The sequence below is a fragment of the Streptomyces sp. AC550_RSS872 genome, assembly GCF_019049285.1.
In the GTDB taxonomy this organism is placed as follows: domain Bacteria; phylum Actinomycetota; class Actinomycetes; order Streptomycetales; family Streptomycetaceae; genus Streptomyces.
This window is the reverse complement of the sequence record NZ_JAGMUL010000152.1, coordinates 1-55,078: the sequence shown is the minus strand read 5'-3', so window position 1 is coordinate 55,078 and position 55,078 is coordinate 1. Positions and strand designations below refer to the sequence as shown.

Sequence of the window (55,078 nt, the reverse complement as noted above, 5' to 3'; positions counted from 1 at the left end):
CGGCGTCCCCGCCCGCCACATGTTCCCGCACGGCCGGGTACAGGTACATCTCCTCGGCCACCGAGTGCCGCACCAGCTCCATCGTGACCTGGTCGGCGACCAGCTTGCGATCCTTGTCGCCGTACGGAAGCGCCTCGATCCGGCCGAACATCTCCTCCACCTCGCGGTGATCGGTCACCAGTTCGTCGATGACGTTCCCACCATGACCCATGGTCTCCACCTCCATAACGGGGCGGCGGCCCGGACGGACCCGCCGCGGCCCCCGAGTGCCCGCCCGCGAAGGGCTCACACGGGGGCGGTGGAAAGGACGGGCGGCGCGCGAGCGCCCATACTGGTCCGAGGTGAGGTTTCCGCCGAAAGGCCCGGGCAACCCGGGGCGTGCCGTCCCGACGCCACGACGGCGTACTGCCGTCCCAAGAGTCCCCCTGCGGGCCCGCCCGTCTCCTGCGAACGGGAGTTCCGGATGACGATCAACCCGCCCCCGTCGCCCGTCCCGTCGGAGCTGCGGATCGGCCTGCTCGGCTCCTACGGCGGCTGCAACATCGGCGACGAGGCGATTCTGAAGTGTGTGCTGAGCTGTCTGCGCGCCCACCGCCCGCGCGCCCGGCTCGTCGTCTTCGGCCGCAACGCCGGCCACACCCGCGCCCACCAGCCGGAGGCCGACGAGGCGGTCGACTGGGAGGGCGTCCCGCAAAAACCCCTCCTCGACGCCCTCGCCGGACTGGACCTGCTGGTGCTGGGCGGCGGCGGAATCCTCTACGACGGTGAGGCGCGCCGCTATCTGCGGCTGGTGAAGGCGGCACACGAGCGCGGCGTGCCCACCTTCGCCTACGCCGTCGGCGCGGGGCCGCTGCGCGATCCGGACGACCGCGAGGCCGTACGCACCGTGCTGCCGGAGATGACCGAGGTCGTCGTACGCGACGAGGAGTCCCGGCTCGTCCTGGAGGAGGTCGGCGTCGAGGGCGAGCTGACCGTCACAGCCGACCCGGCGCTGCTGCTCACCCCCGAGCCCTTCACCGAGCAGATGATGCGCCACGAAGGCCTCCCGCTGGACGCCCGGCTCATCGGGATGTCCGTACGCGAGCCCGGCCGGGCGGCGGAGAAACTCGACGAGGACGGCTACCACGCCCTGCTCGCCGAGGTCGCCGACTTCCTCGCGCGGCGCCTGGACGCACAGGTGGTCTTCGTGCCGATGGAACGCCAGGACGTCCGGCACGCGCACGGCGTGCTGTCCCGGATGAGCGCCCCGGACCTGGGCCGCATCCTGCACAACTCCTACTCTCCCGGCGAGATCCTCGGCTTCATGAGCCATCTGGACATGGTCGTCGGCATGCGCCTGCACGTCGTGATCTTCGCCGCGCTCGCCGGTCTGCCCGTGCTGCCGCTGCCGTACTCAGGCAAGGTCTTCGACTTCGCCCGCCGCACCGGCGCGCCCGAGCTGGTCGGCGTGGACCGGGAGCAGGCCGGACTCCTGCTCGCGGAGGTGGACCGGCTCTGGGACGAGTTCCCGCGGCGGCAGGAGAACCTGAACAGCCGGGTCCAGGCGCTGCGGGCCCTGGCGCGGGAGACCTGCGGCCGCTGCGGAGCCCTCCTCGACACCGTCGACGGCGGGGCACGGCGCGACGCGCCGAGCGCGGCGGACCCGAACCTGATCCTCACCCGGGCTCCCGGACGGCCGACCTGAGGCATCCGGACCCAGTCGACGGGAGAAGCGATGCCGATCCTGGAACCACCTCGCCCCGCCACGACCGTGACCCTGCCTCCGCGCGCCGCCCGCCACGGGGGCCGGACGGACGTCCTGGTCGTCGGCGGCGGGCCGGCCGGCACCGCGGCGGCGTACGCGGCGGCCGACGCCGGCGCCGACGTCGTGCTGGTGGAGCGCTACGGCTTCCTCGGCGGCAATGCCACCGTGGCGCTGGTGATGCCGCTGATGTCGTTCCACAACGAGCAGAAACAGGCCGTGTTCGATTCGAGTGGGACAGACGGCCGGCTGCTGCCCACCGACCACGGCGAGGGCGAACCGGTCGTGGCCGGATTCCTGTGGCTCCTGCTGGACCGGCTCACCGCACGCGGCGGCTGCGTCCCGCCGTCCCCCGCCACCGGCTACACGGTCCCGTTCGACCCGGAACTCTACAAGCTGGTCCTCCTCGACCTGCTCGACGAGGCGGGCGTGCGCATGCTGTTCCACTCCTGCGCCTCGGCCGCGCTGCCCCTCGACGACGGCTGGCGGGTGGTCTTCGAGACCAAGTCGGGGCCCGTGGTGATCGACGCCGCAGTCGTCGTCGACGGCACCGGGGACGGCGACATCGCCGCGGCCACGGGGGCGCCGTACGAGATCGGACGGCCGGAGGACGGGCTGGTGCAGCCGATGACGCTGATGTTCCGGGTCGTCGACTTCCTCCAGCCGCGCTTCACCGAGTACGTCAGCGAGCACCCCGACCAGTGGCGGGGCGTCCACGGACTGTGGGACCTGGTGCGGGAGGCCACCGAGGCGGGTGAACTGCGTCTGCCCCGCGAGGACATCCTGCTCTTCAGCACCCCGCACCCCCGCGAGGTCAGCGTCAACAGCACCCGGGTCACGCGCGCGCTCGGCACCGACGTGTGGGACCTGAGCCGCGCCGAGTACGTCGCGCGCCGCCAGATGGACCAGATCGACCGGTTCCTGCGCCGCCGCGTGCCGGGATTCAAGTCGTCGTACGTGGCACAGAGCGGCGTCCAGATCGGCGTCCGGGAGACCCGCCGCATCCTCGGCGACTACCACCTCACCGGCCATGACATCCTCGCGGCGCGTTCCTTCCCCGACGCCGTCGCGCACGGCGCCTACCCGGTCGACATCCACAACCCCCGGGGCAGCGGCACCATCCTCAAACGCGTCCCGCGCGGGCACTTCTACGACATCCCCCTGCGCTGTCTGCTGCCCCAGGACACCGACCGGCTGCTCGTCGCCGGACGCTGCATCTCCGGCTCGCACGTCGCGCACTCGTCCTACCGCGTCATGCCCATCTCGATGGCGACGGGCCAGGCGGCGGGAGTCTGTGCCGCGCTGTCCGTACGCCTCGGCCGCAGCCCCCGCGAGGTCCCCTACCACCTCGTCCAACGCGCACTGGTCCGGCAGGGCGCCCACCTGCGCCTGGAGCCCAGGGACCCTGTGCCGCAGCGGCCCTGACGGCCACTTAGGGTGCGGACATGACGTCGCAGGCATATCTCTCCGAACTGTTCTCGCTGGAAGGCCGGGTCGCCATGGTGACCGGTGGAAGTTCCGGCATCGGCCGCGCCATCACGGGGGCCCTCGCCCGCGCGGGCGCGAGCGTCGTGGTCGTGGCCCGCAGGGAGGCGGAACTGGCCGCGACGGTGGGGGAGTTGGAGGCCCAGGGCGCCCGGGCGGCGTGGGTCGGCGCGGACCTCGGCACGCGCGACGGGGTGCGGGCGGCGGCCGAGGGTGCGGTCAAGGCGTTCGGTGAGCCCGACATCCTCGTCAACTGCGCCGGGATCAACCTGCGACCGCCGATCGGCGAGCTGGGCGAGGACGTCTGGGACACCACGATGGCCGTCAACCTGGAGGCACCGCATCTGCTGGGGCAGCGCTTCGGGCCCGGCATGGCCGAACGGGGCTTCGGGCGGATCATCCACATCACCTCCCAGCAGGCCCACCGGGCGTTCGTCCAGAGCGGCGCCTACGGCGTCTCCAAGGGCGCGCTGGAGTCGCTGGCCCGCTCCCAGGCCGAGGCCTGGTCGCCGTACGGCGTCACCTGCAACACCCTCGTGCCGGGCTTCGTCATGACGCCCCTCAACACCCGTCTGTCGTCCGACCCCGAGAAGGTGGCGGCGCTCGCCGCCCGCACGATGATCGGGCGCAACGGACTGGCCGAGGACTTCGCCGGCGCGGCGGTGTTCCTCGCGAGCCGGGCCTCCGCCTACGTCACCGGGCAGTCGATCTTCGTGGACGGCGGCTTCTCGGTGCACTGAGCCCGGCAGACAGCCCTCCGTCCGATCCGTCAGCGCAGATCGAGCCGCATCAGGATCCGGGGGTGACCGGCCAGCACGGAGGTCGTGTCGGCGGCGTGGACGAAGCCGGCCCGTTCGAAGTTCTTGCGGATCCCGGCGTAGGCCATCGTCAGGTCGACCCGGGCGTCACCGTTGTCCAGGGGGTACGCCTCGATCGCCGGAGCGCCCCGGTCGCGGGCGAAGTCGACCGCCCCGGCGATGAGGGCGTGCGTGATGCCCTGCTTGCGATGGCCCGGGCGGACGCGGATGCACCACAGCGACCACACCGGCAGGTCGTCGACGTGGGGGATCTTGCGGTTGCGCGCGAAGGACGTGGCCGAACGCGGTGCCACGGCGGCCCAGCCGACCGGTTCCTCACCGTCGTAGGCGATCACTCCCGGAGGGGGATCGGCACGGCAGAGTTCGGCCACGTACGCACCGCGGGCCGGCCCCCGGAGCTCCCTGTTCACCTTCGACGGGATCCGATAGCTCAGACACCAACACACGCTCGCCGTGGGTGACTTCGGGCCGACCACCGCACGAACGTCCTCGAAGACCGAAGCCGGGCGAACGTCTATGTCCATGGCACCACGATGTCACGGGCGCGGCGTACGGGGCATGCTCCGGCCGTCGCGGATCAGGCCGTGGCGTGGAATGCCCGGAGCGTCTCGGCGGCCCGGGTCTCGGGGACACGGCTGAAGTCCTCGTACCACTCGCCGACCGTGTGGAGGGACTGGGGCTGTTCGAGGCAGATGAGGTCGTCGCACTCGGGGCGCAGGGCTGTCGTCGTCCGGGGGCTGCCGACGGGGACGGCGAGGATCAGGCGGGTCGGGCCGTGGCGGTGCAGGAAGCGGAGCGCCGCCGCGGCGGTGAGGCCGGTGGTCAGGCCGTCGTCGACGAGGACGACCGTGCGGGCTTGAATGGACGGGAGCGGGCGGTGGCCGCGGTAGACGCGCTCGCGGCGGTGCAGCTCGCCCCGTTCGCGGGCGACGACGTCGCCGAGCCGGTCCTCGGACAGATGCATCATGGCCAGGCTCTGCCGGTCGTACAGCGGCGGATCGTCGGCGACGATCGCCCCGATCGTCGTCTCCGGGCGGATCGGTGTGGTGATCTCGCTCGCCACCAGCACGTCCAGCGGGGCGCGCAGCGCGCGGGCCACCTCAGCGGCGACGGGCACCCCGCCGGGTGGCAGAGCCAGCACGAGCAGATCGAGCAGGTCACCGGAGTCGGCCCACTCGGCCAGCCGCAGGGCGAGCTCCTGCCCGGCGTGCGTACGGTCGCGGAATGCCACGGCGCGCTCCTCCCTCGAAGATCGGCGCAGGCGCCGAGTTCCCGGCGGGCGGACGGTGAAACGGGTCACGGCAGCGACTGCGAAGTGGGTTCCCACAGGCCGGCCCGGCGTCGCGTGTGGCCCGCCTCCGGGTGGGTACTGCGGCGCGCATGACCGACATCGAACTCAAGAGCTCCGCGTTCCACGACCACGAGATGATCCCGCGTCGGCACGCCTGGGAGGGCGAGAACCTCTCACCGCCCCTGGACTGGTCCGGAGTGCCTGACGAGGCGGTGGAGCTGGCCCTGCTGTGCGAGGACCCGGACGCCCCGTCGGGGACGTTCGTCCACTGGCTGGTCACCGGCATCGACCCGCATGCGGAGGGGCTGCCCGCAGGCCGGACCACCCCGGGCAGCCACCCGCACACCAACGGCTTCGGGGAGCCGGGGTGGGGCGGCCCGCTGCCCCCGGTCGGCGACGACGCACACCGGTACTTCTTCCGCCTGTACGCCCTCCCCGGCCCGGTCTCCATCCCGGAGGCGCCCACGGCCGTCGAAGCCCACAGGGTGCTCGACGAGCAGCAGCTGGCCAGCGGAACCCTCGTCGGCCTCTACCAGCGCTGAGCGACGGTCCGGGCCCGTCCGCCCGGTGCGCCGGGCTGCGTTCCGGCCGCGCAGAGCGCATGGTGGTGTCATGAGCACGCGTCCCCCCGTGGTGGTGCTGCCGCCGGCGTCGGACGGCGGGCGTCAGGTGACGATCCGCGGCGAGCCGACCGGCACCGCGTACAACCTGTTCGACGTGATGGACCTGGTGCACCGCGCGGGCCTGCCCGGCAAGGACCGGGCCGTCGACGACCCCGAACTGATCGAGTGGCGCGGCGGCGGACCGTACGACTGGAGCGCCCCGGAGCCGCCCGATACGCCGGACGAGTGAACGCGCGCGGGAGCACCCGGAGGCGCTTTCGTCCGGAACCCTGAGACAGTCCCGTCCGAGCGGTCCAGACCCGTATGGCATCGGCCGCCGCACCAGCACCGTGGTGTGTCCGGTGCCGGTGGGTGGGGTACGCGGCGACGGACGGAAGGGGAGACCCATGCAGTTCCGTGACCGCAAGGAGGCCGGGCGGGAGCTGGCGGAGCAGCTGCGCGTCCGGCAGGAGAAGGGCATCCTTGCGCATCCCGTGGTCCTCGCGCTGCCCCGGGGCGGCGTCGCGGTGGCCCAGGAGATCGCGCGGGCGTTGGAGGCCCCGCTGGACGTGCTCGTCGTACGCAAGATCGGGGCGCCGTTCCACGAGGAGTTCGGGGTGGGGGCGCTCGCGGGTGACGATCCTCCGCTGTTCGACGAACAGACGCTGTACCGGCTGGGGCTGAGCGAGGCCGACCTGGCGCCGGTGGTGGAACGGGAGCGCAAGGAGCTGCGGCGGCGTGAGGAGCGCTATCGGCAGGGCCGGCCGGCTCCGCGGCTGCGCGACCGTACGGCCATCGTCGTCGACGACGGCGTCGCCACCGGCTCGACCGCACGCGTCGCCCTGCGCGCCGTACGCAACCAGGATCCCGAGCGTCTGGTCCTGGCCGTACCCGTCTGCGCACCGGACGTGGCCGAGGAACTGCGGCGGATGGTCGACGAGTTCGTCTGTCTGCACCGGCCGAGGCTGTTCAGCGCGGTGGGGGAGTGGTACGAGGACTTCGGCCAGCTGACGGACGCCGATGTGCTGGAGGCGCTGCGGGGTGAGGAAGGGGCGCCCTGAGGGCTGTTTCAAGGGGCGGCGCGGGAGGCGGGCCTGCGCAGGGCGAGCGTGCCGTCCGTGTCCAGGGTGAGACGGGCGCCGTGGCTGATACGGTCGAGGGTCGTGTGCAGCCAGGTGCGGTCCTCGGGCGGGGCGGGCTCCAGGCGCATACGGCGGGCGAGCAGGGGGACCATGCGTAGGCCGCTGAGTTCGCCCGTGTCCGCCGCCAGCGTCACGAAGTAGGCGATGCGGAGGTCGTCGCGGTACTGCTCGTAGCCGGGGATGCCCTCGTAGTCGTCGATGAAGTCGCCGCAGCCGTGCAGGATCAGCCGGTCCCGGTAGACCTCGACGGGGCGCGGGTGGTGCGAGGAGTGGCCGTGGACGACGTCGGCGCCGCCGTCCACCAGCGCGTGCGCGAAGCGGCGCTGGTCGCGGGGGACGAGGTAGCCCCAGTTGGAACCCCAGTGCACGGACACGACCACGAGGTCGCCGGCCCGCTTCACCTGCCGTATGTGCCGGACCGCGGCGGCGGCCGTGGCGGGCGTCAGCTCGGGCACGTAGGCGACGCCGGGCAGGTCCGCCGTCGCCGCCCAGCTCGCGGGGACGCCGCTGGTGCCTGCGCCGAGGGCGAGGACGAGCACGCGGCCGCCGTGGGGGAGCGGGAGTGCCACGGGGGCGTACGCCTCCTCGGCGCCGCGCCCCGCGCCCGCCGTCCGCAGGCCCGCTCCGTGCAGCACGTCCAGCGTCTCCTCCAGGCCCGCGACACCGAAGTCCAGCACATGGTTGTTGGCCAGAACGCAGACATCGGGCCGGGCCACCCTGAGGGCGGGCAGATTGGCCGGATGCATGCGGTAGTGGACCGCCTTGCCGGGCTCGAACGTGTCGCTGCGCGTGATGGACGTCTCCAGATTGACGATCCGCACGTCCGGGCCGACCGACTCCAGCAACGGCAACGCCTCGCCCCAGGGCCAGGACGGGTCGACGGGCGCCGGGATCGGGCCGCTCACCGCCTCCGCCATGCCGACGTAGGACCGGGCGTCCGTGACATACCCCTCCCGCAGCACCGGGTCCCCGGGCCGGGCCAGGATCTGGTCGACGCCGCGTCCGAGCATCACGTCGCCGCAGACGAACAGCGTGACCGTGCCGCCGTTCATGACTCCACCGTACGGGGTACCCCGCACCTGCGACGCCGGGCGTCCGAGCGTGCTCGCCGAGGTGTGGGAGGCCGTCATGGAACTGGTCCAGGAAGCATCCCACCGCTTCCGGATCGACCCGCATGGCCCGATGCGGGTGCCCGGCGTGGTGTTCGCGTCACGGAAGCTGCTGAGTGACGCCGAGAAGTCGCTGGAGCAGGTGGTCAACGTGGCCACGCTGCCGGGCATCGTCGGCGCCTCGTACGCCATGCCCGACATCCACTGGGGCTACGGCTTTCCCATCGGCGGCGTCGCCGCTACCGACGTGGCCGACGGCGGGGTCGTCTCGCCGGGCGGCGTCGGCTTCGACATCTCCTGCGGTGTACGTCTGCTCGCCGCCGACATCGACGGCAACGGGCTCGCTTCGGCGCTGCCCGCCGTGATGGACGGCCTCGACCGGGCGATCCCGCGCGGCGCCGGCCCCGGCGGGGTGTGGCATCTGACCGGCCCCGGACAGCTGGAGCGGATCCTGCGGGGCGGCTCCCGGTACGCGGTGGGGGAGGGCCACGGCGAGGAGCGCGACCTGACGCGCTGCGAGGACGGCGGGGCGGTCGCCGACGCCGACGTGGACCAGGTGAGCGCGCGGGCGCGGGAACGCGGGCTCGGTCAGGTCGGGAGCCTCGGGTCGGCCAACCACTTCCTGGAGGTGCAGCGCGTCGACGAGGTGTACGACGCGCCGGCCGCCGCCGCGTTCGGGATCGCCGTCGGCCAGGTGTGCGTGATGATCCACTGCGGGTCGCGCGGCCTCGGCCACCAGATCTGCACCGATCACGTACGGCTGATGGACCGCGCGATGGCCCGCTACGGCATCAAGGTCCCCGACCGCCAACTGGCCTGCACGCCCGTCGGCTCACCCGAGGGGCAGCGGTACCTCGGCGCGATGGCGGCCGCGGCCAACTACGGCCGCGCCAACCGTCAGTTGCTGTCCGACGCGACCCGCATCGTCTTCCGGCGTGCCGCGGGAGCCCGGCTGTCCCTGGTGTACGACGTCTCCCACAACCTCGCCAAGATCGAGCCCCACCCGGTCGCCGGAGCACGCCGCACGCTCTGCGTCCACCGCAAGGGCGCGACCCGTGCCTTCCCGCCCGGCCATCCGGACCTGCCCGACGATCTGCGCCACGTCGGCCAGCCGGTGCTGATCCCCGGGACGATGGGCACCGCCTCGTACGTCCTGGTCGGAGTGGCGGGCGGCGACGCCTTCTTCTCCACCTGCCATGGCGCGGGCCGCGTCCTCAGCCGTCACCGGGCCGCCCGTGCGGTGGGCGGCCGGGAAGTGCGGGCCCGGCTGGAGTCGGCGGGCATCGCGGTCCGTCCGCGTTCGCTGCGCGGCCTGTCGGAGGAGACGCCGGAGGCGTACAAGGACGTGAGCGAGGTCGTGGCCGCGAGCGAGGGCGCGGGACTGTGCCGGACGGTGGCACGGCTGGTGCCGTTGGGGGTGGTGAAGGGCTGAGCGGCGGGCCGTGGGCCCACCGTCACCTCACACGTCCACGGTCACCGCACACGACCACCCGTACGAGTCCGGCCCGATGTGCAGCCCGTGCCATGAGACGCCCTTCGGCGTGGCTCCGGTGACCTCCACGTCCCCCAGCTCCGCGAGCGCGAGCCGTACGTCGAGGTCGCCGTCGGTGGTGTCGGCCTCCAGGTCGACGGGCACGCGGCCGTCCACGTCGAGACGGAAGACGACCTCGTCGAGGAGGGCGGTCAGCAGTTCCTCGTCGCTGTTCTCGGCGAGCCGTACCCGCTCCATCGAGGTGGGCCGGACCGCCGTGACGTCGGCGAAGCACTCCACCATGCCGAGCGCGGCCTCCACCAGGCAGCGCTCCCGGCTCGCGCCCCACGCCTCGATCCGCACATCGGCCGTGTGCGGCACCGCCCGGTGGCCGCTTCCGCCGCTGCGCCGGGTCTGGATGTCGTCGTCCGGGTCACCGACCATCGGCATCACCTGATCCGCTCGTGCCGTACGGGCTGTTGGTCCGGGTCAGGCCCGCGCGTCCGGATCCGCGGTCCCGCGGAAGGGGGCGACGCGCCGGGTCCCGTGCCGCCGCGGCCTGCCGTGGCGGTGGTGTGCGGCACCGCTCCTCGCCAGGACCAGACCCAGGCAGAAGACGAGCGCCAGGGCGAGGCCCGAGCAGAAGACGGCCAGCGTGTTCATGGTGGCGAGGTCCTGGCCGAGCACCGAGACGGAGTACTCGGGGCCGCCGGAGAGGTTGTCGGCGATGACCAGACCGGTGAAGACGCCGCTGGCCGCGAGGAGGAGTAGTCCGAGGAACAGCATCCGAGTCATCTCCCCAGGAGGGTGCTACACGCATACGGGTACCCGCGAGCGGGCAGGGCGTACCGCCGGGTCCGAAGGTGGACGAAGGAGGTCGGAGGAGGCCGAGGGAGTCGCCTTCAGCCGATCTGCTCGGCCGGCGCGACGATGATGCCGGCGGGGCCGCGGACGTAGCAGAGCCGGTCGGTGTCCCTGTACTGTTCCAGCGCGCCGACGAGTTCGGCGCCGTGGGCGCGCAGGCGGCCCACGGTGTCCTCGATGTGGTCGACGGCGAGCATGACGCTCCGCAGGCCGAGCGTGTGGCCGGCGCGTTCTCCGGCACGGCGTTGATCACCTTCGGTGCGTGGAACTTCGTCAGCGCGAGCCCGCCGTGCCCGTCCGGGGTCCGCATCATCGCGATGTCGACACGGACGTCGTCGAGCCCGCAGACACGGTCCACCCCGTGTCCCTCGACGGGCGCCCGGCCCTCCACCTCCATACCGAGCTCGACGAAGAACGCGACAGCCGCCTCGATGTCGTCGACGACGACGCTGACGTGGTTCATGCGCTGAATCGCCATATCCCGAGCCCAGGAGCGCGGCGGGGAAGGCGCACCGGTGCATCCGGCGACGCTGACCCATTGACCTCGACCACCCATGAGCATAATCTCCGTCCTCATATGTAGACGGTGTCTCCATGTGAGGACAGGGTTCAATAAGGTGAACATAGGCGGCCGGCGTTCAAGGGAGAACTGACATATGCCGCTCGCGCTGCCCATGTCGATCGCCCTGTCCACCACGCACAGCTTCCTGCCGCCGTACCCCGGCCCCACCGCGGTGGCCGCCACCTTCCACGCGTCCGTCGGACTCGGCCTGTTCTACGGCCTGTTCTGCGGCCTGTTCATCGCCGGTGGCGTACTGGTCCTGGAACAGATCCTCGACGCCCTCAGCATCCGACCCCCTCACGAGAACGGCCCCCGCCTGCCATGAGCCAACCTGTCGTCACCCGCTTCTCCGTGTACCCGGTCGCCGGCCGCGACTCGATGCTCCTCAACCTCTCCGGGGCCCACGCCCCCTACTTCACCCGCAACGTCGTCGTCCTGGAGGACTCCGAGGGCCGTACGGGCCTCGGCGAGGCCCCCGGCGGGGAGAAGATCACGCAGACCCTGCGCGACGCCGAGTCACTGGTCGTCGGCGCGCGGCTCGGCGACCACAAGCGTGTCCTGCGTGCGATCGAGGCGAGCTTCGCCGACCGTGACCCGGGCGGTCGCGGCGCCCAGACCTTCGACCTGCGGACGACGGTGCACGCCGTCACCGCCGTCGAGTCGGCGCTTCTCGACCTGCTCGGCCAGCACCTCGACGTCCCGGTCGCCGCGCTCCTCGGAGACGGCAAGCAGCGCGACTCCGTACGGGTCCTCGGCTACCTCTTCTACGTCGGCGACCCGGAGCGCACTGACCTGGACTACGTCCGCGACCCCGACGCCGCCGTCGACTGGTACCGCGTCCGGCACGAGGAGGCCCTGACCCCCGAGGCGATCGTCCGCCAGGCCGAGGCCGCCTACGACCACTACGGGTTCCGTGACTTCAAGCTCAAGGGCGGAGTCCTGCCGGGCGCGGAGGAGGTCAAGGCCGTACAGGCGCTCAAGAACCGTTTCCCGGAGGCGCGGATCACCCTCGACCCCAACGGCGCCTGGTCCCTGCGCGAGGCCGTCGAACTCTGCCGCCCCCTCGTCGGCACCCTCGCCTATGCCGAGGACCCCTGCGGGGCGGAGGGCGGCTACTCGGGCCGGGAGATCCTCGCGGAGTTCCGCCGGGCCACCGGACTGCCCACGGCCACCAACATGATCGCCACCGACTGGCGCCAGCTGACCCACGCCCTCGCCCTGCGGTCCGTGTCCATCCCGCTGGCCGACCCGCACTTCTGGACCATGCAGGGCTCGGTGCGCGTCGCCCAGCTGTGCAACACCATGGGCCTGACCTGGGGCTGCCACTCCAACAACCACTTCGACATCTCCCTGGCGATGATGGCCCACTGCGGCGCGGCCGCCCCCGGTGAGTACAACGCCCTGGACACGCACTGGATCTGGCAGGAGGGACGCGAACGGCTCACCGCACAGCCCCCGAGGATCAGCGGCGGCGAGGTCGCCGTACCGGACGCACCCGGCCTGGGAGTCCGCCTGGACCGCGACCGGCTCCTCGCCGCGCACGAGCTGTACCGGGAGAAGGCACTGTCGGGCCGCGACGACGCCGTCGGCATGCGGTACCTGATCGACGGCTGGACCTTCGACGCGAAGCGGCCGTGTCTCGTGCGCTGAGCCGACTGCCGCGGCAGTGACGCGGGTATGGCCGGCCTTCGCGGGATGCCGTCCGTGACACGGTGGCGGCCGGCGTCCCCTCGTCCGGCCGCCGTTCCCACCCCGCCTCTATCGTGAGGCCATGTACTCGACACGGGTCTCCTGGCATGTGAACGCCTCGCGCGCGGCCGTCTACCGGGCGCTGCTGGACGCGGACGCCGTGGAGAAGTGGCGGGTGCCGGACGGTATGACCGGGCAGGTGCACGTGTTCGAGAGCCGGGAGGGCGGGGCCTTCCGGGTCTCGCTCACCTATGACGAGCCGACCGGCACGGGGAAGTCGGCCGCGCACACCGACACCTACCACGGTCGCTTCGTGAAGCTCGTGCCCGACGAACTGGTCGTCGAGGAGGTCGAGTTCGAGAGCGACGACCCCGCCCTGCGGGGGACGATGACGATGACCACCACCCTCACCGAAGCCGACGGCGGCACGGACGTGCTGGTCGTGCACGAGGGGATCCCCGACGTCGTGCCCGCCGCGGACAACGAGACGGGCACCCGGATGGCGCTGGCCAACCTCGCCCGGCTGGTCGAGGCCGCGCCACGGCGACCTCGGGACAACTGATCGGCAACCTCCGGGCGTCCGGCGACCCGGTCGCCGCCGCACGGCACGCGTCGTGGCACGGGACCGGCAGCGGTCCCGACGGCACCTACTGCCGCTACCGCGTGTCCGACATCACCTACCGCTGACGCCGTGCATTACGTGATCTTTGCCTGGGGTTCGCCGGGCGTATGAAAGCGCTCGCTTCCATGCGGATGTATGGACACCGAACTGCTGTCAGGGCTGCGCGTCGACTACACAGACCAGGACGACCCCGTACTGATCCGGCCGGACGGCAGCCCCGTGGACACCTGGCGGGAGAACTACCCGTACGAGCAGCGCATGGAGCGCCCGGAGTACGAGTGGCACAAGCGGCTCCAGCAGATCGAACTGCTGAAGCTCCAGAGCTGGATCAAGGAGACCGGCCGCCGTCTCGTCGTCGTCTTCGAGGGGCGGGACGCGGCCGGCAAGGGCGGCACGATCAAGCGCTTCACCGAGCACCTCAACCCGCGCGGCGCCCGCGTCGTGGCGCTGGAGAAGCCGACCGAGCGTGAGCGCGGGCAGTGGTACTTCCAGCGGTACGTCGAGCATCTGCCGACCGCGGGCGAGATCGTGCTGTTCGACCGGTCCTGGTACAACCGGGCCGGCGTGGAGCGCGTGATGGGCTTCTGCACCGACGACGAGTACCGGCGCTTCATGCGGCAGGCCCCGGCCTTCGAACGGATGCTGGTGGACGACGGGGTCGACCTGATCAAGTTCTGGTTCTCGGTGTCCCAGGGCGAGCAGCGCACCCGCTTCACCATCCGCCAGGTCGACCCCGTACGGCAGTGGAAGCTCAGCCCCATGGACCTGGCCTCGCTGGACCGCTGGGAGGACTACACCGCCGCCAAGGTCGCCATGTTCCGCGAGACGGACACCGAGCACGCGCCCTGGACGGTGGTGAAGAGCAACGACAAGAAGCGGGCCCGCGTCGAGGCCATGCGCAGCGTGCTGGCCCGCTTCGACTACTCCGACAAGGATGAGGGGGTCGTCGGCGTCCCCGACCCCCGGATCGTCGGCGCGGCCGCGGGCCTGCTGGAGGCGGGGGAGGACGACTCCGAACCGGAGCGCTGACCGCCGCCGGGACTCGTGCCAGGGCCTAGGTGTGTTGTCCCGGCACGTTGGTGACAGGCGACACGCCTTGAGCGGTCCTTGAAAGGGGTGAGGGCCTCTGGGTTCGGTGTGGATTGCGACATCTACAACCGGCGCCCAGGAGGCCCTCGTTGTCCCACCGTAATGCCCCGCTGACTCCGACCGGCAGGCTGCGACTGGCCCGGTGTGTCGTCGACGACGGCTGGACTGTGCGGCGGGCCGCGGAACGCTTCCAGGTCAGTCACACCACCGCCGCCCGATGGGCCGGCCGCTACCGCCACCACGGCGCCGAGGGCATGCACGACCGCTCCAGCCGCCCCCACCACTCACCCCGGCAGACACCCGCCACGGTTGAAGCAGAAGTGGTGCGGATACGGCGCAAGCACCGCATCGGACCACTCCGGCTGGCCGCCCGCACCCGGATCGCCGCGTCCACCGCCCACCGCATCCTCAAGCGCCACGGCATGCCCGCCCTGGCCGCGCTGGACCGGGCCACCGGCGAGCCAGTCCGCCGCTACGAACGCTCCCGGCCAGGCGAACTGATCCACATCGACGTCAAGAAACTCGGCCGCATCCCCGACGGCGGCGGCCACCGCACCCAAGGACGCGCCGAAGGCCGACGCAACCGGACCGGCACCGGCTACGCCTACCTGCACACCGCCCTGGACGACCATTCCCGCCTGGCCTACACCGAAGACCTGCCCGACGAGACCGCTGCGACCTGCGCAGGCTTCCTCACCCGCGCCACCGCCTGGTTCGCCGCACACCACGTCACCGTCGAACGCGTCCTGACCGACAACGCCTGGGCCTACACCAAGAACACCTGGCGCGACACCTGCCACCAGCTGGGCATCAGCCCCCGCTGGACCCGCCCCTGGCGGCCACAGACCAACGGCAAGGTCGAACGCTTCCACCGCACCCTGCTCGACGAATGGGCCTACCACCAGCCCTACACCTCAGACGCCGAACGCCAAGCCGCGTTTCCCGACTGGCTGGACTGGTACAACCACCACCGACCCCACACCGGAATCAGCGGCCACACTCCCGCCAGCCGCGTCACCAACCTGTCCGGTCAGCACACCTAGGGCGTGTTGCGAAAGTCTCGCCTGCCGGGCGGCGTCTGGCACGCCCTTCGGGCGGACGACGGGACTTTCGCAACACGCCCTAGCCGCGCGGCAACACCGTGACGCGGCGGAAGTTGCACTCGTCCCCTGCCGTGCGCCCGGCAGGGGAGGGGCGGTTCTGATGGGCCTTGAGAGCGGCGCTGACCAGGCTCATCAGCAGATCGACGTCCGTGTCGCAGTCGAGATGCACGGTCACCCAGTCCGAACCGGGGACCAGCCGTATCGCCGTCGACTCCTGGAGATCGTCGTGGAACCGTCGTATGGCCCCCGCCGTCAGGTGCAGGTCCACATCCCGGTCCGAGTGGAAGTGCACGATCTCGCTGTGGGCGGAGCGCAGTGCCCGCCCTGCGCCGCAACTGGTCGGGCCCGCACTGAGGTCGGGCCAGACTTGCAGTTGTTCCATGGCGCGCTGGGCCAGTGTCATGTCCCCATAGTCACCCGATCATCGCTTCGCAACCAGAGGTTGAGCGATTCGTAACCGGGGCGTGAGGTACCTCTCAGCCACCACAGCCACCCACGTTCCCTAGTCCGGAGGCGTGGGGGTGTCGTGCGTGCGGTACATCGCCTGTACGTCCAGCTCCAGCTGGACCGTGGGTCCGACCACCGCGATGCCGCGCGCCAGCATGCTGCGCCAGTTCAGGGTGAAGTCCTCCCGGTGCAGCTCCGCCTTGGCCAGCGCCGCGCACCGCAGCTCCTCGCCGTAGCCGCCGTTGACCGAGCCCAGGTAGGTGGTGTCCAGCTCGACGGAGCGGCTGATCCCGTGCATGGTCAGGGAGCCGTGGAGCGTCCACTTGGTTCCGCCCCGGTAGGCGAAACGCGTGCTGGTGAAGTCGATGTACGGGTAGCGCTCGACGTCCAGGAAGTCGCCCGAACGCAGGTGGTTGTCCCGGGTGTTGTTGCCGGTGGTGATGCTCGCGGCCTCGATGCGCACCGACACCCGGGAGGCGGCCATGTCCTGTTCGACGCGTATGCCTCCCGTGAAGCGCTCGAAGCGGCCGTGCACATGGGCCATGCCGACATGTTTCGCGATGAACCGGATCGCCGTGTGCGGCGGGTCGAACAGCCAGGTCCCCGGCGTCGGCAGATCCAGCTGGCGTCCCGACACCAGCTGGACCCGCGCCGTGGGGGGCGTCGTGCCGCCGACGACGTCCACGGTCTCCTGATGGGGGGTCAGGCCCTCGGCCGTGACCCGCAGGCCATAGCGGCCGGGCGGAAGTGCGGCGCAGAACAGCCCGTACGGATCCGTGGTGCCCCGCACCACGACCTCGTGCGAGTCCATCGCCGTCACCGTCACCTCGGCGCCCCGCATCGGCAGTCCCACCGGGTCCACGACCTCGCGGGCCAGGCCGCCGGCACCGGACGGCACGGGGAATCCAGCGACGGGCACCCCCCGGGAGCGTCGACTCCTGAGCAGTCCGAGGGGCATGACCATCACCTTTCTTCGGGGTGGGGAATGTGAGTGGGGGGAGGGGAAGGGGTCTACGGCAGGGCGGTGGCCGGCGGTACGCCCTCGTACGCCGCCCGCAGCAGGGCGAGCACGCCGTCGGCCGTGACCGGGCGCGGGTTGGCGTACGCCTGGCCCGCGGTCTGCGCGGCGGCCGTCGCCAAGTCGGCTTCCGCGAGGCCGAGTTCGGCGAGCGAGCGGGGCGCGCCGAGGCGTCCGGCCAGGTCCCACAGGGCCGTCGGAGCGTCGCCGGTGTCCAGGGCGCGGGCCACGGCGGCGACCGCGTCCGCAGCGGCGGGCGCGTTGTGGGCCAGGGCGTACGGCAGCACCACGGTGTGCGTCTCGGCGTGCGGCAGCCCGAAGGTGCCGCCCAGGACATGGCAGAGCTTGTGGTGCAGGCCCATCGTGGTGGCGCCCAGACAGGACCCGCACAGCCAGGCCCCGTACAGCGCGCGACCGCGGGCATCGAGCGACGTCGGCTCCTCGGCGACCGCCGGGAGCGCCCGCGCCATCGCCCGTACGCCCTCCTCGGCCATCAGCGCCACCAGGGGCGAGCTGTCGGGGGCGTACAGGGCCTCGACGGCGTGCGCGAGCGCGTTGACGCCGCTGGTCACGGAGAGCGGTACGGGCAGGGAGAGGGTGAGCTCGGGGTCGTAGACGACGCTGCGGGGGAGCACCTTGGGGTCGCGGCCGGTGCGCTTGGCGCCGTGCTCCGTCAGGCCCCAGACGGGTGTCATCTCCGAGCCGGAGTAGGTGGAGGGCACCGCGATCAGCGGCAGTCCGGTGCGCAGGGCGACGGCCTTGCCGAGCCCGATCGACGAGCCGCCGCCGACCGCCACGCACCCGTCGGCGCCCGCCGCGCGGGCCGCCTGGACGGCCACGTCGGCGACCTCGACGGGGACGTGCATCCGGGCCCGGTCGTGCACGCCGGCGCAGACCGGGCCGAGCGCGTCCGCGACCGCCCGCGCGGTCTCCGCGCCCCGCTCCCCGCACACCACCAGCACCCGCCGCAGCCCCAGCCGCTCCACCTCGCCCGGCGTCGCGGACACCGCGGCGCCGGCCCGGAAGACCACCCGCACGGGCCGGGTCTCGTAGGAGAAGTCGAGGGCGTCCGTCATGACGGCTCCAGCACGAGGTCGAAGCGGGCGTGCCGGAACGGGTTCGCCACGCCGAACTCCCGTGCCGCCGACGGGTCGTCGACCGGGGCGAAGTCGTTGACGAGGCCCGGCTTCACCGCGAACACCGCGTCCGAGTCCAGGTAGTCACTGCCCGCGACGAAGATGTGCGTGGTCACCGGGGTGTGCTCGGGGGCCGAGGCGATGAAGTGGATGTGCGCGGGCCGGTAGGGGTGCCGTCCGGTGGCCCGCAGCAGCCCGCCGACCGGCCCGTCCGTCGGGATGGGGTACGGGCTCGGCACACAGGTACGGAACCAGAACCACCCCTCGCCGTCCGCGGTGAACAGGCCGCGTCCGTTGCCCGCGGGCTGTACGTCCGGCCGCTGCACGTCGTAGAAGCCGTTGCCGTCGGCCTGCCACACGTCGACGACCGCGCCCGGCAGCGGGGTGCCGTCCCGGGACCGCACCCGCCCGCTCACCACGCACGGCTCGCCGCCGCCCACCAGGTCGATGTCCGCGCCGAGCTCGCGCACCGGCGACTCGGTCATGTGGAAGGGGCCCAGGACCGTGGACTCGGTGGTGCCGGGGCCGTGCCGGTCGTTGATCGTCTCGACGAGCATCGACAGACCGAGGACGTCCGACAGCAGGATGAACTCCTGCCGGGTGTCCGTGCACATCTGCCCGGTCGCCGTCAGGAACCCGATCGCCCGCTCCCACTCCTCCTGCGTCAGCCGGGACTCCCGCGCGAAGGCGTGCAGATGCCGGACGAGCCCGGTCAGCAGCTCCCGCAGCCGCGGATCCGCCGTGCCCAGCAGACTGGCGACGACCTCGTCGGTGACCGTCTCTGGCGTGTCGCCGGTCATGTCGGCTCCTTCCCCGGCTCCTGGTGTGGGGCGCCCATCTCAACCGTGCCCGAGAATCCGCCGCAGCGCGTCCGTGAGCGACCGTTCGGCGTCCTCGGCCGCGTCGGCGTGCCGGAACGCCACATAGCCGTCGGGGCGTACGAGGAGGGCGCCGGCATCGGAGATCTCACTGAGCCGCGCCCAGTCGCCGTAGGGGTCCTCGTACTCCTGGCCGGGCCCGACGACGACCATGGCGATGTCCAGGGGCTGGGCCTTGGCGGCCCGCACCCACGCCTCGCCGCCGATGCCGGTGAGCAGTGTGAAGCGGCCCTTGCCGACGGTGTCGAGGGTGGACAAAGTCCGGGTCCCGGAGGTGATCCAGGCGTGCGGGAGCTTGGCGCCGGGGCGGGAGGTGGGCTGGTGGTGCAGCTCGGGGTCGCGGGCGAAGCCGGGGTCGGGGGTGCCGTCGGGGACGACCGCGGCGGAGGCGTAGCGCTGGTTGAGGTCGACGCCGTGCGCGTTGAACTCGTACACCTTGAAGGCGATCGCCTCGCGCAGTGCGGCCCGCTGCTTGGCGGCCGCCTCCGTGGCGTCCTTGCGGGCGGCGATGTTGGCCCACAGTTGCTCGGGCGTCTGCGGTGAGAGTCCGTCGAGGGCCTCGAAGATCGGGGCGGTCTCGGCGATGGACTTGTTGGCGCGGGTCACTATCTGCCTGCCGACCGGCGCGCGCTCCACGGTGTACGTGTCGAGGAGGCCGGGCGAGGCGACGCCGTCCAGGACGAGCTTCAGCTTCCACGCCAGGTTGTAGGAGTCCTGGATGGAGGTGTTGGAGCCGAGCCCGTTGGACGGCGGATGGCGGTGCACGGCGTCACCGGCGCAGAAGACACGGCCGTTGGCGTAGGTCTCGGCGTACATCTCGTTGACCGTCCAGGCCGAGGACGACTTGATGGTCACCGGGATCTCGTCGTCGCCGACCAGCTGCCGTACGACGGACAGCGCGTACTCCTCGGTGAGGTCGGGGGCTCCCGCGCTCACGTCGTAGCCCCACACGATCAGCCACTCGTTCCAGGGCCGCACACAGCGCACCAGGCCCGCGCCGATGCCGCCGACCGTGGCGCCGGGCGCGAGGACCCAGTAGAGGGTGGAGGGCCGGTGCGCGGTGTACTTCGACAGATCCGCGTCGAAGACGATGTTGATGCTGCCCGCGACGCCCATCTGGCCGCCCATCGGCAGCCCGGCGTCCTCGGCGACCTTGGAGCGGCCGCCGTCGGCGCCGATCAGGTACCTGGCGCGGATGGTGTACTCGTCGCCGCGCAGCCGGTCCTCGACGGTGACCGTGACACCGCCCTCGTCCTGGACGAAGGACTTGTAGACCGTGCTGAACCGGAAGTCGGTGCCGCGGGCGATCGCCGCGTTCACCAGCACCGGCTCCATCAGGTGCTGCGGCATGTCGCACATGCGGGTCGGGCTGGCCAGATCGTGCGCGGCCTGCACGAGCGGATCGTTGCCCCAGGAGCGCACCCGGCCCAGCTCCTCGCCGGCCAGGCTGGTGCAGAAGGTCGTGTTGCCCATCAGGTGCTGGGGCGTCGCCGTGGCGATGACCTGGTCCTCGACGCCGAGATCGCGCAGCACCTCCATGGTCCGCTGGTTGGTGATGTGCGCGCGGGGCGTGTCGGCGAGGCTCGCGTACCGGGTGACGACCATGTTGCGCACGCCGTAGGTGCTCAGGGCGAGCGCGGCCGACGCGCCCGCCGGGCCGCTGCCCACGATCAGGACGTCGGTCTCGACAACGGTGTGCACGACAGAACGCTCCAGGAGATGAGACACGGGGACGAGGCGGGATACGCGTACGGACCCCGGCCTTTCAAGATCATGGAGCGATGCGGTCGGTCGTGGGTGTCTCAATACGAGACAGCCCGCTTCGCCCCGCGCGCGACGCCCCCGATACGGTGAGGAGCGCCATGAGCACCGCCGAACATCCTCCTGCCCTCGCCCCGCTCCGCCATGCCCGTGAACGGTTTCTGACGGGACGCCCGCTCCCGGACGGCGTACCGGACGACGTCGTCGCCGCCTGGCGGCGCGCCCGGTTCTTCGGCGTACGGCCCGATCTCGACGGCCCTGTACGGGAGTTGCCGCACCCGGTCGACTCGCCCCTGCTGGAGGCGGCGCGGCCCGTGCTCACGCGGATCGCCCCGGCCCTCGACGCCGGACGGTCGGCCCTCCTGCTCACCGACGAACGGCTGAGGGTGCTGTGGTCGGCCGGCAGCGCGCCCGGCGACGACGCCTGCCGCGACCTGTCCGAGCGGGAGGTCGGCCACAACAGCGCCGCGCTCGCCCTGCGCACCCGGCGCCGGGCCGAGGTGCACGGACCCGAGCACTTCCTCGACGTGTGGCAGGACGTCTCCGCGGTCAGCGTGCCCCTGCTCTCCCTGGAAACGGGCCAGGCGCTCGGCACGGTCACGATCGCCTGCGGCCTGTGCCCCGGCTGCCGCCCGCACCCCGGCGCCGCCCTCGCCGAAGCGGCCGCCGCGGCCGTGGAGGCGGAACTGCGGGCACGCGCGCGTACCGCGGAACGGGCCCTGCTCGACGCCTACGAACGGGCCGCGCGGGGCCGCGACCGAGCCGTCGTCGCGCTGGACGGCCGCAACCGCCTGATCAGCGAGGCCGCGGCCGCCCTCGCCTCCCCGCAGGTGCTGGAGGCGCTGGAGCGGAGCGCGCGGGCCTGGAGGAGGGGGAGCGGCACCGGCAACGGGAGCGGTGAGCCGTACGACATCTCGCTTCCCGAGGAGACCGGGTGCACCGTCGAGATCACTCCGGTACGGCATGAGGGGCGCGCCATGGGCCTGGTCGCCGTGCTCGAACCGCGTCCCGTGGAGCCGGCGCCTGCGGTGCCGCGTCCGGTGAGCGCGCTGGTGGGAGCCTCGGTGCCGTGGCGGCACGCGGTCGTGCAGGCGACGGCGCTGGCCCGGACTTCGGGGCCCCTGCTCATCGTGGGCGAGCGGGGCACGGGCAAGACCACGCTCGCCCTCGAACTGCTCGACGGCACGGCCCCGTTGGTCGTGGACGCCGCCGCATCACCCGAACTCGGCCTCAGGGACGACGAGCGGGGTGAGATGAGGGTCCCCCCGGCCGAGGGCTGGGGGAGGGCCGGCAACCGACCCCTGCTGCTGCGCCACGCCGAGCGGCTGGCACAGCCGGACGTCGCCGCCCTCAACTCCCTCCTCGACGAACGTCCCGACGCCCACCTGATCGTCACCTACACACCCGGCACCTCCCCGGGCCCCTGCCTCCAGCGCCTCCTCGACACCCTCGGCGCCCGCAAGGTGACCCTGCCCGCGCTACGGGAACGCCCCGAGGACATCAGGGAGTTGCTGCCCGCCCTGGCGCCCGGTCCGGCCCCCGGCACTCCGCCGCTGACCTGGACGCTGGACGCCCTGCGCGCACTGGAGCAGCATCCCTGGCCCGGAAACGTCGCCGAACTCGCCCATCTCGTACGGGCGTTGGCGAGCCGGCGCCGGGTCTGCGGGCCGGTGCGGCGCGACGAACTGCCGGATCCCGTCCGCGAAGGGCCCGCGGGACGCAACCTCAGCCCGATGGAGCTCGCCGAGCGGGCCGCCATCCTGGAGGCGCTGCGCCGCCACGGCGGCAACAAGGCGCGCGCCGCGGCGGCGTTGGGGATCGCCCGGGCGACCCTCTACCGGAAGCTGCGGGAGTATCAGGGGCGGGACGCGCTGGTCACCCCCAGGCCCTGATCGCTCCGGTTTCCCGGTCGGCCCGGGCCTCAGCGTGCCCCGGTCCAGTTGTGCGCCACGTCGATCACGACCCGGTCGGCCGCCACCCACACCCGGAACGGCAGCCGTGCCCGGACACCGAGCCCGATCTGCGTGTCCCCTTCGAAGCTGCCGGCGAACCGCGCGTCCCGGAAGGTGCGGTATCCCGTGAGGTCCACGCCCTTCAGCCGCTGACCGGCCCGCACGGGATACGTGGGCTTGCCGGTGTCGACGTCGTAGGCGGGGGCGGCCACCCGTACCTCGAGGACGGCTCCGCCGCCGACGGTGATGCGGTTGCCCGAACCGTCCTGGTAGAGACGGCTGACGTACCTGACGGAATAGCCGAGACCGCTGGTGCCCGCGCCGGGGACGTCGACGACCATGCGGTCGAAGCAGGCGTGCCGACCGGTCCTGATGTCGGTCACCGACTCCGTCGTGGCGGCGGAGCGGGTCTTGGCGACGCTGCCCCAGCCGGTGGGGCAGGCCGTCGCCTGGGTGGTGGTGGTCGCGGTGGCCTCGGCCGGGACCGCCGCCACGCCCAACGTGGCGACCATGAGCGCGGCTGTCGTCGCCCATGCGGTTGAGTTTCGTCCCATTTCATCCCCTAGAAGGGTGTGTGTCTGATATTAGGCAAGACATTCGGGTCGGCGGAATGGTTGCACCGTTCCGGAGTTCCTCGGTCCGGGGTGTACAACGACCGGCGGCCCGGTCGGGAACCCGCACAGAACCCGGGACGTTCCCCGAAGGACGGCCACTGCTCACGGGGCCGCACACATATCGGGGGACGATGTGACGCGGATGATCGTCATGGGCGGCGGGATCGCCGGTGCCGGAGCGGCTCTCGCGCTGCACAAGGCCGGCTTCGACGTCACCGTGTACGAGGCGCACCCCGACTCCGCCGAGGACATCGGCGCGTTCCTCACGCTCGCGAGCAACGGCATGCGCGCCCTGGCACAGACGGACGCCTCGCACGCGGTCACGGCGATCGGCTTCCCCCTGACCTCCATGCGGGTCCTGGACGACACCGGGGCCGAACGCGCCCAGGTGCCGCTCGGCGAGGCGGGTACCCCGCACCTGCGGTACCGATGCCTGCGGCGCGGAGATCTCAACGCCGCCCTCCAGACCGAGGTCACCCGCCGCGGCATCGGCATCCACCACGGCAGACGCCTCGTCTCCGTCGAGGACGGCCCGGACACCGTCACCGCCCACTTCGCCGACGGCAGCAGGGCCACCGGGGACCTGCTCATCGGCGCCGACGGCCTGAACTCCACCGTCCGCCGCCTCATCTCCCCGGACACGCCCCCGACTTATGCCGGGCAGCACGTCTTCTACGGCTACACCGGCGAAGCGCCCCAAGCCGGCCGGCCCGAGACCATCACCATGGTGCGCGGCAGCTCCGTCGCCTTCGGGTACGCGGTGTCGCCCGACGGGGAGACGTACTGGTTCGCGCGCGTCACCGACGCACCCCTGGCCGCCGATGCCCTCGCCGAAGGCACCCCGACCCGCTGGCGCGACCTCCTGCTGCCGCTGCTGCGCAAGGACGCCACCCCGGCCGCGGACCTCGTCGCGGCCACCACGCCCGACCACCTCATGGTCACCAACGCCACCGACCTGCCCACCGGGACGCCCTGGCGCTCCGGCCGGACCCTGATCATCGGCGACGCGGCCCACGCGGCGTCCCCGGCGACCGGGCAGGGCGCCTCGATGGCCCTGGAGGACGCCGTCGTTCTCGCCAAGTCCCTGCGGGACGCCCCGGACACGCAGTCCGCGCTCGCCCTCTACGAGAGGCTCCGCCGCCCCCGCGTGGAACACAACATCACCGTCAGCGGCAACATCTCCCGAGGCACCCACACCCCATCGGGCCCCGGCCCCGGCGGCCCCGGCCCCCGAGGCACGAGTGCGGACCGGCCGGGCGACGACGACCTCATACGACAGCTGGAGTGGGACACCGACCTCTGGCAGCCCGCGCGGTGAGCGACTGGCGTCGTGAGCGTCGCCCCCTGAATCGATGGAGCGGCCAACCGGCGCAACCCTGGCGCGCGTCGGCCCCTCCTACAGGTCGAACCGACCCGGACCCCGACCGGGTTCGCGGAGAGGAGCGCCTGTTGGCCCGTCAGTTGTCCCGTCGGCAGTTCGTGGTCTACTCCCTCGCGGCGACCACCCTGACCGTCGCGGCGCCGCTCGGCTGCGACGGCTGGACCGCCCAGGGCGCCGAGGAACCCGCGGACGGCGCGCGTCGGTCGTCCGACGTCCTGGTCACCGGCACCGACGCGGAGATGCTGGTCCTGGAGGTCACCCCGGCCAACAAGGTCGTCGTACGGCTGCCGCGCGTCGAGGTCGGACAGGGCGTCACCACTGCCGTCGCCATGATGATCGCCGAGGAGCTGGACGCCCGGCTCGCCGACGTCGACATCCCGCTCGCCGACGCCCGCAGCGAGGGCAACCAGTTCACCGGCGGCTCCAGCTCGGTCAGTTCGCTGTACGGCCCGGCCCGCCAACTGGCCGCCACCGCCCGCGCCAAACTGGTGACCGCCGCCGCCCGCCGCTGGCACGTCCCCGCGCGCACCCTGCGCACCCGGGACACAAGGGTCTTCGCACCGGACGGACGCACGGCCACCTTCGGGTCGCTGACCAGGAGCGCCGCCCGGATCACCCGCCCGACGGTCTCGACCGGACCCAAGCCGGCGTCCAGGCACAGGGTGATCGGACGGCCGACGACCCGGATCGACGCACGCGCCATCATCACCGGCAAGGCCACGTACACCGGAGACCTCACGGTGGCCGGAGCCAAGCCGACGGTCGTGGCCCGGCCGCCGACGCTCGGCGGGAAGGTCGTCTCGCTCGACTCCCGGGCCGCCCGTGCCCTGCCCGGTGTCCACGCGGTCGTGCGGATCGACGGTGGTGTCGCCGTGGTCGCGGACACCTTCCACCACGCCTTCCAGGCCCGGGACGCGCTCCGGATCACGTGGGCACCGGGTCCTCTGGCGCACCTCTCCGACTCCGGGATCCGCTCCCGGCTGCGCGCCGCCGTCCCCAGGCTGGCGCCCCCGCCGAGCGGATCGGCGCAGACCGAGGCCGAGTTCGAGTTCGCCTTCGTCAGTCACGCGCCCATGGAGGTGCTCACCGCCATCGCGGACGTCCGCGCACAGCGGGCCGAGATCTGGTTCTCCTCCCAGACGCCGATGTCCGCGCGCGAGGACATCGCCTCGGCCATCGGCCTGCCGGTGTCGAAGGTGCGGGTCCATGTGGTGCGCGGCGGCGGCTCGTTCGGGCGGCGGCTGAACCACGACGCGGCGATCGAGGCGGCCCTGATCTCCAAGAAGGCGCGCCGGCCGGTGAAACTGATGTGGAGCCGGGCCGACGACATCCGGCACGGCAGGATGCGCCCGGCGTCCCAGCACCGGATCCGGGCCAGCCTTGACCGGGGCCGGGTGGTCGCCTTCGCCCATGCGACGGCCTCGGTCAGCGAATCCTTCGAGAAGCAGGGCCTGTCCGCCCAGGGCGGCGTGCGCTCCGCCGTACGCGCCCCGGCGGCGGCCCCGCTCCCCAGTGACAGCGGCCTCTACAACTTCGGACGCCTCTCCGGCGACTCGGGCTCGGTCGACCTGGCGATCCCCCTCGGCGCCTGGCGCTCGGTCGACTCCGGCACCGTGCGCACCGCCGAGGAGATCGTCGTCGACGAGATCGCCCGCAGCCTCGGCAAGGACCCGGTCGCCTTCCGCCGTACGACCCTGCGCAGCAAGAGCGTCAAGGCGGTACTGGACAAGGTCGCCGGCGCCGGGAAATGGGGCCGGACCATGCCGGCGGGCCACGCCCAGGGCGTGGCCGTCCACGAGGAGTACGACTCCTGCGCGGCGTGTCTCGTCGAGATCGACGCCGTCGACCCGAAGAACCCACGGGTGACCAAGGTGGTGATGGCCGCCGACGTCGGAACGGCCGTCAACCCGCGCGGACTCGAGGCCCAGCTCATGGGCACCGCCGTCGACGGGATCTCCACGATCCTGCGCGCCGGACTGCACATCGACCGGGGCGCCGTCCGCGAGAGCAGCTTCGCCGACTTCCACTACGCCCGCCAGCGGCACGCCCCCCAGCACTTCGAGGCGCACATCCTGCCCTCCGACCGCGATCCCGGCGGAGCCGGAGAACTGGGTGTCCCCGCCGCGGCCGGCGCCGTCGCCAACGCCTACGCCCGGGCCACCGGCACCAAGCCGCGCCGTTTCCCCCTGAACTTCTGAGCCACCCGAAGAGAAGGTATTCGATGCCCTCCCACTCCTTCACCCTCAACGGGAAGCAGGTCACCGTCGAGGCGCCCGCCGACATGCCCCTGCTGTGGGTCCTGCGCGACCTGCTGAACGTCACCGGCCCCAAGTACGGCTGTGGCGTGGGCGCCTGCCGCGCCTGCACCAGCCATCTCGACGGCGACGAGATCCAGCCCTGCGTCGTCCCGGTCGCCGAGTGCGCCGGCCGCGAGGTCACCACCATCGAGGGCCTGGCCGACGGCGACCGGCTCCACCCGGTGCAACAGGCCTGGCTCGACTGCGACGTCGCCCAGTGCGGCTTCTGCCAGCCGGGCCAGATCATGGCCGCGGCCGCCCTGTTGAAGAAGACGCCCCGGCCGACGGACGCCGACATCGACCGGATCGAGAACGTCTGCCGTTGCGGCACCTACTCACGGATCCGCGAGGCGATCGACAAGGCGGCCACCGGCAGCTGACCGGCCGCCTTCAGTACGGCCGGAAGCGTCCGTACGCTGATGGCCGTGGACAACTCCTTGAACGGCCCGGGCGCCGTGGCGGCGCGGTTCACCGGGCGTCCGGTCACCGGTGAACGCCGGCTCTCCGGAGCGCTCGCCGAAGTCACCCTCGACGGCGGGCAGGAGGTGATCGTCAAGCGCGGCGACGGCGACCGGGCCGCACCGGCCGAGGCGGCCGGGCTGCGCTGGCTGGCCGAGACCGGCACCGTCCGTATCCCCGTCGTGCACGGCCACGACGGGCGGTGGCTGGTCACGGACCGGGTGGCGACCGGGCATCCCCGCGCCGACGCGGCGGAGCGGTTCGGCCGCGATCTGGCCGCACTGCACGCCGCCGGCGCACCCGCGTTCGGCGCCCCACCGCCGGGCGGCCCCGAGGACGCGTACATCGGGCTCGCCCCGATGCGCAACGTCACCGGCCCCGACTGGCCCCGCTGGTACGCCGAGCACCGGGTGTTGCCGTATCTGCGTCGCGCGGTCGACGAGGGCACGGTCGGCGGGGCCGAGGCGCCGGTGTTCGAGCAGGTCTGCGAACGGCTCCCGGAACTGGCGGGCCCCGCCGAGCCGCCCGCCCGACTGCACGGCGACCTGTGGAACGGCAACGTCCTGTGGGGCGCCGACGGGCACACCTGGCTGATCGACCCGGCCGCGCACGGGGGCCACCGCGAGACCGACCTGGCGATGCTCCACCTCTTCGGCTGCCCCCACCTCGACCGGATCCTGGACGGCTACCAGCGGACCGCCCCGCTGGCCGACGGCTGGGCCGACCGCATCGCCCTGCACCAGCTCTTCCCGCTCCTGGTGCACGCCGTCCTCTTCGGCCGCGGCTATGCGGAACAGGCCCTCACGGCGGCCAGGACGTCTCTGCGCACCGGTTGACGCACGAACGACTACCGGCGCACGAACCATTGACTGTGCGCCGAACGCTCCCGACACTTGCACTGGCGTGACTACGTAGTCATGGCAGCGGCCGCAGGGCTGTCGCTGCGTCTGACTGCGTAGTCGAGAGTCGATCGAGCCGCTGCCCCCGGGAGCTCCCATGGCGACGACGATGACCGAGGTCGCCCGTGCCGCCGGTGTCTCCCAGAAGACGGTGTCCCGGGTCGTCAACGGTGAACCGCATGTCAGCCCGGAGGTCCGCGACCGTGTGCTCCGGGTCATCGGGGAGCTGGACTACCGCCCGAACAACGCGGCGCGCGCCCTGCTCCTCGGGCGCTACCGGCGGATCGGCGTCGTCTCCCTGGGCACCGCCCTGTACGGACCGTCGACGCTGCTCTTCACCCTGGAGCGGGCGATGCAACGGGCGGGATACTCGTTCGCTTTGGCCGGCACCCTGGAGGGGCAGCCGGTGTCCGTCGCCGTCGAGGCGCTGCTGGAGCAGGGCGTCGACGGGATCGTGCTGTCCGAGCCCATCGACGACGGCACACCGCTCAGGCTCGGCGCGGACGTGCCGGTGGTCAGCCTCGGTGAGGGTGTCGACCTCACCGAGGGCGTGGGCGCGGTCGTCTGCGCCGACGGGGTCGCGGCGGCCCGCATCGCCACCGAGCATCTGCTCTCCCTCGGCCACCGCACCGTCTGGCACATTCCCGGCCCGCAGAACTGGTGGGCTGCCCGCGACCGTCTCCGCGGCTGGCGCGAGGCCCTGGCCGCGGCCGGAGCCCCGGAACCACCCCTCGCCACGGAGGGTGACTGGAGTCCGGCCGCCGGATACGCGGCCGGCCGGCAGCTGGCCCGACTCACCGACGTCACCGCCGTGTTCGTCGCCAACGACGACATGGCGATCGGCGCTCTGCACGCCTTCACCGAGGCGGGCCGACGCGTCCCCGACGACATCAGCGTCATCGGCTACGACGACATCCCCGCCGCGGCCTACCTCTCCCCGCCCCTGACCACCGTCCGCCAGAACTTCGCCGCCGTCGCCGACCGCGCCGTGGACCACCTGATCGCCCTGATCGAGGGCCGCCCCGAACCGGCCGAACCCACCGAACCGGCCGTCGAGTTGACCGTACGGGCCTCCACCGCACCCATCCGCACCACGTGACGTCGGCACCGGCACACCGCCGTACCCGGCCTGAAGGGCAACCTGCTGCCCGCGCGCACCGGATCACCTCAACCACCGTATGGGAGAAGGATGTTCGCGCTTGCACCCCGCGTCCTGTTCGGCGCCGCCTACTACCACGAGTACCAGCCCCACGAGCGGCTCAAGGACGACCTGGACCTGATGGCCGAGGCCCGCTTCACCGTGATCCGGGTCGGTGAGTCCGTCTGGTCGACCTGGGAGCCCGAGAACGGCCGCTTCGACCTCGACTGGCTCCACCCGGTCCTGGACGGCGCCCACGAGCGGGGCATCGCGGTGATCCTCGGGACCCCGACGTACGCGGTGCCGCCGTGGCTGGCCCGGCAGTACCCGGAGATCGCGGGGGAGCACCGCACCGGGATGCGCCACGGCTGGGGCGCTCGCCAGGAGGTCGACTTCACCCACCCGGCGTTCCGCTTCCACGCCGAACGGATCATCCGCAAGATCGTCGCCCGCTACGCCGGCCACCCGGCCGTCATCGGCTTCCAGGTCGACAACGAACCCGGCCTGCACCTCTTCCACAACCACGGCGTCTTCCAGCGTTTCACCGACCACCTGCGCGAACGCTACGGCGACGTGGAGACCCTCAACCGCGCATGGGGCCTCGTCTACTGGTCGCACCGCCTGTCCACGTGGGCCGACCTGTGGACCCCCGACGGCAACGTCCAACCGCAGTACGACCTGGCCTGGCGGCGCTTCCAGGCCGGCCTCACCACCGAGTTCATCGCCTGGCAGGCCGAGATCGTGCGGGAGTACGCCCGCCCGGGCCAGTTCGTCACCACCTGCATCTGCTACGACCTTCAGGGCGTCGAGGACGACAAGCTGACCGAGCGGCTCGACGTCACCGCGGGCAACCCGTACTACACGATGCAGGACGCCCTCGCCCTGCCCGACCGGGGCGGCTCCGGGCAGGACTGGCCGACCGACGGCACCTGGGCGCTGTACCGCAGCGCCGATCGCATGTACTCCTCACGCCAGGAGCCGTTCCTCGTCACGGAGACCAATGCGCAGGCCATCGGCGGGCCGTGGAACAACCGGCCCGCCTACGACGGCCAGTACCGCCAGGCCGCCTGGGCGCTCATCTCGCGCGGCGCCTCGATGATCGAGTACTGGCACTGGCACACCCTGCACTTCGGCGCCGAGACGTACTGGGGCGGTGTCCTGCCGCACAACGGCCGCCCCGGCCGCGTTTACCGCGAACTCTCCGCACTGGGGGAGGAGTTGGAGAAAGCAGGCGATCTGGTGGCGTCGCTCGCCCCGGACGCCGACGTCGCGTTCCTCTACGACGGCCCCAGCAAATGGGCACTCCAGGCACAGCCCCCGCTGGCCAAGCCCGACGGCGGCCCGGACGACCGGTCCTACGAGACCGTCTTCGACGCCTTCTACCGGGGCGCCTTCGACGCCGGCCTCCAGTCCCGCATCCTCCACCCCGGCCAACTCCCCGACGCCGAACTGCCGTCGGTCCTCGTCGCCCCGGCCTACTACGCCGCCGACGACACCACCCTGGACCGGCTGAAGGCGTACGCCGCGCATGGCGGCCACCTGGTGCTCGGCCCTCGCACCGCCTACGGCGACCACGAGGCGCGCGCCCGCACCGACGTCCAGCCCGGGCGTCTCGCCGACGCGGCCGGCGTGACGTACGACGAGTTCAGCAACCTGGACGCCCCGCTCCCCGTGACCGGCACGGGCGGCCTGGTCCTCCCGCCCGAGGCCCGCGCGCTGCACTGGGCCGACGGTCTGCGACCGCAGGGCGCCGAGGAGCTGGCGGCCTACGAGCACCCGCACTTCGGACGCTGGCCCGCCGCCACCACCCACCGTCACGGTGCCGGCCGCATCACCTACGTCGGCACCGTCCCGGACCCGGCCTTCGCCAAGGCCCTACTCCAGTGGGCGACTCCGGCCGCCGACGCCTGGGCCCCGGCGCACCCGAGTGTCACCTCGACCTCGGCCAGGTCCCGTGACGGCCGCCGGGTCAGGTTCCTGCACAACTGGTCGTGGGATCCGGTCACCGTCACCGTCCCGCAGGCCGTAGGGGACGTACTGTCCGGCGCCGAGTACGCCACCGAAGTGCCCCTCGGTCCGTGGGATGTGAAGGTTCTCCAGGAGCGGTGAGGAGGGAGGCGACCCGGTCCGTGCCGCGCACCGGTCACCGTGCGGCGCGGCGCGGGGGAGCCGTTGTCGTCCGGCTGCCGCATGGCCGGGGCGGTGCCGGGCCGCCCCGGCACTGTGACGTGCGAGGGGCGCGCGGCCTTCGGTCGGATCAGTCGGAGGACCGGTCAGATGACGCCGTCGGCGCGCAGGGCCTCGATCTCCGCGCCGGTACGGCCGAGCGCGGTGAGGATCGCCTCCGTGTGCTCACCCACCGCCGGTACGGGGTCCATGCGCGCGGGCAGACCGGCGAGGTCGGCCGGCGGCAGCAGGGCCTGCACCGTCGCACCGCCGGGCACCGTCACGTCGTGCCAGCGGTCGCGGGCGGCGAGGACCGGGTGGTCGAGGAACGCGGCGACGTCGTTGACCCCGGCGCAGGCGATGGCGATGGACTCCAGGTCCTTGAGGATCTCCTCGGCGTCGGAGCGGGCGCAGCGCTCGGCGACGACCGCGTTGAGTTCGTCGCGGTGGGCCACGCGGGCGGAACTCGTGGCGAAGCGGGGGTCGTCGGTCAGCTCGGGCCGGTCCAGGAACCGCGCGCACAGGACGGCCCACTCGCGCTCGTTCTGGATGGAGAACAGCACTTCCTTGCCGTCGGCGGCCCTGAAGGCGCCGTACGGGGCGAGGGTGGGGTGCTGGGTACCCAGCCGCGGGGGCTGGGTGCCGCCGTACCGGGTGTAGTTGGCGGGCTGGCCCATCCACTCGGCCAGCGCCTCGAACAGGGACACCTCCACCGGGTGGGCCGTGCCCCGGGTGGCGCGGGTGAACAGGGCGGTGAGAATGCCGCTGTACGCGTACATCCCCGCGGCGATGTCGGCGATGGAGATGCCGGCCCGGGCGGTCCCTTCCGGGCTTCCGGTCAGCGACACCAGGCCGGTCTGGCACTGCACCAGCAGGTCGTAGGACTTGCGGTCGGCCCACGGCCCCGAGGAGCCGTACCCGGAGATCGTGCACGGGATCAGCCGCGGCCACCGCTCACCGAGCGCCTCGACCCCCAGACCGAGCCGGTCGGCCGCGCCCGGCGCCAGGTTCTGCACGAAGACGTCGGCGTCGTCGAGGAGCCGGTGCAGGATCTCGCGGCCCCGGGGGTCCTTGAGGTCCAGGGTGAGCGACTCCTTGGACCGGTTGAGCCACACGAAATAGCTGGAGTGACCGTGCACCGTCGTGTCGTAGCGGCGGGCGAAGTCACCGTCCCCGGGCCGCTCCACCTTGATCACGCGTGCGCCCAGGTCGGCGAGCTGCCGGGTGGCGTAGGGGGCGGCCACGGCCTGCTCGAGGCTGACCACCGTGATGCCGGACAGGGGAAGCTGCTGCGCGATCATAGGGCCCAGTTCTACGACCCCTCCCGACCCCTGTCAATGCCGCTCCGGCCCACTTGACCTGCGCGTTTCGCCACTCGTCCGGGGCTGTTGGGCGACGCGTCCCGGCCGCGGCGGCCGGACTCAGTCAGGCACGCGGAGTGTCTCCACCGTCCGGACCAGGGGGGCGAGTTCGGGGTTCTGTGCGGCTTGGTCGAGGGCTTCGCGCAGGGCTTTGTCGTTGGTCGGGCGGGCTTCTTCCAGGAGGCGGAGGCCTGCTTCGGTGACGTCGGTGTAGATGCCGCGGCGGTCGGTGGGGCACAGGTAGCGGGAGAGCAGGCCGCGGTCTTCCAGGCGGGTGACGAGCCGGGTGGTGGCGCTCTGGCTGAGGACGACCGCGTCGGCGACCTGCTTCATCTGGAGATGGCCGCCCTCGCCGTCGTGCTGGCGGCTGAGCACGTCCAGCAGGGAGTACTCGCGCACGCTCAGATCGTGCCCGGCCTGAAGGGCGCGCTCGATGTGCGCCTCGATCCTGCCGTGCAGCAGGGAGAGCGCGCACCAGCCCTGCGCGAGGGCGGTGAGCGCGGGGTCCGTCGCGGTCATGGCGCCGGTTCCTCCGTCCCGATGTGATGTGGCATCCAGGATAGGGCATCAGCGAAATATACGGCCATGGCGTATATGGCGCGCCTGCAAGCAGTTTCTCCGCAGGCCTCCGCCTTCCGTTGACCTGAACCCGGCTGTCGCTACTGCTCCCCCTGGTTCCGTGCCAAATGCCGCATCGCCAGGGCCAGACCCAGCCTGAACCGGCCCTGCGGAGTGCGCAGTGGCCAGCCCAGCAGGTGCTCGGCGTGGGCGAGCCGCTCCTGGAGGGTGGAGTGGTGGACGTTGATCTCGGCCGCCGCCGCCCGCAGGCTCACCGTCGTGGCGACGGCGTGCAGCGTGGTGAGCAGCCAGGGCGCGGCGGCCGCGGCGGCCTCCAGGGCCCGTACGTCGGGAGGCGGTTCGGCGCCCGGTGCGACGAGGTGGGCGAGGAGAGCGACGTCGCCCAGTTCGTCGGCGTGCACGACACCGGGGCCGGGGTCCTGCGCGGTGCCCTCGGCCGTGAACCGGAGCGCGACGCGGGCCTGCTCCCAGGAACGCGGCAGGTCGAGCACGGGCACGACGGGGCCCACGCCCGTCCGGCCGGCGAGCGGTTCGGGATCCCCCTGCGCGGGGGCGATGCGCGGGCGGCCGTCGAGCGGGGCGAGGACGCGGGCCGGTGCCGCGGGATCGAGCCCCAGTCGACGGGCCGCGTGCAGCCGCGCCGCTCGCGGAGCCGTGGCGTCGAGGACGGTCTCCACCAGCGCCGGATCATCGGCCGGCGCCCGCCCGCGCGTCCGGTCGAGAACGAGCCGTACGGCACCGGCGGCCCGCTCCAGGATCACCGCGTCGACGACGCTGGGCTCCGCCGCCCGAGCCCGCTCCAGCCACAGCGCGGGAGCGCCACCCGGCGCGAGTGCCGCGGACGGCCAGCCGGGATCGGGCGGCAGATCGCTCTCCCGGCGTGTCCCGTCGGCCTCGACCCGCATCCGCACCCGCCGGTCCGCGTCCACCAGCCGCGCCGGTACCCCGGCCAGCACGGCGGCACCGCGCACCAACGCCTCCAGCCCGGCCCGGGACTCGGCGAGCCGATCGAAGTAGGCGATGACGCGTACGGCGGCCCCGGCATCCGGATCCAGCGCGGTGAGACGTCCGGCCAGCTCTTTCATAGGCCCATGGTGCGGTATGCGGTCAAGCGGCGAGGAGGGCCTTGCCGCAGACGCACCCGCACGGAAAACGGCGGTACCGGCGGCCGCCCCCCCGGGGGGCGCGGGGAACGGCGCGCGACAAGCCACGAACGACCGCGCCCGCGCACTCAGGAGCCCGGGAGACGAACAGGCGGTCCTACCGGCTCAACAGCCGCCTCAGCCATGCCAGATGCGCTCCTCGGCACGCCTGCGACAACGCCGCCTGCGGAGCGAACCCGTCGAACCCGTGGAAGCCGCCCGGCCACACATGCAGCTCGGCCACCCCGCCCGCCTGCCAGATCCGGGAGGCATAGGCGACGACCTCGTCACGGAAGGTCTCCGCCGACCCGACGTCCAGGAAGGCCGGGGGCAGCCCGGACAGGTCCTCGGCCCGGGCCGGCGCCGCGTACGCCGGGACGTCGGGTCCGCCGCGGAGCTCACCGAGCAACGCCGTCCAGCCCGTCTCGTTCGCCGTGCGGTCCCAGATGCCGAGGCCCGCCATCTGGTAGGTGGACGAGCTGTCGTTGCGGTCGTCCAGCATCGGGCACATCAGCAGCTGGCCGATCAGCTGAGGGCCGCCGCGGTCGCGGGTGAGCAGGGCCAGCGCCGCGGACAGGCCGCCGCCGGCGCTCGCCCCCGCGACGACGATCCGCTGTGGGTCGGCACCGAGCTCGGCGGCGTTCTTCGCCGTCCACTCCAGGCCGGCGTACACGTCCTCGATCGGCGCCGGATGCGGGTGCTCGGGCGCGAGCCGGTACTCGACGGACACCACGACCGCGTCCAGCTCCTTCGCCCAGGCCAGGGCGGCGTCGACGCCGACGCGGTTGTTGCCGATGACCATGCCGCCGCCGTGGACGTGGTAGATCACGGGCCGCGTGTCCGCCTCCGCGGGGGCGGCGGGCCGGCAGATCAGCAGGGAGATCCCGGGCGCGCCCTCGGGGCCCGGCACCGTACGGTCCTCGACCTCGAAGAAGCCGTCCAGGGTCAGATCCAGCTCGGCCAGCATCTGGATGCCCGCGCCCTGACGGACGTCGGCTATCTCGTCCATCGTGAGACCGGGGGAGATCATGTCCTTGATGATCTCCAGGGCGGCGGCGAGCTCGGGATCGAACGGGGGCGGCGGGGCCTGGGTCATGCGTTCTCCTCACACGGGGGCACGTGAGTGCCCGGCGGCTCTGCGGCCATGATCCGCGCACCGGCCCCGGCCGGAGGGCCGCCGTTCGGCGGAACCTGCCCGCCGTACGGCGGGTGGCAGGTTCGTGACCTGAAGCTTGCCAGGACATGACCCTCTGTTCACCTGTCGTGGGTGGAAGGGACGATCAGATGGCGACAACGCTGTCAGGGCCCCACCTGCACCAGGAGTTTCACCCGTGAACGTCTCACTCTCTGTCTGGCTGCTGACCGTCGTCGCCCTCTGCGCGCTCGTCGCCGTGGACTTCTTCATCGGCCGCAAACCCCACGACGTCTCCCTCCGGGAAGCGGGGACGTGGACCGTCGTCTGGGTCGTCCTGGCCTGTCTGTTCGGCGTCGGGCTCTCCTTCTACGGTGGCGGCGGGCCCACGGGCGAGTTCTTCGCCGGCTACATCACCGAGAAGTCGCTCAGCGTCGACAACCTCTTCGTCTTCGTCCTGATCATGGCGAAGTTCGCGGTGCCCTCGAAGTACCAGCAGCGGGTACTGATGGTGGGCGTGATCGTGGCGCTCGTGCTGCGCGCCGGGTTCATCGCGGCCGGGGCGGCGATCATCTCGGCGTTCTCCTGGGTGTTCTACCTCTTCGGCGCCTTCCTGATCTGGACCGCATGGAAGCTGATCCAGGACGCCCGCAAGGAGGAGCACGAGGAGGAGTACCAGGAGAACAAGCTGCTGAAGATGGCGGAGGAACGCTTCGGCGTGGCCGACCGCTACCACGGCACCAAGCTGTTCATCACCGAGAACGGCAAGCGGATCATGACCCCGATGCTGGTCGTGATGTTGGCGATCGGCTCGACGGACGTCCTGTTCGCGCTCGACTCCATCCCCGCCATCTACGGGCTGACCCAGGACCCGTACATCGTCTTCACCGCCAACGCCTTCGCCCTGATGGGCCTCAGACAGCTCTACTTCCTCATCGGCGGCCTCCTCAAGAAGCTGGTCCACCTCAGCTACGGCCTGTCGGTCATCCTCGGCTTCATCGGCGTCAAACTCGTCCTCCACGCCCTGCACGAGTCCGGCGTCCACGTCCCCGAGATCAGCATCCCCTTCTCCCTCGGCTTCATCGTCCTGGTCCTGGCGGTCACGACGGCTACGAGCCTGCGGGCTTCGAGGAAGCGGGAGCCGGCGGAGGCGGAGGGCACGCCGTAGCGGCGCCGAGCGGACCAGGTGAACCGAGTCCGCGTCCGGCTCCTCGGCCATCTCGCCGCCCACACCTCCACGGTCCGCCGCGGCGCCCTGGTCACCGGTGTGACGTACCGTCACCCGGCCTGCTCGCCAAGATCGCCACGTCGCCCGACGAGGTCCGCCACAAGCTCGACGTCCTGCGCGGCCACTGCGACCCCGAGGGGCGCGGCCGCGACGGGATCCGCAGGGCGGTCGTGTACACGGGCGAGGCGGTCAGCGGCGGCGACCTCGACGCCTTCACCCGGGACGTCGCCGGCTGCACCGGGCTCGGCATCGACACGGTGATCCTCGGCCCGCGTACGGGCGAACCGGCGGCGTTCATCGAGCACTTCGCGGCCCCGGCCGTGCAACGGCCGGCCGGGCTCGACCGATCCGGACGGTCAGGGTCACCGGGAGGGCGAGTTCGCCGCGCTCCTTGCGGGCGTCGCCGAGGGCCGGCTGCGCGAGACGACCCGCATCCCGCTGGCGTCCACGTTGCGGACCTGCAACGAACCACAGGCGCACCGCGTCCACACCGTGCTGCCCGCCGCCGTGCTGTGCCGGGACACCACCTGGTAGGGCTCGGCGCCGTCGGGCCACCCGCAGTGCGGGCAGACGGTACCGGTCGTGCTGGTCATGGCGACTCCTCGTACGTCGATGGCTGGTGGTACTCGTCGTGCTGGTCGACCGGCGCGACATGACCAAGGGTGCGGTGCAGCGTTCGTGTACGTCCAGGTTGACTTTCTGGACGTCACCTTGAAGCCTGGGCTTCATGATTGATCTGCGCCGACTGCACGTACTGAGGGCCGTGGCGCACTACGGCACGGTCACCGCGGCCGCCCGCGCCCTGCACTTCACCCCGTCCGCCGCCTCCCAGCAGATCCGCCAGCTGGCCCGTGACCTGGACGTCGACCTCCTCGAACCGCAGGGCCGAGGGGTGCGTCTGACCGCGGCCGCCGAGAGCCTGCTCGCGCACGCCGACGCGATCGCGGAGCGCTGGGAGGCGGCCGAACTCGACCTGCGCGCCGAGTACAGCGCCCCCGCCGGACAGCTGCGCGTCAACGGCTTCTCCACGGCCATCTCGATGCTGCTGGCACCGATGGCCGTACGGCTGCGGGAACGGTATCCGCGGCTGACCGTACGGATTCAGGAGGCGGGTGTGCCGGGGAGCTTCGACCAGCTCTTCGAGGGGGAGGTCGACCTGGCCGTGGTGGAGGTCACCCCGCGCAACCCGCCGCTCAGCGACGCGCGTTTCGACCAGCAGCCGCTGCTGGACGACCCGTACGACCTCGTCGTCCCCGACGACCATCCCCTGGCCGGGCGCGGGCGCGTCGAGCTCGGGGAAGTGGCGCGCGAGCACTGGATCGCGCCCATGCCGGACAGTGCCTGCCGCCCGCATGTGATGTCGGCATGCGGGGCGGCCGGGTTCACCCCCGACGTGGTCCACCACGCGGTGGACTGGAACGTCACCGCGCACCTGATCGCCCACCGGCTCGGCGTCGCCCTGGTGCCGAGGCTGGCCCAGCTGACGCCGCACCTGCCGATCACGCGGGTGCGCTGCGTGGGCGACCCGCATCGCAAGGTCCTCACCTGCACCCGCAGGGGCTGCCGGGAGCGCCCCGCGGTGGCTGCGGCGCTGCGCGAGCTGCGGGAGCTGGCGCCGACGGCGGTGGCCTGACGCACGCCAAGGGGCCGGAGCGCTCGGCTCCGGCCCCTTGGGGCAACCTCGTATCCGGTCAGGCCGCCACGGCCTCGCCCGCGTGCCCGTGGACGCGCGCGATGACCTCGGTCAGCTGCGCGGCGACCTCGGCGTCGTCGACCGGGTGCGTCTCGGCGAAACGGGTCACGGAGCCGGGGATGGACAGCTTGACGTCCTCCAGCACCTTGCCGCCGGCGATGCCCACGGCCTTACGGGTCTCGTCCTGCGCCCACACGCCGCCGTACTGGCCGAAGGCGGTGCCGACCACGGCGACCGGCTTGCCGCCGAAGGCACCGGAGCCGTACGGGCGGGACAGCCAGTCGATGGCGTTCTTCAGCACGGCCGGGATCGTGCCGTTGTACTCGGGGGAGAAGAGCAGGAACGCGTCGGCGGACTGCGCGGCCTTGCGCAGCTTGGCGGCGGTGGCCGGGACGCCGCCCTCGACGTCGATGTCCTCGTTGTAGAAGGGGATCTCGGCCAGGCCCTCGAAGAGCACGACCTCGGCGCCCTCGGGAGCGAGCTTGACGGCCGCCTCGGCCAGCTGACGGTTGTGCGAACCGGCGCGAAGGCTGCCGACGAGCGCGAGGATGCGAACAGACATGCGATCTCCAAGATGCTGAAACACTGCCGGAACAATCCGGACCGGGGTCCGTTTAATGTCTAGCACTTAACCGGACCGCGGTCCAGTTTCATTCCCGATGCTTTACGCTGGCTTCATGTCCGCCGCCCTGCCCCCGTTCCCGCAGCCCCAGGAGCCCGTCGACAAGCCTCAGTTGCTGGAGGTCGGTTCCACCGCCGACGAGTCCTGCCTGCGCGCCGACGCGGCCCGCAACCGGGCCCGGCTGCTGGAGGCCGCCGCCCGGCTGGTCGCGGAGCACGGCGCGGCCGGGGTCACCATGGAGGCCGTGGCCGCGGAGGCCGGCGTGGGCAAGGGGACGGTGTTCCGCCGCTTCGGTGACCGCACCGGTCTGCTGACGGCGCTGCTGGACCACTCCGCGCGAGGGCTCCAGGCCGACTTCCTCGGCGGCCCGCCACCGCTGGGCCCCGGAGCGCCCCCGGTCGACCGGCTCCGCGCGTTCGGCGTGGCGGTGCTGTACCGCTCGGCCGAGCAACTGGACCTTCAGCTGGCCGCCCAGCCGGACCCCACCCGCCGCTACGCCCACCCTTCGGTCCGCGCGCTGCACACCCACGTCACCGTGCTGCTGCGCCAGATCCTGCCGGACGCCGACTGCGACCTCCTCGCCCAGTCGCTCCTGGCGTACCTCGACCCCGCCCTGATCAACCACCTGACCAGGCAGTGCGGTATGCCCATGGAGCGACTGGAGAAGGGCTGGCTCGACCTGGTCGAGCGCGTGACGCGCACCGAGGCGTGAGCGGGCCGGGACCCTGACCCGAGCCCGGTCCACAGGTTCTGCGAAGATGCCGTACGTCATGGTGCAGATACCGAAAACGCCCGCGCCCGCCTCCCCCGCAACGCGCTCGGTACCCACGAGCGCCGACGTGGCCCGGCTGGCCGGCGTCTCGCGCGCGACCGTCTCCTACGTCCTCAACAACACCAGCGCCGTCCGGATCAGCGAGCCCACCCGCCGCCGTGTCCACGAGGCCGCGAAGGAACTCGGGTACGTCCCGCACGCCGCGGCCCGCAGCCTGCGCGCCGGCCACAGCCGCATGGTTCTCATGCCCGCCCCGAGCTTCCCCGTCGGGCCGCTCTACAGCCGCTTCCTCGGCGACCTCCAGCTGGCGCTCGGCCGCCTCGACTACACCGTCGTACAACACGGCAGTGTCGGTCTGCACGGCGATGAGGCGGCCCGCGCCTGGGCCGAGCTGCGCCCCGTCGCCGTCCTGGTGTCGGGCTCCGGCCTCGGCCCGAAGGGCGTGACGGTGCTCAAGCGCTCCGGCGCCCGGGCCGTGGTCTCGCTCGGCCCCGAGTCCGTCGAGGGCGCCCACGCCCTGCTGATGGACTACGAGGCCGTGGGGCACTGCGCGGGCCGCCATCTGTACGACCGCGGCCGGCGCCGGATCGGTGTGGTGGTGCCGCAGGAGTGCGGCCTGGAGTCCTTCTCCGCGCCCCGCCTCGAAGGCGTGCGCCGCGCCCTGCACGGCACCGATGCCGCCCTGACAGAGCTGTCGCTGGCCTACACGGAGGACTCCGCCGCCCGGCTCGCCGCCCGCTGGCGCGACCTCGGCCTCGACGCCGTGTTCGCCTACAACGACGAGTACGCGATGCTGCTCATGCGCGCCCTGGAGGACGAGGGCGTCCGCGTCCCCGCCGACACGGCCGTCATCGGCGCCGACGACCTGATGCTCGGACGCCTGTTGCGGCCCAGGCTGAGCACCGTCCACATCGAACTTCCGTCCGGCCGCGACCTCGCGGAGCTGGTCGACCGCGCGGTGCGCAACCCCGGCACCGCGCCCGAGACGCACAAGGTGCTGGGAGCGACGGTGGTGCACCGCGAGTCCAGCTGAGGCGCCGCGCGGCCGTCCGAGGCGGCGCGAGCCCGGCCGACGTACCGTCGAATCCAGGGAGGCGTGGACATGCGCACGACGGTCGGCATCATCGGCGGGGGCCCCGCCGGGCTGCTCCTCGCCCGGCTGCTGCACCGCGCGGGCATCGACTGCGTGGTACTGGAGGCCCGGACCCGGGAGTACGTCGAGCACCGCCAGCGGGCCGGGATGCTGGAGCAGGGCACGGTCGACGCGCTGCGCGAGGCCGGCGCCGCCGAGCGGCTGACGGCCGAGGGGCTGGTTCACCAGGGCATCGAGCTGCGCTTCGACCGGGAACGCCACCACATTGACTTCCCGAGCCTCACCGGCGGTCGTACGGTGACGATCTACGCGCAGACCGAGATCGTGAAGGACCTGGTCGCGCTGCAACTCGCCGAAGGCCCACCGCTGTTGTTCGAGGCGGAGGCGCTGGCCGTCGCGAAGCCGGAGAGTGACGAACCCGTCGTACGGTTCCGGCGCGAGGGCCGCGAGCAGACGCTGACCTGCGACTGGGTCGCCGGCTGCGACGGCTTCCACGGCATCTCCCGCGACTCCTTCCCGGCCGGTGCCGGCCGCTCGTACGGGCACGACTATCCGTACTCCTGGCTCGGCATCCTGGCCGAAGTGCCGCCGTCCTGCAACGAGTTGATCTACGCGCGCGGTGAGAGCGGCTTCGCGCTGCACAGCATGCGTTCGCCGGCCGTCTCCCGGCTCTACCTCCAGGTGCCGGTCGACACCGACCCCGACGACTGGCCCGACGACCGGATCTGGGACGAACTCGCCGCCCGCTTCGCCATCGACGCCGACTGGACCCTGCGCCGGGGGCCCATCACCGCCAAGTCCGTGACGCCGATGCGCAGTTACGTCCATGAGCCGATGCGCCACGGCCGGCTCCTGCTTGCCGGGGACGCCGCCCACATCGTCCCGCCGACCGGCGCCAAGGGACTCAACCTCGCCGTGTCGGACGTACGGGTCCTGGGCCGCGCCCTCGCCGCGCTGTACCGCACAGGAGACACACAGCTTCTCGACGGTTACTCGGAGCTGTGTCTGCAACGTGTGTGGCAGGCCACCCGTTTCTCGGACGACATGACTAGGATGTTGCACGCTCAACCAAATGGGGATGCGTTCGACGACCGGATGCAGCTCGCGCGACTGCGCCGGATCACCGCATCCCGTCACGCGGCCGCCGAACTGGCGGCGAACTACTCGGGACTTCCGCTCCCCGTGTGAGTCCCGCCGGTGATCGATCGGAGAGTCGCAATGCCGTTGCTCGACCCCAAGACCTGGCAGTCCAGCTCCCTGTCGGGAGACGAGTACGCCGTCACCGAGCCCGCCACCGGCGACACCCTCGGCACCGTCACCCTGGCCGGCGCCGAGGACGTCGGTACGGCCGCTCAGACCGCCCTCGCCGCCCAGTCCGAGTGGGCGCGCGTCCCGCACTTCGTGCGCGCCGCGGTGCTGCGCAAGGCCGGTGACCTGTTCGCCGCGCACGCCGACGAGCTGCGCGAATGGCTCGTCCGCGAGTCCGGCTCGATCCCCGGCAAGGCCGACTTCGAGCTGCACGTCGCCTCCCAGGAGTGCTACGAGGCCGCCGCGCTCGCCTCCCGTCCGGCCGGGCACATCCTGCCCAGCGAGGCGCCCCGCCTGTCGTACACACGCCGGGTCCCCGTCGGCGTCGTCGGCGTGATCGCCCCGTTCAACGCCCCGTTGATCCTCTCGATCCGCTCGGTCGCCCCGGCCCTGGCGCTCGGCAACGCGGTGATCCTCAAGCCGGACCCGCGCACCGCGGTCTGCGGCGGCCTGGCCCTCGCGGCGATCTTCGCCGAGGCAGGTCTGCCCGAGGGGCTGCTGCACATCCTCCCGGGCGGCCCGGAGGCGGGCCAGGCGCTGGTCGCCGACCCGCGCGTGCCCGTCATCTCCTTCACCGGGTCCACGGGTGCGGGCCGGGCCGTCGGCGAGGCCGCCGGGCGCCATCTCAAGCGCGCGCACCTGGAGTTGGGCGGCAACTCCGCCCTGATCGTGCTGGAGGACGCCGACATCGACGCGGTGATCTCCACGGCCGCCTGGGGGTCGTTCTTCCACCAGGGCCAGATCTGTATGACGACCGGCCGCCACCTGGTCCACCAGTCGCTGTACGAGGAGTACGTCGAGCGGCTCGCCGCCAAGGCCGACTCCCTCGCCGTCGGCGACCCGCACCGCGCCGAGGTCCACCTCGGCCCGCTCATCGACTCCGGCCAGCTGGGCAAGGTGCACGGACTGGTGGAGGCCAGCACGGCCCGGGGCGCCAAGCTCGCCGCCGGCGGCACCCACGAGCGGCTGTTCTACCGGCCGACCGTGCTCGCCGGCGTCGACGACCAGACCCCCGCGTACGCCGAGGAGGTCTTCGGCCCGGTCGCACCCGTACGCCCCTTCACCACCGCCGACGAGGCCGCCGCTCTTGCCGCGGCAAGCTCCTACGGCCTCTCGCTGGGCATCGTCACCCGGGACGCCGCCCGCGGCCTCGACCTGGCCGAACGCATCCCGACCGGGATCGTCCACATCAACGACCAGACCGTGAACGACGAGGCCGTCGCACCCTTCGGCGGCATCGCCGCCTCCGGCACCGGCGCTCGCTTCGGCGGCGAGTCCAACCTGGAGGCCTTCACCGACGTGCGCTGGACGACGGTGCGCGCAGACGTGGCGGCGTACCCCTTCTAGATCGCGGTCCTACTGGCCGTTCTGCTCGGCCTGCCCCTGCTGAGCGGCCACGGCCTTGTGGACCTCGTCCATATCGAGCTTCCGGGCCTGCCCGATGACGTCCGTGAGGGCGGCCTCGGGCAGAGCACCCGGCTGCGCGAACACGGCGACACGGTCCCGGACGATCATCAGCGTCGGGATCGACTGGATACCGAAGGCCTGGGCCAGCTCCGGCTGTGCCTCGGTGTCGACCTTGCCGAACACAAGATCAGGGTTCTCCTCGGCCGCCTTCTCGTAGACCGGGGCGAACTGACGGCACGGCCCGCACCACGACGCCCAGAAGTCGATCAGGACGAAATCATTGTCCGTGACCGTCTCGTCGAAGTTCTCCTTGGTGAGCTCCACGGTGCTGCTCATGGCGTAATCCCTCTTCCTGGTGTCGGGGCGAAGCCGTCGGCGACAACACGGCCGTACGGGTGCGTATTCCGCGCGCGTACCCGTGTGGCCACGCCGCACACCACCCGGAAGACTGACCCCATGACGGAAACGGATTCCATCGCGTACGACGTCGTGGTGCTCGGCGCCGGGCCGGTCGGGGAGAACGTCGCGGACCGCACCCGTGCGGCCGGACTCTCCACCGCGGTCGTGGAGAGCGAACTGGTCGGCGGCGAGTGCTCGTACTGGGCGTGCATGCCCAGCAAGGCGCTGCTGCGCCCGGCCATCGCCCAGGCCGACGCCCGCCGCCTGCCCGGGCTCGCCCAGGCCGTACAGGGCCCCCTGAACGCGGCCGCTGTCCTCGCCCGGCGCAACGACTTCACCTCCGACTGGCACGACGACGGCCAGGTCCAGTGGCTGGCCGGCATCGGCGCCGACCTCTACCGCGGCCACGGCCGCCTCACCGGCCCGCGCACCCTGGAGGTGACCGGCCCCGGCGGCGAACGGCATGTGCTGACCGCCCGGCACGCCGTCGCCGTGTGCACCGGCAGCCGGGCCGTCCTGCCCGACCTGCCGGGACTCGCCGAGGTCAAGCCGTGGACCAGTCGCGAGGCCACGGGCGCCCAGTCCGTGCCCGGCCGGCTGGTCGTGGTCGGCGGGGGAGTGGTCGCCACCGAGATGGCCACGGCCTATCAGGCCCTCGGCTCCCGGGTCACGCTCCTGGTCCGCGGCAAGGGACTGTTGAACCGCATGGAGCCCTTCGCCGGTGAACTGGTCGCCGAGGCGCTCACCGAGGCCGGCACCGACGTCCGCACCGGGACCTCGGTCGAGTCGGTGACCCGCGAGAACGGAACGGTCCGGGTCGTCACCGACCGCGGCGACCGGATCGAGGCCGACGAGATCCTCTTCGCCACCGGACGCGCCCCGCGCACCGACGACATCGGCCTCGACACGGTCGGCCTCGCGCCCGGCTCCTGGCTGGAGGCCGACGACAGCCTCCGCGTCACCGGCAGCGAATGGCTGTACGCGGTCGGCGACGTCAACCACCGCGCCCTCCTCACCCACCAGGGCAAGTACCAGGCCCGCATCGCCGGCGCGGCCATCGCCGCCCGCGCCTCCGGCGTACCCCTCCTCGAATCCGACCCCTGGGGCGCCCACGCCGCCACCGCCGACCACGCCGCCGTCCCGCAGGTCGTCTTCACCGACCCCGAGGCCGCCGCCGTCGGACTCTCCCTGGCGGAGGCGGAACAGGCCGGCCACCGCGTCCGCGCCGTCGACCACGACCTCGCCTCCGTCGCCGGCGCGTCCCTGTACGGCGACGGCTACCGCGGCCGCGCCCGCATGGTCGTCGACCTGGAGCGCGAGATCCTGCTCGGCGTCACCTTCGTCGGCCCCGGCGTCGGTGAACTCATCCACTCGGCGACCGTGGCGGTCGCCGGACAGGTGCCGATCAGCAGGCTGTGGCACGCGGTTCCGTCGTATCCGACGATCAGCGAGGTGTGGCTGCGGCTGCTGGAGTCGTATCGCGACAACTGAGCCACCTCACCCGGCCATCAGGTCCAGGTAGTCCTCGCTCCACAGGTCCTCTTCGGACTCCGGCAGCAGCAGCACCCGGTCCGGGCGCAGCGCCTCGACGGCACCTTCGTCGTGGGTGACCAGCATGATCGCGCCCGGATACGTGCCCACCGCGCCCAGGACTTCGGCCCGGGAGGCCGGGTCCAGGTTGTTGGTCGGCTCGTCCAGGAGGAGGACGTTCGCGCCGCAGTGGACCAGGCCCGCGAGCGCGAGACGGGTCTTCTCACCGCCGGACAGGGCGCGGACGGGCTTGTCGGCGTCGTCGCCGGTGAACAGGAACGAGCCGAGAACGTGCCGTACTTCGCCGTGGCCGAGATGCGGGGCGGCGGACGCCAGGTGCGCGATCACCGTCCGGTCAGGGTCCAGCGTGTCGTGTTCCTGGGCGAAGTAGCCCAGCCGCAGCCCGTGCCCGTGCACCACCCGCCCGCCGTCCGGCTCGTCCTGCCCGGCGAGGATGCGCAACAGGGTCGTCTTTCCCTCCCCGTTGGGGCCGAGGACGACGATACGGCTGCCCCGGTCGACCGCCAGGTCGACGCCCCGCAGGACGTGATGGCCGCCGTACGACTTGGTCAGGCTGACGGCGCCGAGCGGGACCCGCCCGCAGGGCTGGGGTTCGGGCAGCCTGATCCTGGCCACCTTCTCGGTGCGCCGGGCCGGTTCGAGTCCGGCGAGCATGCGGTCGGCGCGGCGGTCCATGTTCCTCGCGGCCACGGCCGTCGACACCCGGGCACGCATCTTCTCGGCCTGGGCGCGCAGCGACGCCGCCTTGCGCTCGGCGCCCGCCCGCTCGCGAGTCCGCCGCCGCTCGTCGGCCTCCCGCTGGGCGAGGTAGGCCTCCCAGCCGGTGTTGTGCACATCGATCGTGGCGCGCCGCGGGTCCAGGTGGAACACCCGGTTCACCGTGGCGGTGAGCAGGGACGTGTCGTGGCTGATCAGCACGAGCCCGGCATGATGGTTCGTCAGAAACGTGCGCAGCCAGGCGATCGAGTCCGCGTCCAGGTGGTTCGTGGGCTCGTCCAACAGCAGGGTGCCGTGCTCCGCGAACAGGATCCGGGCCAGCTCCACACGGCGGCGCTGCCCGCCCGACAGCGCGCCCAGCGGCTGGTCCGTCAGACGGACGGGCAGCCCGAGACCGGCGGCGACCCGGGCCGCCTCGGCCTCCGCGGCGTACCCTCCGGCGGCCTGGAACCGGGCCTCGGCACGCACATAGGCGTCCATCGCACGCCGCCTACCGTCGGCCATGGCCTCCTCGGCGCGACGCAGGGCGCGTACGGCCCGGTCGAGGCCACGCGCGGACAGGATGCGGTCGGTGACGGTGACCGTCGGGTCCAAGGCGCGGGAGTCCTGGGGCAGATGGCCGACCTGGCCGGTCCGGGTCACGGTCCCGGCGGCCGGGGGCAGCACGCCCGCCAGGGTGTTCAACAGGGTGGTCTTTCCGGCGCCGTTGCGGCCGACCAGGCCGATGCGGTCGCCGGGGGAGATGTGGAAGGAGATGCCGGACAGCAGCAGACGCGCGCCGACGCGCACGTCGACACCGGTGACGGTGATCATGAGAAGACGCTCCGAAACAAGCAAGAGGACACACGGGTGGCGTGGAAGCGGGGCCTCAGCTAGGAAATTCGGGGCGTGGACATGCGGTCAGAGTAGCGAGGGCGCTGCGTCGGGCGCCGCTGATTTATCGACGGCGCCGTCCGGCAGGGCGGCTGGAAGCCGGGCTACGGCAGTTCGAAGCCGAGGGCCCGCGCCGCCTCGTCCGGAACCGGCTGGGCCCACGACTCGGCGACGGCCTGGTTCGAGGAGAGGGAGCGCAGCTCGGCCCGGTCCAGATAGAGCAGGCCGTCGAGATGGTCCGTCTCGTGCTGCACGATCCGGGCGGGCCACCCCGTGAACACCTCGTCGACCGCGCGCCCGTGCTCGTCCTCGCAGGTCAGGCGCACCTCGGCGGCCCGCGCCACCACCGCCTGATAGCCCGGGACGCTCAGACAGCCCTCGAAGAACGCGGCACGCTCGCTGCCGACCGCTTCGTACGAGGGGTTCACCAGCACCCGGAACGGCTGCGGCACCCGTCCGCGAGCCAGCCGTACCTCCTCCGGCACCGGTGCGGGGTCCTCGATCACCGCGATCCGCAGCCCCACCCCGACCTGCGGCGCGGCGAGACCGACGCCGGGCGCCGCGTGCATCGTGATCCGGAGGGCCTCGACGAAGCGGGCCAGCAGCGCGGGGTCCAGCTGGCCGGCGAAGGGCTCCGTGGGGCGCCGGAGCACCGGGCCGCCGGCCGCCACGATGGGCAACGGGCCCTCGGTGGCCAGGAGTTGCTCGACCTGTTCGGCCAGGGGCGCGCGCTCGTTCGGTAGTGCCATCGCGCCAGGATGCCATGGCCCCCGCGCCGCCGCCGGACTCCCTTGTGACGCACGTCACTTGAGATGGCGGGAACTCGACGGCTCCTCCGCCCGACTACTGGACCGCCACAGCACAGAACCGTCCCCGCTCCCCACTCCCCGGAGAAGCCGCCGATGTCGATCGCACCCTCGACCACCCCGGAGGAGGCGACGCAGCCCGACGCCCCAGCGTCGCCCCGCAGATGGGCACCCCTGCGCCCGCTGATCCTGCGTCTGCACTTCTACGCCGGAGTCCTCGTCGCGCCGTTCCTGCTCGTCGCCGCGGCCACCGGTTTCCTGTACGCCGGAGCGTTCCAGGCCGAGAGAATCGTGTACGCCCACGAGCTGACCGTCCCGGTCGGCGACGAGAAGCTGCCGATATCCCAGCAGGTCGCCGCCGCACGCAAGGCCAACCCCGAAGGCACGGTCTCGGCCGTACGGCCCTCCCCGGAGGCCGACGCGACGACCAGGGTGATGCTGTCCGGGGTCAAGGGCGTCGACGCCGACCACACGCTGGCCGTGTTCGTCGACCCGTACACCGCGAAGGTGCGCGGCGCCCTCGAACAGTACGGCTCGACCGGCGCCCTGCCGCTGCGCACCTGGATCGACGAGTTCCACCGTGACCTGCACCTCGGCGAGAACGGCCGTCTCTACAGCGAGTTGGCGGCCAGCTGGCTCTGGGTGATCGCGGGCGGCGGCCTGGTGCTGTGGTTCTCCCGCCGCCGCGCCCTGCGCAAGGTGCGGGGCACCAGCGGACGCCGCCGCACCCTCGGTCTGCACGGCACCGTCGGCGTCTGGGCCGCGATCGGCTTCTTCTTCCTCTCCGCGACAGGCCTGACCTGGTCGGCGTACGCCGGCGCCAACATCGATGAGCTGCGCACCTCCCTCGGCCAGGCCACCCCGTCCGTCTCGGCCGCGGCGGGCGGAGACCACTCAGGCCACGGCGGCGCCGCCGCCACGGGCGGCAGCGGCGAGCACGGCGTCGGCCTCGACAAGGTCCTGGCGGCCGCGCGCGCCGAGGGACTGGGCGACCCCGTGGAGATCGTGCCGCCCGCCGACTCCTCGTCCGCGTACGTGGTGCGGCAGGTACAGCGAAGCTGGCCGACGAAGCAGGACGCGGCAGCGATCGACCCGTCCACGGGTGCGGTCACCGACGTCGTGCGGTTCGAGGACTACCCGGTGCTCGCCAAGCTGACCCGCTGGGGGATCGACCTGCACACCGGCGTCCTCTTCGGCCTGGTCAACCAGATCGCCCTGATGCTGCTGGCGCTCTCGCTGATCGTGCTGATCGTGTGGGGCTACCGCATGTGGTGGCAGCGCGGCCGGGGCTCCGCCTTCGGCCGGCCGCTCCCGCGCGGCGCCTGGCAGCAGGTGCCCCCGCAGATCCTGGTCCCACTGGTGGCGGTCGTCGCCGTGGTCGGCTACTTCGTACCGCTCCTCGGCATCTCACTGGCCGCGTTCATCGTCGTGGACGTGGTCCTCGGCGAGGCGGCCCATCGTCGGGGCAGGCGCAAGCCGGCGGAGGCGAACTGACCAGAACCGGCCACTGCTCGACAGCCGGCGTCCGGTCACTTGTTCAGGGCCGCGAACTCCGCGTCGTACCGTTCGGTGATGAGGTTCAGGACGCGTCCGGCGACAGCGAGATCCTCCGCGGGGATGCCGGCGTAGACCCGGGCGGTGATGGGGGCGGCCTCGGCGGACGTCCGCTCGTACAGCTCCCGGCCCGCGTCCGTGATCCGCACCAGGGACGGCCCCTGAGCGGCCAGCACCGCGGCGCTGATCAGCTCGTCGACCACGGAGTGCGCGTCCGCCGCGTCGATCTTGAGCGCGCCGACGACACCGCCGACGAGGTGCTCCCGCTCGATCGGCGCGTCGGCGACGGCGACGAGCCGGAGGGTGACGGACTGCTGGAAGGTCACGCCATGGCGGTCCAGCACGTTCTCGAGTAGTGCTCGGCTCGCGTAGTGGGCCAGGCCTATGACCCGGGGGTTGAGCGGGGGAGTGATGGTGGTCATGACTGCTCCTTGTCGGGCTCGCCGTCCGTGGTGAAGGGGTCGAGAGGTACGTCGAGCAAGGTGGCCAGCTCGCGCCGGAACTCCCGTGTACGCGCGCTGTCCAGGCCTCCGAGCGGCGCGAGCAACTGCTCGAGCAGTCCCTGCACGACCTCGATCGCCTGCCGGGTGCGCTCCTGGCCCGGCTCGGTCAGCGCCAGCTGCACCGCGCGAGGGTCGCGGGGATCCCGGGTGCGTTCGAGGAGGCCGGCGCCCTCCAGGGCGCGCGCCAGCTTGGAGACGTACAGCGGTTCCAGCCCGGTGTGGTCGGCGAGACGCCGCTGACTGGGGCGCTCTCCGTGTCGCTGCATGTCGTACAGCGAGGCCACCAGCGCGTACTGCGCGTGGGTGAGCCCCAGCGGGGCCACGGCCCGGTCGACCGCGACCCGCCACTTCGTCGACAGGCGCCACACCAGGAAGCCGGGTGAGGCGTTCTCGGAACCCTTGCTCATGATGAATACCGTACATGGCGACTATATACATGGCTACTGTTTTCCGGTGCGCATCGGGACAGCCCCGGGTGACGGACTGACGTGGCGGCCCCGTCGGGGCTACTTTGGGCGGCATGAGCAATCTTGATCGCGAGGCGGTGCCCGCCGTCTGCGGCGGCCGTGGTTTCGTCGTGGCAGAGCCCGTACGCGAACTCCTCAGCCCTCGCCGGGTCAAGCTCGGCGAATCCACCGAAGTCCGCCGCCTGCTGCCCAACCTGGGCCGGCGCATGGTCGGCGCCTGGTGCTTCGTCGATCACTACGGCCCCGACGACATCGCCGACGAGCCCGGCATGCAGGTGCCGCCGCACCCGCACATGGGCCTTCAGACGGTGAGCTGGCTGCACGAGGGCGAGGTGCTGCACCGGGACTCGACGGGCAGCCTCCAGACGATCCGCCCGCGCGAGCTGGGCCTGATGACCTCCGGCCGCGCCATCAGCCACTCCGAGGAGAGCCCGAAGGCGCACGCCCGCTTGTTGCACGGCGCCCAGCTGTGGGTCGCCCTCCCGGACGGCCACCGCCACACCGACCCGCACTTCGAACACCACGCCGAGCTGCCGGTCGTCACGGCGCCCGGCCTGCGGGCCACGCTGATCCTGGGCGGCCTCGACGGCGCCGCCTCACCCGGCACGACGTACACCCCGATCGTCGGCGCCGACCTGTCCCTCGCCCACGGCGCCGACGTACGCCTCCCACTGGACCCGGACTTCGAGTACGCCGTCCTGTCCATGTCCGGCGAAGCCCACGTGGACGGCGTACCGGTCCTGCCCGGCTCCATGCTCTACCTCGGCTGCGGCCGCACCGAACTCCCGCTGCGCGCCGAGTCGGACGCCGGCCTGATGCTCCTCGGCGGTGAGCCCTTCGAGGAGGAGCTGATCATGTTCTGGAACTGGATCGGCCGGACCCAGGAGGAGATCGAACAGGCCCGCCGGGACTGGACGGAAGGATCGCGGTTCGGGGAGGTGAAGGGGTACGACGGCGCCCCGCTGCCCGCCCCCGAGCTACCGGTGACCCCTCTGAAGCCACGAGGAAGAGTTCGCTGACCTGCGGAAATGGCTGGCTGGTTGGGGACAGGTGGGTGACTAGGTCGCCTGTGTTGCTTGCCCCCCTTCCGTAACGTGGGGGAGGGCGGTTGGGAGTGCTGCAAGCCCGGTGTGCGGTGCGGCGGCATCCCAGGCTGTGTCCGTCTGTGGGTAGCTGTGGCAGTACTCTTGCTAACCCTTTGCTAACTCTAATGACGCGTAATCAGTTCCCGTCAGGCGTTTCTGCCGAACCTTCGCGGTGGTGTAGCTGTCGCCGCAGGTTGAGTGGTCACTTGACGAGGCGGAGCCGGCGAGGGGCGATGCCGAAGTGGTCGAACTCGACTGACTGCGGCTCGCGGCCACCGCACGATCTTCAGGGTCCACACAACCCCCGGTGATCACGCGGTGGCCGTGCCCGTTCCCCGCCGGGTCCGACGCGAGATCGCGAAGCCAGACTGGAGTACGAGGCCGTGTTTACGAACCCCCTAGCCAGAAGCCAGAGGCATGCGTAAGCGGTTCCGCCTCCAAAGCTGAGACGGCGGACCGCCGGGCCCGCACTCGGGACCGGCGGTCGGATCGGCCGCTACGCCCATACGTCGTAGCTGTTGCAGTTGAAGTTGTAGCCTCCGGCCGACGAGGTGATCTCGAAGCCGAACGCGATCTCGTCGATGCTGACCCGCGGCATGCGGCCCTGGCTCACCAGCCACTGGCAGTGCGCGGTGATGTCCACCCACGATTCGGTGGTGTGGTTGCGCGCCAGGAAGCTGTAGACGGGGTGGTACTCGCCGCCCTGGTAGAGCGCCCAGTTGCGGTGGCCGAGGTTGACGTCGGTGACGTACGAGCCGATCGGGCCGACCGAGCCGTGCCACTGCGTCCAGATCATGATCTCGTAGTCGTGGTCGTTGCCCCACACGTCGTAGGCGGTGCAGTAGGCGAGGCCCGAGCCCGAGGGCACGGAGACGTTGTGGTTGCTGGAGACGTTCCCCATGTTCCAGACGTCGCGCCCCAGCATGTACCTGGCGTGCGGGTAGGACTTGACGCCTCCTGTGTTCGGGTGATTGGCCCAGACGCCCCAGTTCGAGTGGGAGTTCGCCCAGATGCTCTGAGGGCCGCCGCCGCTGCCCCAGACGTGGTTGTGCACCGTGTACGCGCCGTCCCTCCACTCCCCGTACCTTTCGGTGGAGGACCAGGTGGCGGCCTGTGCGGGGGACTGGAGGGCGCCGACGGCACCCGCGGTGCCCAGCGGTACGGTCAGTGCTGCGGTAAGGAGCGATCTGCGTCGCATGAAGGACACGCCTTTCTCGAGAAACTCGGCTTCATCTTTGATCGGTCCGGTGCCGGTCAGGCTGTGGTGCCGGTGACCGTGGTGCCGGTGCGGGTCAGGGTGTAGATGAGGATTTCGCCGGGCTGCCGCAGCTCCTGGTGTGCCTCGGCTCCGGCGTTCGCACCCAGGGCGGTCGCCGGTATGGCCACCAGGCCGAGGAGGGTCGCCACCAGGGCGATCAGGAGTCTGCGCTCACGAGGCTTCACGAGTCATTCCTCTTCCTTGAGGTTCCTCGAGGGTCGAAGCGGCTCGTGCCCTGTCGGCGGAGGTGACGTGTGCACGAGCGTGGGCGATCGGGGGCTGCGCGGTGATCGCTGGGTCAGCGCACGGGAACGCGCGACGGTGTGGGTGGTGTGGGGGAAGCGGCTCATCGTCGCGCTCTCCGGCCTACGTCAGACGAGTGATCGAAGCGCTTCGATGTTCGCTGAGATTAGGACCCATGGGCGGGTCGCACAAGCCCTGGTGCAGCGTTCGATGAGCGATTCGACGGCTTTTTTGGGAGAATCGAAGCGCTTCGACAACGGGGGGATGCGGGCTCTGAACGCACCTCGCCCCCGATGCCTGGGTGGCACCGGGGGCACGTGGGGCTCTTCGCAATCCCGCGACGTTCAGCTTCTGGTTGCCAGACGACCGCAGGGATCACAGGGGTGGGTGGGCATTGGCCAGCAGCTCCTGGAACTGGGCCTCGAACCAGTGACCCGAGAGCGGCGCGTCCGGCAGCGCACCGGACATGTGGTGTTGGTTGAGGGGATTGCCCTCGTAGGTCGGGTCGCACATGCGGTCGAAGCCCTTGCCCTCGTCGTTCGGGATCTCCTCGCTGGAGCCGTCCGACTCACCCGGGGCTTGATCCAGACGTAGGCGTGGATCCCGGCGGCGGGGGACGCCGTCGGCCGTTCGCCGAGACGCGCGCCGGCCTGGTTGCACCAGTTGCCGGTGTGGATGCGCTGGTCGATGCGACCACCGTTGATGTACTCGTCGACGCTGGTCTCCGGGCCCGGGCCCTCCGGCCGGTCGGGGCCGCCCCAGCCGTTCCGCGAGGTGTCGATGATCAGGCCGGCACGATCATCGTCGACGGCGCCCTGTTCACCGATGCCCTCCCCACCACCTGGCGCATCCTGCCCGGGTTCCCCATCGGCATACCAACCAAGAAGAAGAAGGCCCTGCGGGCTCGGTATGACGCCCGCGCCGCCTACGCCTTTACCCCTCACAGCCACCTGGACGAGGACGGCTACCAGCGGTTCAAAGGGCCAGCCCGCGCCGGCAAGCTTCGCTGCCCCAACTGCCCGCCTTCCATGCGGTTGCCGCACTCCCGTCCAAGCGGCCCCAACGCCGATCCAGCACGGTACCGATGACCAGGGACGATGACAGGTGACGAGATGTCAGAATATCCAGCACCGATCCAGCACAGGCATGGAAACGGGGCCATCCCGAAAACGGGGCGAATTCTTCGACACCGCCGAGCTGTACGGCGCCGGTACCGGCAGCAACGAGATCCTCCTGGGCAAGGCAGTCAAGGACTTCCGTGACGAGGTGGTCCTCGCCACCAAGTTCGGCTTCGACATGACGGCCCAGCCGCCGGGCTCCGGCTTCGACAGCCGCCCGGAGAACATCCGCAAGGTCGCCGAGAACAGCCTGCGTTACCTCCAGAGCGACCACATCGACCTCTTCTACCAGCACATCTCCGACCCCGACGTTCCGGTCGAGGAGGTCGCCGGCGTGGTCGGCGAACTGATCGCCGAGGGCAAGGTGAAGTACTTCGGCCTGAGCAACGTCGGCCCCCAGTACATCCGCCGCGCCCACGCCGTCACCCCGGTC

General features: G+C 72.0%; 54 protein-coding genes and 3 pseudogenes (1 of these 57 cut by a window edge). 30 read left to right on the top strand and 27 right to left on the bottom strand.

Features of this window, described 5'->3' with window-relative positions; translation table 11 throughout:
• Positions 1-211 carry the start of a hemerythrin domain-containing protein gene (locus tag KUM44_RS37585; RefSeq protein ID WP_217214253.1) on the bottom strand. Its footprint begins 353 nt before the window's first position, so the window shows 211 of its 564 coding nt (coding positions 1-211); the start codon lies at positions 209-211; the stop codon falls past the left edge of the window.
• A gap of 252 nt (positions 212-463) precedes the next feature.
• Here KUM44_RS37585 and KUM44_RS37580 point away from each other — a divergent pair, with 252 nt between their 5' ends.
• Genes KUM44_RS37580 through KUM44_RS37570 form a run of 3 tightly spaced genes read left to right on the top strand, consistent with a single transcriptional unit; the run spans position 464 to position 3,966 of the window.
• Positions 464-1,684 carry a polysaccharide pyruvyl transferase family protein gene (locus KUM44_RS37580; protein WP_217214252.1) on the top strand — a complete coding sequence of 407 codons (1,221 nt, stop codon included), beginning with the start codon at positions 464-466 and terminating at the stop codon, positions 1,682-1,684.
• Positions 1,685-1,714: 30 nt separating this feature from the next.
• Complete coding sequence (locus KUM44_RS37575; RefSeq protein ID WP_217214251.1) at positions 1,715-3,166, top strand: FAD-dependent oxidoreductase; 1,452 nt, start codon at positions 1,715-1,717, stop codon at positions 3,164-3,166.
• Positions 3,167-3,186: 20 nt separating this feature from the next.
• The gene (locus KUM44_RS37570; protein WP_217214250.1) at positions 3,187-3,966 is read left to right on the top strand and encodes an SDR family NAD(P)-dependent oxidoreductase; all 780 of its coding nucleotides are present in this window, start codon (positions 3,187-3,189) and stop codon (positions 3,964-3,966) included.
• Between the two features lie 29 nt (positions 3,967-3,995).
• Here KUM44_RS37570 and KUM44_RS37565 read toward each other — a convergent pair whose 3' ends face one another.
• A complete protein-coding gene (locus tag KUM44_RS37565; RefSeq protein ID WP_217214249.1) occupies positions 3,996-4,568 on the bottom strand; it encodes a GNAT family N-acetyltransferase in 573 nt (190 codons plus the stop codon).
• A gap of 53 nt (positions 4,569-4,621) precedes the next feature.
• Positions 4,622-5,275 (bottom strand): phosphoribosyltransferase, encoded by a 654-nt coding sequence (locus tag KUM44_RS37560; protein WP_217214248.1) that lies wholly within the window; start codon positions 5,273-5,275, stop codon positions 4,622-4,624.
• 149 nt (positions 5,276-5,424) lie between these two features.
• On the opposite strand from KUM44_RS37560, the gene KUM44_RS37555 reads away from it, so the two are divergent.
• The 3 genes from KUM44_RS37555 to KUM44_RS37545 all read left to right on the top strand — a co-directional run bounded on the left by KUM44_RS37555 (position 5,425) and on the right by KUM44_RS37545 (position 6,998).
• Positions 5,425-5,877 (top strand): YbhB/YbcL family Raf kinase inhibitor-like protein, encoded by a 453-nt coding sequence (locus KUM44_RS37555; RefSeq protein ID WP_217214247.1) that lies wholly within the window; start codon positions 5,425-5,427, stop codon positions 5,875-5,877.
• 70 nt (positions 5,878-5,947) lie between these two features.
• Positions 5,948-6,187, top strand: a complete 240-nt coding sequence (locus KUM44_RS37550) for a hypothetical protein (protein ID WP_217214246.1) — start codon at positions 5,948-5,950, stop codon at positions 6,185-6,187.
• Between the two features lie 157 nt (positions 6,188-6,344).
• Positions 6,345-6,998, top strand: a complete 654-nt coding sequence (locus KUM44_RS37545; RefSeq protein WP_217214245.1) for a phosphoribosyltransferase — start codon at positions 6,345-6,347, stop codon at positions 6,996-6,998.
• Between the two features lie 8 nt (positions 6,999-7,006).
• Here KUM44_RS37545 and KUM44_RS37540 read toward each other — a convergent pair whose 3' ends face one another.
• A complete protein-coding gene (locus KUM44_RS37540; protein WP_217214244.1) occupies positions 7,007-8,131 on the bottom strand; it encodes a CapA family protein in 1,125 nt (374 codons plus the stop codon).
• Positions 8,132-8,207: 76 nt separating this feature from the next.
• Here KUM44_RS37540 and KUM44_RS37535 point away from each other — a divergent pair, with 76 nt between their 5' ends.
• On the top strand, positions 8,208-9,620 hold the full coding sequence (locus tag KUM44_RS37535) for an RtcB family protein (protein WP_217214348.1): 1,413 nt from the start codon (positions 8,208-8,210) through the stop codon (positions 9,618-9,620).
• A 27-nt stretch (positions 9,621-9,647) separates the two neighbouring features.
• Here the strand turns inward: KUM44_RS37535 and KUM44_RS37530 are convergent, their stop codons facing one another.
• From KUM44_RS37530 to KUM44_RS37520, 3 genes and pseudogenes are all read right to left on the bottom strand, one after another.
• Positions 9,648-10,103: an archease gene (locus KUM44_RS37530; RefSeq protein WP_217214243.1), complete on the bottom strand. Its 456-nt coding sequence runs from the start codon at positions 10,101-10,103 to the stop codon at positions 9,648-9,650.
• 45 nt (positions 10,104-10,148) lie between these two features.
• The gene (locus tag KUM44_RS37525; protein WP_254390688.1) at positions 10,149-10,454 is read right to left on the bottom strand and encodes a hypothetical protein; all 306 of its coding nucleotides are present in this window, start codon (positions 10,452-10,454) and stop codon (positions 10,149-10,151) included.
• A 107-nt stretch (positions 10,455-10,561) separates the two neighbouring features.
• Positions 10,562-11,001, bottom strand: a pseudogene (locus KUM44_RS37520) (VOC family protein).
• A gap of 184 nt (positions 11,002-11,185) precedes the next feature.
• Between KUM44_RS37520 and KUM44_RS37515 the strand changes: the two are divergent.
• The 5 genes and pseudogenes from KUM44_RS37515 to KUM44_RS37495 all read left to right on the top strand — a co-directional run.
• Positions 11,186-11,344 (top strand): annotated as a pseudogene (locus KUM44_RS37515) (gluconate permease); the annotation flags it as partial.
• 62 nt (positions 11,345-11,406) lie between these two features.
• Positions 11,407-12,735, top strand: a complete 1,329-nt coding sequence (locus tag KUM44_RS37510; RefSeq protein WP_217214242.1) for an enolase C-terminal domain-like protein — start codon at positions 11,407-11,409, stop codon at positions 12,733-12,735.
• A 121-nt stretch (positions 12,736-12,856) separates the two neighbouring features.
• Positions 12,857-13,336 carry an SRPBCC domain-containing protein gene (locus tag KUM44_RS37505; RefSeq protein WP_217214241.1) on the top strand — a complete coding sequence of 160 codons (480 nt, stop codon included), beginning with the start codon at positions 12,857-12,859 and terminating at the stop codon, positions 13,334-13,336.
• Positions 13,337-13,531: 195 nt separating this feature from the next.
• Positions 13,532-14,425 carry a polyphosphate kinase 2 gene (gene ppk2 / locus KUM44_RS37500; RefSeq protein ID WP_217214240.1) on the top strand — a complete coding sequence of 298 codons (894 nt, stop codon included), beginning with the start codon at positions 13,532-13,534 and terminating at the stop codon, positions 14,423-14,425.
• Between the two features lie 149 nt (positions 14,426-14,574).
• A complete protein-coding gene (locus KUM44_RS37495) occupies positions 14,575-15,528 on the top strand; it encodes an IS481 family transposase (RefSeq protein WP_217214239.1) in 954 nt (317 codons plus the stop codon).
• A 79-nt stretch (positions 15,529-15,607) separates the two neighbouring features.
• Here the strand turns inward: KUM44_RS37495 and KUM44_RS37490 are convergent, their stop codons facing one another.
• The 5 genes from KUM44_RS37490 to KUM44_RS37470 form a co-directional block, all read right to left on the bottom strand.
• Positions 15,608-15,991: a luciferase family protein gene (locus KUM44_RS37490; RefSeq protein WP_217214238.1), complete on the bottom strand. Its 384-nt coding sequence runs from the start codon at positions 15,989-15,991 to the stop codon at positions 15,608-15,610.
• 99 nt (positions 15,992-16,090) lie between these two features.
• Positions 16,091-16,993, bottom strand: a complete 903-nt coding sequence (locus KUM44_RS37485; RefSeq protein WP_217214237.1) for a YceI family protein — start codon at positions 16,991-16,993, stop codon at positions 16,091-16,093.
• A 53-nt stretch (positions 16,994-17,046) separates the two neighbouring features.
• Positions 17,047-18,129, bottom strand: a complete 1,083-nt coding sequence (locus KUM44_RS37480; protein WP_217214236.1) for a maleylacetate reductase — start codon at positions 18,127-18,129, stop codon at positions 17,047-17,049.
• Positions 18,126-18,989, bottom strand: a complete 864-nt coding sequence (locus KUM44_RS37475) for an intradiol ring-cleavage dioxygenase (RefSeq protein WP_217214235.1) — start codon at positions 18,987-18,989, stop codon at positions 18,126-18,128. The genes KUM44_RS37480 and KUM44_RS37475 overlap by 4 nt, the downstream gene beginning before the upstream one ends.
• A 39-nt stretch (positions 18,990-19,028) precedes the next feature.
• Complete coding sequence (locus KUM44_RS37470; RefSeq protein WP_217214234.1) at positions 19,029-20,768, bottom strand: FAD-dependent monooxygenase; 1,740 nt, start codon at positions 20,766-20,768, stop codon at positions 19,029-19,031.
• A gap of 161 nt (positions 20,769-20,929) precedes the next feature.
• Between KUM44_RS37470 and KUM44_RS37465 the strand changes: the two genes are divergently transcribed.
• Complete coding sequence (locus KUM44_RS37465) at positions 20,930-22,720, top strand: helix-turn-helix domain-containing protein (protein WP_217214233.1); 1,791 nt, start codon at positions 20,930-20,932, stop codon at positions 22,718-22,720.
• Positions 22,721-22,749: 29 nt separating this feature from the next.
• Here the strand turns inward: KUM44_RS37465 and KUM44_RS37460 are convergent, their stop codons facing one another.
• Positions 22,750-23,334, bottom strand: coding sequence for a hypothetical protein (locus KUM44_RS37460; protein WP_217214232.1), 585 nt, complete (start codon positions 23,332-23,334; stop codon positions 22,750-22,752).
• Positions 23,335-23,536: 202 nt separating this feature from the next.
• Here KUM44_RS37460 and KUM44_RS37455 point away from each other — a divergent pair, with 202 nt between their 5' ends.
• The 6 genes from KUM44_RS37455 to KUM44_RS37430 all read left to right on the top strand — a co-directional run bounded on the left by KUM44_RS37455 (position 23,537) and on the right by KUM44_RS37430 (position 31,677).
• Positions 23,537-24,712, top strand: a complete 1,176-nt coding sequence (locus tag KUM44_RS37455) for an FAD-dependent monooxygenase (RefSeq protein WP_254390698.1) — start codon at positions 23,537-23,539, stop codon at positions 24,710-24,712.
• A gap of 161 nt (positions 24,713-24,873) precedes the next feature.
• Positions 24,874-26,973 (top strand): molybdopterin cofactor-binding domain-containing protein, encoded by a 2,100-nt coding sequence (locus KUM44_RS37450; RefSeq protein WP_217214346.1) that lies wholly within the window; start codon positions 24,874-24,876, stop codon positions 26,971-26,973.
• Positions 26,974-26,996: 23 nt separating this feature from the next.
• Positions 26,997-27,452: a (2Fe-2S)-binding protein gene (locus KUM44_RS37445; RefSeq protein ID WP_217214230.1), complete on the top strand. Its 456-nt coding sequence runs from the start codon at positions 26,997-26,999 to the stop codon at positions 27,450-27,452.
• 45 nt (positions 27,453-27,497) lie between these two features.
• Positions 27,498-28,367, top strand: a complete 870-nt coding sequence (locus KUM44_RS37440; RefSeq protein WP_374202117.1) for a fructosamine kinase family protein — start codon at positions 27,498-27,500, stop codon at positions 28,365-28,367.
• 160 nt (positions 28,368-28,527) lie between these two features.
• Positions 28,528-29,529: a LacI family DNA-binding transcriptional regulator gene (locus tag KUM44_RS37435; protein ID WP_254390686.1), complete on the top strand. Its 1,002-nt coding sequence runs from the start codon at positions 28,528-28,530 to the stop codon at positions 29,527-29,529.
• Positions 29,530-29,619: 90 nt separating this feature from the next.
• On the top strand, positions 29,620-31,677 hold the full coding sequence (locus KUM44_RS37430) for a beta-galactosidase (RefSeq protein ID WP_217214228.1): 2,058 nt from the start codon (positions 29,620-29,622) through the stop codon (positions 31,675-31,677).
• Between the two features lie 164 nt (positions 31,678-31,841).
• Here the strand turns inward: KUM44_RS37430 and KUM44_RS37425 are convergent, their stop codons facing one another.
• The 4 genes from KUM44_RS37425 to KUM44_RS37410 all read right to left on the bottom strand — a co-directional run bounded on the left by KUM44_RS37425 (position 31,842) and on the right by KUM44_RS37410 (position 35,912).
• A complete protein-coding gene (locus KUM44_RS37425) occupies positions 31,842-33,035 on the bottom strand; it encodes a CaiB/BaiF CoA-transferase family protein (RefSeq protein WP_217214227.1) in 1,194 nt (397 codons plus the stop codon).
• A gap of 120 nt (positions 33,036-33,155) precedes the next feature.
• Positions 33,156-33,614, bottom strand: coding sequence for a MarR family winged helix-turn-helix transcriptional regulator (locus KUM44_RS37420; RefSeq protein WP_217214226.1), 459 nt, complete (start codon positions 33,612-33,614; stop codon positions 33,156-33,158).
• A 140-nt stretch (positions 33,615-33,754) separates the two neighbouring features.
• The gene (locus KUM44_RS37415; protein ID WP_217214225.1) at positions 33,755-34,759 is read right to left on the bottom strand and encodes a helix-turn-helix domain-containing protein; all 1,005 of its coding nucleotides are present in this window, start codon (positions 34,757-34,759) and stop codon (positions 33,755-33,757) included.
• 175 nt (positions 34,760-34,934) lie between these two features.
• The gene (locus tag KUM44_RS37410) at positions 34,935-35,912 is read right to left on the bottom strand and encodes an alpha/beta hydrolase (protein ID WP_217214224.1); all 978 of its coding nucleotides are present in this window, start codon (positions 35,910-35,912) and stop codon (positions 34,935-34,937) included.
• Positions 35,913-36,147: 235 nt separating this feature from the next.
• Here KUM44_RS37410 and KUM44_RS37405 point away from each other — a divergent pair, with 235 nt between their 5' ends.
• The gene (locus KUM44_RS37405) at positions 36,148-37,116 is read left to right on the top strand and encodes a TerC family protein (protein ID WP_217214223.1); all 969 of its coding nucleotides are present in this window, start codon (positions 36,148-36,150) and stop codon (positions 37,114-37,116) included.
• A 422-nt stretch (positions 37,117-37,538) separates the two neighbouring features.
• Here KUM44_RS37405 and KUM44_RS37400 read toward each other — a convergent pair whose 3' ends face one another.
• Positions 37,539-37,769, bottom strand: a complete 231-nt coding sequence (locus KUM44_RS37400) for a hypothetical protein (protein WP_217214222.1) — start codon at positions 37,767-37,769, stop codon at positions 37,539-37,541.
• 134 nt (positions 37,770-37,903) lie between these two features.
• Between KUM44_RS37400 and KUM44_RS37395 the strand changes: the two genes are divergently transcribed.
• Positions 37,904-38,809, top strand: a complete 906-nt coding sequence (locus KUM44_RS37395; protein WP_217214221.1) for a LysR family transcriptional regulator — start codon at positions 37,904-37,906, stop codon at positions 38,807-38,809.
• A 58-nt stretch (positions 38,810-38,867) separates the two neighbouring features.
• Here the strand turns inward: KUM44_RS37395 and KUM44_RS37390 are convergent, their stop codons facing one another.
• Positions 38,868-39,431, bottom strand: a complete 564-nt coding sequence (locus KUM44_RS37390; RefSeq protein WP_217214220.1) for an NADPH-dependent FMN reductase — start codon at positions 39,429-39,431, stop codon at positions 38,868-38,870.
• A 97-nt stretch (positions 39,432-39,528) separates the two neighbouring features.
• Here KUM44_RS37390 and KUM44_RS37385 point away from each other — a divergent pair, with 97 nt between their 5' ends.
• The 4 genes from KUM44_RS37385 (at position 39,529) to KUM44_RS37370 (ending at position 44,011) form a co-directional block, all read left to right on the top strand.
• Positions 39,529-40,203: a TetR/AcrR family transcriptional regulator gene (locus KUM44_RS37385; RefSeq protein ID WP_217214219.1), complete on the top strand. Its 675-nt coding sequence runs from the start codon at positions 39,529-39,531 to the stop codon at positions 40,201-40,203.
• 46 nt (positions 40,204-40,249) lie between these two features.
• Positions 40,250-41,296 (top strand): LacI family DNA-binding transcriptional regulator, encoded by a 1,047-nt coding sequence (locus tag KUM44_RS37380; protein WP_217214218.1) that lies wholly within the window; start codon positions 40,250-40,252, stop codon positions 41,294-41,296.
• A gap of 69 nt (positions 41,297-41,365) precedes the next feature.
• On the top strand, positions 41,366-42,544 hold the full coding sequence (locus KUM44_RS37375; RefSeq protein ID WP_217214217.1) for a 4-hydroxybenzoate 3-monooxygenase: 1,179 nt from the start codon (positions 41,366-41,368) through the stop codon (positions 42,542-42,544).
• Between the two features lie 30 nt (positions 42,545-42,574).
• The gene (locus tag KUM44_RS37370; protein WP_217214216.1) at positions 42,575-44,011 is read left to right on the top strand and encodes an aldehyde dehydrogenase family protein; all 1,437 of its coding nucleotides are present in this window, start codon (positions 42,575-42,577) and stop codon (positions 44,009-44,011) included.
• A gap of 9 nt (positions 44,012-44,020) precedes the next feature.
• Here KUM44_RS37370 and trxA read toward each other — a convergent pair whose 3' ends face one another.
• On the bottom strand, positions 44,021-44,407 hold the full coding sequence (trxA, locus tag KUM44_RS37365; protein ID WP_217214215.1) for a thioredoxin: 387 nt from the start codon (positions 44,405-44,407) through the stop codon (positions 44,021-44,023).
• A 120-nt stretch (positions 44,408-44,527) separates the two neighbouring features.
• Here trxA and KUM44_RS37360 point away from each other — a divergent pair, with 120 nt between their 5' ends.
• On the top strand, positions 44,528-45,961 hold the full coding sequence (locus KUM44_RS37360; protein WP_217214214.1) for an NAD(P)/FAD-dependent oxidoreductase: 1,434 nt from the start codon (positions 44,528-44,530) through the stop codon (positions 45,959-45,961).
• Between the two features lie 6 nt (positions 45,962-45,967).
• Here the strand turns inward: KUM44_RS37360 and KUM44_RS37355 are convergent, their stop codons facing one another.
• Both KUM44_RS37355 and KUM44_RS37350 read right to left on the bottom strand, forming a co-directional pair.
• On the bottom strand, positions 45,968-47,551 hold the full coding sequence (locus KUM44_RS37355; RefSeq protein WP_217214213.1) for an ABC-F family ATP-binding cassette domain-containing protein: 1,584 nt from the start codon (positions 47,549-47,551) through the stop codon (positions 45,968-45,970).
• Between the two features lie 164 nt (positions 47,552-47,715).
• The gene (locus KUM44_RS37350) at positions 47,716-48,360 is read right to left on the bottom strand and encodes a peptide deformylase (protein ID WP_217214212.1); all 645 of its coding nucleotides are present in this window, start codon (positions 48,358-48,360) and stop codon (positions 47,716-47,718) included.
• 153 nt (positions 48,361-48,513) lie between these two features.
• Between KUM44_RS37350 and KUM44_RS37345 the strand changes: the two genes are divergently transcribed.
• Positions 48,514-49,911: a PepSY domain-containing protein gene (locus tag KUM44_RS37345; protein ID WP_217214211.1), complete on the top strand. Its 1,398-nt coding sequence runs from the start codon at positions 48,514-48,516 to the stop codon at positions 49,909-49,911.
• 35 nt (positions 49,912-49,946) lie between these two features.
• Here KUM44_RS37345 and KUM44_RS37340 read toward each other — a convergent pair whose 3' ends face one another.
• Together KUM44_RS37340 and KUM44_RS37335 are read right to left on the bottom strand one after the other, a co-directional pair.
• On the bottom strand, positions 49,947-50,393 hold the full coding sequence (locus KUM44_RS37340) for a MarR family winged helix-turn-helix transcriptional regulator (protein ID WP_217214210.1): 447 nt from the start codon (positions 50,391-50,393) through the stop codon (positions 49,947-49,949).
• Complete coding sequence (locus KUM44_RS37335) at positions 50,390-50,881, bottom strand: MarR family winged helix-turn-helix transcriptional regulator (protein WP_217214209.1); 492 nt, start codon at positions 50,879-50,881, stop codon at positions 50,390-50,392. The genes KUM44_RS37340 and KUM44_RS37335 overlap by 4 nt, the downstream gene beginning before the upstream one ends.
• A 113-nt stretch (positions 50,882-50,994) precedes the next feature.
• On the opposite strand from KUM44_RS37335, the gene KUM44_RS37330 reads away from it, so the two are divergent.
• Positions 50,995-51,960, top strand: coding sequence for a pirin family protein (locus KUM44_RS37330; RefSeq protein WP_217214208.1), 966 nt, complete (start codon positions 50,995-50,997; stop codon positions 51,958-51,960).
• A 562-nt stretch (positions 51,961-52,522) separates the two neighbouring features.
• Here the strand turns inward: KUM44_RS37330 and KUM44_RS37325 are convergent.
• The 3 genes and pseudogenes from KUM44_RS37325 to KUM44_RS46290 form a co-directional block, all read right to left on the bottom strand.
• Positions 52,523-53,224, bottom strand: coding sequence for a hypothetical protein (locus tag KUM44_RS37325; RefSeq protein ID WP_217214207.1), 702 nt, complete (start codon positions 53,222-53,224; stop codon positions 52,523-52,525).
• Between the two features lie 56 nt (positions 53,225-53,280).
• Positions 53,281-53,469, bottom strand: a complete 189-nt coding sequence (locus KUM44_RS37320) for a hypothetical protein (RefSeq protein ID WP_217214206.1) — start codon at positions 53,467-53,469, stop codon at positions 53,281-53,283.
• Between the two features lie 433 nt (positions 53,470-53,902).
• Positions 53,903-54,318 (bottom strand): annotated as a pseudogene (locus KUM44_RS46290) (glycoside hydrolase family 6 protein); the annotation flags it as partial.
• On the opposite strand from KUM44_RS46290, the gene KUM44_RS46285 reads away from it, so the two are divergent.
• Together KUM44_RS46285 and KUM44_RS37310 are read left to right on the top strand one after the other, a co-directional pair.
• Complete coding sequence (locus KUM44_RS46285; protein WP_254390717.1) at positions 54,199-54,615, top strand: hypothetical protein; 417 nt, start codon at positions 54,199-54,201, stop codon at positions 54,613-54,615. The pseudogene KUM44_RS46290 and the gene KUM44_RS46285 overlap by 120 nt on opposite strands.
• A gap of 58 nt (positions 54,616-54,673) precedes the next feature.
• Positions 54,674-55,078, top strand: a 405-nt coding sequence (locus tag KUM44_RS37310; RefSeq protein WP_254390685.1) for an aldo/keto reductase, incomplete at its 3' end; no start/stop codon positions are given.

Excerpts from the sequence above, each read along its gene's own strand:
- KUM44_RS37580 (WP_217214252.1), top strand. The coding sequence starts at position 464 with ATGACGATCAACCCGCCCCCGTCGCCCGTCCCGTCGGAGCTGCGGATC.
- KUM44_RS37575 (WP_217214251.1), top strand. The coding sequence starts at position 1,715 with ATGCCGATCCTGGAACCACCTCGCCCCGCCACGACCGTGACCCTGCCT.
- KUM44_RS37570 (WP_217214250.1), top strand. The coding sequence starts at position 3,187 with ATGACGTCGCAGGCATATCTCTCCGAACTGTTCTCGCTGGAAGGCCGG.
- KUM44_RS37565 (WP_217214249.1), bottom strand. The coding sequence starts at position 4,568 with ATGGACATAGACGTTCGCCCGGCTTCGGTCTTCGAGGACGTTCGTGCG.
- KUM44_RS37555 (WP_217214247.1), top strand. The coding sequence starts at position 5,425 with ATGACCGACATCGAACTCAAGAGCTCCGCGTTCCACGACCACGAGATG.
- KUM44_RS37550 (WP_217214246.1), top strand. The coding sequence starts at position 5,948 with ATGAGCACGCGTCCCCCCGTGGTGGTGCTGCCGCCGGCGTCGGACGGC.
- KUM44_RS37545 (WP_217214245.1), top strand. The coding sequence starts at position 6,345 with ATGCAGTTCCGTGACCGCAAGGAGGCCGGGCGGGAGCTGGCGGAGCAG.
- KUM44_RS37540 (WP_217214244.1), bottom strand. The coding sequence starts at position 8,131 with ATGAACGGCGGCACGGTCACGCTGTTCGTCTGCGGCGACGTGATGCTC.
- KUM44_RS37535 (WP_217214348.1), top strand. The coding sequence starts at position 8,208 with ATGGAACTGGTCCAGGAAGCATCCCACCGCTTCCGGATCGACCCGCAT.
- KUM44_RS37530 (WP_217214243.1), bottom strand. The coding sequence starts at position 10,103 with ATGGTCGGTGACCCGGACGACGACATCCAGACCCGGCGCAGCGGCGGA.
- KUM44_RS37525 (WP_254390688.1), bottom strand. The coding sequence starts at position 10,454 with ATGACTCGGATGCTGTTCCTCGGACTACTCCTCCTCGCGGCCAGCGGC.
- KUM44_RS37510 (WP_217214242.1), top strand. The coding sequence starts at position 11,407 with ATGAGCCAACCTGTCGTCACCCGCTTCTCCGTGTACCCGGTCGCCGGC.
- KUM44_RS37505 (WP_217214241.1), top strand. The coding sequence starts at position 12,857 with ATGTACTCGACACGGGTCTCCTGGCATGTGAACGCCTCGCGCGCGGCC.
- ppk2 (WP_217214240.1), top strand. The coding sequence starts at position 13,532 with ATGGACACCGAACTGCTGTCAGGGCTGCGCGTCGACTACACAGACCAG.
- KUM44_RS37490 (WP_217214238.1), bottom strand. The coding sequence starts at position 15,991 with ATGACACTGGCCCAGCGCGCCATGGAACAACTGCAAGTCTGGCCCGAC.
- KUM44_RS37485 (WP_217214237.1), bottom strand. The coding sequence starts at position 16,993 with ATGCCCCTCGGACTGCTCAGGAGTCGACGCTCCCGGGGGGTGCCCGTC.
- KUM44_RS37480 (WP_217214236.1), bottom strand. The coding sequence starts at position 18,129 with ATGACGGACGCCCTCGACTTCTCCTACGAGACCCGGCCCGTGCGGGTG.
- KUM44_RS37475 (WP_217214235.1), bottom strand. The coding sequence starts at position 18,989 with ATGACCGGCGACACGCCAGAGACGGTCACCGACGAGGTCGTCGCCAGT.
- KUM44_RS37465 (WP_217214233.1), top strand. The coding sequence starts at position 20,930 with ATGAGCACCGCCGAACATCCTCCTGCCCTCGCCCCGCTCCGCCATGCC.
- KUM44_RS37460 (WP_217214232.1), bottom strand. The coding sequence starts at position 23,334 with ATGGGACGAAACTCAACCGCATGGGCGACGACAGCCGCGCTCATGGTC.
- KUM44_RS37455 (WP_254390698.1), top strand. The coding sequence starts at position 23,537 with ATGATCGTCATGGGCGGCGGGATCGCCGGTGCCGGAGCGGCTCTCGCG.
- KUM44_RS37445 (WP_217214230.1), top strand. The coding sequence starts at position 26,997 with ATGCCCTCCCACTCCTTCACCCTCAACGGGAAGCAGGTCACCGTCGAG.
- KUM44_RS37435 (WP_254390686.1), top strand. The coding sequence starts at position 28,528 with ATGGCGACGACGATGACCGAGGTCGCCCGTGCCGCCGGTGTCTCCCAG.
- KUM44_RS37430 (WP_217214228.1), top strand. The coding sequence starts at position 29,620 with ATGTTCGCGCTTGCACCCCGCGTCCTGTTCGGCGCCGCCTACTACCAC.
- KUM44_RS37425 (WP_217214227.1), bottom strand. The coding sequence starts at position 33,035 with ATGATCGCGCAGCAGCTTCCCCTGTCCGGCATCACGGTGGTCAGCCTC.
- KUM44_RS37420 (WP_217214226.1), bottom strand. The coding sequence starts at position 33,614 with ATGACCGCGACGGACCCCGCGCTCACCGCCCTCGCGCAGGGCTGGTGC.
- KUM44_RS37415 (WP_217214225.1), bottom strand. The coding sequence starts at position 34,759 with ATGAAAGAGCTGGCCGGACGTCTCACCGCGCTGGATCCGGATGCCGGG.
- KUM44_RS37410 (WP_217214224.1), bottom strand. The coding sequence starts at position 35,912 with ATGACCCAGGCCCCGCCGCCCCCGTTCGATCCCGAGCTCGCCGCCGCC.
- KUM44_RS37400 (WP_217214222.1), bottom strand. The coding sequence starts at position 37,769 with ATGACCAGCACGACCGGTACCGTCTGCCCGCACTGCGGGTGGCCCGAC.
- KUM44_RS37395 (WP_217214221.1), top strand. The coding sequence starts at position 37,904 with ATGATTGATCTGCGCCGACTGCACGTACTGAGGGCCGTGGCGCACTAC.
- KUM44_RS37390 (WP_217214220.1), bottom strand. The coding sequence starts at position 39,431 with ATGTCTGTTCGCATCCTCGCGCTCGTCGGCAGCCTTCGCGCCGGTTCG.
- KUM44_RS37385 (WP_217214219.1), top strand. The coding sequence starts at position 39,529 with ATGCTTTACGCTGGCTTCATGTCCGCCGCCCTGCCCCCGTTCCCGCAG.
- KUM44_RS37380 (WP_217214218.1), top strand. The coding sequence starts at position 40,250 with ATGCCGTACGTCATGGTGCAGATACCGAAAACGCCCGCGCCCGCCTCC.
- KUM44_RS37375 (WP_217214217.1), top strand. The coding sequence starts at position 41,366 with ATGCGCACGACGGTCGGCATCATCGGCGGGGGCCCCGCCGGGCTGCTC.
- KUM44_RS37370 (WP_217214216.1), top strand. The coding sequence starts at position 42,575 with ATGCCGTTGCTCGACCCCAAGACCTGGCAGTCCAGCTCCCTGTCGGGA.
- trxA (WP_217214215.1), bottom strand. The coding sequence starts at position 44,407 with ATGAGCAGCACCGTGGAGCTCACCAAGGAGAACTTCGACGAGACGGTC.
- KUM44_RS37360 (WP_217214214.1), top strand. The coding sequence starts at position 44,528 with ATGACGGAAACGGATTCCATCGCGTACGACGTCGTGGTGCTCGGCGCC.
- KUM44_RS37355 (WP_217214213.1), bottom strand. The coding sequence starts at position 47,551 with ATGATCACCGTCACCGGTGTCGACGTGCGCGTCGGCGCGCGTCTGCTG.
- KUM44_RS37350 (WP_217214212.1), bottom strand. The coding sequence starts at position 48,360 with ATGGCACTACCGAACGAGCGCGCGCCCCTGGCCGAACAGGTCGAGCAA.
- KUM44_RS37345 (WP_217214211.1), top strand. The coding sequence starts at position 48,514 with ATGTCGATCGCACCCTCGACCACCCCGGAGGAGGCGACGCAGCCCGAC.
- KUM44_RS37340 (WP_217214210.1), bottom strand. The coding sequence starts at position 50,393 with ATGACCACCATCACTCCCCCGCTCAACCCCCGGGTCATAGGCCTGGCC.
- KUM44_RS37335 (WP_217214209.1), bottom strand. The coding sequence starts at position 50,881 with ATGAGCAAGGGTTCCGAGAACGCCTCACCCGGCTTCCTGGTGTGGCGC.
- KUM44_RS37330 (WP_217214208.1), top strand. The coding sequence starts at position 50,995 with ATGAGCAATCTTGATCGCGAGGCGGTGCCCGCCGTCTGCGGCGGCCGT.
- KUM44_RS37325 (WP_217214207.1), bottom strand. The coding sequence starts at position 53,224 with ATGCGACGCAGATCGCTCCTTACCGCAGCACTGACCGTACCGCTGGGC.